Here is a 56,363-nt window from a genome sequence, read left to right as displayed (position 1 = left end):
TATCTTCGACATTCTCGCCGATATCGACGCCAATGCCGCCAGCTGGCGGAAAAATTACGGACAGGTGCCGAAGCTTCGCGCCGCCCTTCACGGCGGCGAGATCATCACCGCCGAAGTCGGCGTCGATCATCACAAGATCAGCTATTTCGGCGACACGGTGAACACCACCGCCCGGCTGGAGACGCTCTGCCGCAGCCTGAACCGGCCGGTGCTGATATCAGCCGAGCTTGCCCGGAGCGTGAAATTTCCCGACGAGATCTCCTGCGAGCATCTCGGAACCCATGCCGTCAGGGGACGCGGCCAGGCGCTCGGTGTCATCGCGCTTTCCTCGCGCGCGGTTACCGTGCTGAACGCGCCCGCGGTCATTCTGCACGGCTGAGCAAGGGTTTGGCCGCCGATGCGCGGATTGAAAGTGTTGCAGCGTCCTTTGCGCACATGAGAAAGCCGCGCGGCGCTGGAAGGACGTCACCAAAGCTTCACCCAACCGTCAATTCGCTGACACCGAAGCCCTGCTAAGCGGAAGGCATTCGCATCCGTTTCGTGGGGATATTATGAAGAACGTCCTTCTTGCTTCCGTATCGCTTTTCATCCTGATTGCGGGCTCCGCTTCGGCCGACCAGCAGGAGTTTCCGGCCAAGCTCGCCGGCCAGGCGATCCTGCCCGCGAACACCCTGGTTCCGGCTCCGGCCGACGCTCCTGAATTCCTCAAGCATGCCGGCAAGTTTACGACGCCGGACCGTAAGCGGACCGAAGCGCTCGGCACCGTTCCCGGAAAGGACGGCGCCCGCGTCACCGACCTGAGGCTCCCCTTCGACGGTCAGGCAGTCCAGGGCTTCTCGGGCATCAAGACGATGGCTGACGGCTCCTTCTGGACGCTGACGGATAATGGTTTCGGCTCGAAGGCCAACTCTTCGGACGCCATGCTCTTCCTGCACCAGATGAAATTCGACTGGGCAACCAACAAGGCTGACGTCGTCAAGAACCTCTTCCTCTCCGATCCGAACAAGGTCGCGCCGTTCCCGATCGTGCTCGAAGGCACCGATACGCGTTACCTCACGGGCGCCGACTTCGATATCGAATCGATCCAGCCGGTCGCCGACGGTTTCTGGCTCGGCGACGAATTCGGTCCCTACATCCTCAAGGTCGACACCGAAGGCCGCCTGACGGATGTCATCTCCACGACTCTCGACCGCAAGCCGGTGCTTTCGCCCGACAATCCGCTGATCCAGCTCCCCGGCAACCCGACCGCGAAGATGCCGGTCTTCAACCTGAAGCGCTCAGGCGGCTTCGAAGGCCTCGCCATGTCGAAGGACGGCTCCAAGCTCTACGGCCTGCTCGAAGGCGCCATCTACAAGGATGACGGCCAGATGGAATCGGTCGACGGCCACACCGCCGTCCGCGTCATCGAATTCGACGTCGCCTCCAAGAAATGGACCGGCCGCAGCTGGCTCTATCCGTTCGAGGACAAGGGTGTGTCGATCGGCGACTTCAACATGCTCGACGACACGACGGCTCTCGTCATCGAGCGCGACAGCGGCGCCGGCACGAAGGACAAGGCCTGCGCCGATCCGAAGCAGCCGAAGCCGGATTGCTTCGAGGCTCCGGCCGAGCTGAAGCGCGTCTACAAGATCGAATTCAACGACGCCAATGTCGGCAAGGCCGTCCGCAAGATCGGCTATATCGATCTCTTGAACATCAAGGATCCCGACAACAAGAAGAAGGCCGGCAGCAAGGACGGCGTCTACGACATGCCGTTCGTGACGATCGAAAACGTCGATCGCGTCGATGCCACGCACATCATCATCGGCAACGACAACAACCTGCCCTTCTCCGCCGGCCGCGCCGTCGACAAGGCCGACAACAACGAGTTCAGCCTGCTTGAGGTTGGCGAGTTCCTGAACGCGAAGTAATTCGAGGTTCTGGTGTGAAATGCGGAGGGCGGCGCGACGGTGCCGCCCTTTTTGTTTATGGCGATCGATACTTAGCGGCCTGATGCGGCACGACGGTCGCACATCGGATCTACTGGAATCGAAACGCCAGACGCTTGTTCGTCAATCTCGACAACTGCTGCAGGCGGCCGTCCAGGCGTTCGCCGGCGAAATCGCGGTACTCCGGGGGCACCACGAATTCGAGGTCGAAGTCCGGGTTCGACGATTTGCGGAAGGTCAGGTTCTTGACGATGCCGGGCATCGAGGCCGAGAAGAGATAGACGACACGCAGCATGCCGCCGAGAAGCTTGGCGCGCTCGATAAACTGGGGTGTCGCTATCTGCGCCAGCGGGCCTGTGGCGCCGTCGTCGTGCAGCCCCTCGAAACGGTAATAATTGGTGAGCGCGATGAAGGCCCGGCCGGGGTGGCTGATGCCGACGAAGGACGAGTGGGCGATGACGTTCAGGGCCTGCAGGCCGCGATAGTCGGGGTGGGCACGCCAGCTGATATCGGCAAGCAGACAGGCCGCCTGGCGGTAGCGGCTTTCCTCTTCGGTTTCCTGAACGCCGAAGAGAGGCATCATGCGGCCGGTCCATTCGGCCAGTTCACGGGCATGCTCCGGCGAACGGGCACGCAGGATCGCCAGCTCGCCTGCGGCTGCAAGCAGCGGATCGAGACGGCGTTCGGACTCCGACAACAGCGAATAGAGATAGCCCTCGCGCACACCCTGCGCCGAGAAGGATATCATCGATGGCTTCATCGCGTTCAGCACTTCCTTCATGGCGACGGCGCCAAAAGGCAGCAGCGAACGGCGGTGCTTGGAAACGGCCAGCAGCGCCGGCTCCTTGGAATCGCGCGCGGTCGCTACCTGTTCGAGGAACAGCATCATCGCTTCGAGCGACACCTCGTAACCCTGCATCATGTGCAGCGGATAATGCGTGATCTCCATATGCAGCTTGGCGATATTTCGCCAGGTGCCGCCGACGGCGTAGAAGGTCCGCCCCTCGCCTTTCGACAAGAGCTTGGCCGTTTTCACCTGCTTGCGGGCAAAGGTTCGGGCCTTGGAGAGCGAACCGCCGGCATATTCGGACAGGCGCAGGCCGCCGAGCGGCAGGGTGATGCCGTTGCTGACGTCCTTGCCCTTGATGTCGATCAGCTCAAGAGAACCGCCGCCGAGGTCGCCAGCAATGCCGTCTGGATTGAAGAAGCCGCTGATGATGCCGAGCGAGGCGAATTTCGCTTCCTCCTCGCCTGACAGCACGCGGACATGGCGCTGCAGGATCGTTTCGGCCTGATGGATGAAATCGGGACCGTTGCTCGCCTCGCGCGCGGCCGCCGTCGCCAGCACGTACATGGTGGCGGCGCGGGCCTGATCGGAGAGAGCCTTGAAGCGGTGAAGGGCCTGAAGCGCCCGCGCAACGCTGTCCTCATCCATCTTGCCGGTCAGGGCTATGCCCTTGCCGAGCCCGCAGAGGACCTTTTCGTTGAAGAGAATCGTGGGCGAACGGGACAAGCCTTCGTAGACGACCAGACGAATGGAATTCGATCCAATGTCGACGACGGAGACCGGGGCGATCCCCGGAAGGCGCCCCTGGGCTTCAGATTCAACCATTTAGGTCCAGTTTTACTTGTTGTTGCGGCCTTCGAGCAGGCCGGCGATCAGCTTCGGCGCACTGGACTTCAATGCTTCACCGCGGCCTGACAGGCTCGGATTCGTCATGAAATACTGCTGCGCATTGAACGGTTCCTCGCCCCTGCGCACTTCCATGCGTCGCGACGTACCGTCGGGCAATATCTCGTAGCTTTGCTGATTGTCAATCACGTTGCCGAGCATAATCTGTGACAAAACCTGCTCGTGAACGGTCGGATTCGTCAGCGGAACCATGGTTTCGACGCGGCGATCGAGGTTTCTCGGCATCATATCGGCCGAACCGATGTAAACCAGCGCCTTGTCGGACGGCAGGCCGTGGCCGTTGCCGAAGCAGAAGATGCGGCTGTGCTCGAGGAAACGGCCGACGATCGACTTGACGCGGATCTTCTCCGAAAGACCGGGCACCTGCGGACGCAGGCAGCAGATGCCGCGCACGACGAGATCGATCTCGACGCCGGCATGGCTGGCGCGATAAAGCGCGTCGATGATGTCGGGGTCAACGAGCGAATTCATCTTCATCCAGATGGCAGCCGGGGCGCCGTTCCTGGCATGCTGAATCTCTTCCTCGATGTGGCGCAGGATGCGCGGCCGCATCGTATAGGGCGAGATTGCAAGCTGCATGCCCTGTTCCGGCTCGCCGTAGCCGGTGATGAAGTTGAAGATATTCGCCATGTCGTGGGCGATGACGGGATTGCAGGTGAAGTAGGACAGATCCGTATAGATCTTCGCGGTGATCGGGTGGTAGTTGCCCGTCCCGAGGTGGCAATAGGTCCTGAGCTTGCCTTCCTCGCGGCGGACGACCATCGACATCTTGGCGTGGGTCTTGAGCTCGATGAAGCCGAAGACGACCTGCACGCCGGCGCGCTCGAGATCGCGCGCCCAGCGGATGTTCGCCTCTTCGTCGAAGCGGGCCTTGAGCTCGACCAGTGCCGTTACCGACTTGCCGGCTTCGGCGGCATCGATCAGCGCGCGGACGATCGGGCTGTCATTGGAGGTGCGGTAGAGCGTCTGCTTTATCGCCAGCACATCAGGATCGCGCGCAGCCTGGAGAAGAAACTGGACCACCACATCGAAGGATTCGTAGGGGTGATGGACGACCATGTCCTTTTCGCGGATTGCGGCGAAGCAGTCGCCAGCATGCTCGCGGACGCGCTCGGGAAATCGCGCATTGTAAGGGAGAAACCTGAGATCGTCGCGCGGGGCCTTGGTGATCTCGGAAAGCGTGTTCAGCGCGAGAAGGCCCGGCAGAACGGCCACGCGGTTGTCGGGAATGCTGAGCGCCTGGACGACGAACTGGCGCAGCGAGGCCGGCATTTCCGAGTCGGTCTCGATGCGGATGACCTTGCCGCGGCGGCGGCGCTTCAACGCCGTTTCGAAGAAGCGGACCAGATCCTCGGCCTCTTCCTCGACTTCGATATCGCTGTCGCGAATGACGCGGAAGGTACCGGAGCCCTGTACCTCGTAGCCCGGGTAGAGCCGGTGGATGAAGATGTTGGCGACATCTTCCAGCGTGATGTAGCGGATGGTGGTCCCCTCATCCGGCAGGCGGACGAAGCGGTCGAGCGCCGGCGGCAGGCGCAGCAGCGCCGTCATCGGCTCGCGGCCGCTCTTGCTGACGAGCTGCAGGCCGATCGAGAAACCAAGATTCGGAATGAAGGGGAACGGATGGGCCGGATCGATCGACAGCGGCGTCAGCACGGGGAAGATCGCCTGTTCGAATTCGGCGGCCAGCCACTGGCGGTCAGCATCGCTGAGCGCGCCGGGGCGCACGATCAGGATGTCTTCCTTGGCGAGATACTGCTGCAGTACGGCAAGCGAGGCCTGCTGCTCCATCTGCAGATGGTCGATCTCCTGCAGGATCGAGTCGAGCTGTTCTGCCGGCGTCTTGCCGTCGGGGCTGCGGATGGCGATGTTCTGGCGCACCTGGCCCTCGAGGCCGGCGACGCGCACCATGAAGAACTCGTCGAGGTTGGCGGCCGAGATCGACAGGAAGCGGACGCGCTCGAGCAGCGGGTGCTCGGTATTCAAAGTCTCTTCCAGAACGCGGCGGTTGAACTGCAGCCAGGAGAATTCCCGATTGATGAAGCGCTCCGGGCTCGTCAGCAATTCTTCCAGCGGAGGGACGTTGTCATTGGTTCGCGGGAAGGCTTCCTGATTTTCTGCGACTGCGCTGTCCATGGTCCGCTTACCCCGTTTTCAATCGCGACGGCAATTATATCAGTTTCACGACGGAACTGTGACAGTCAATCAGACGGTTCCGAATTTCCCAATTCATTCAATACTTCGGCGGCAAGTGACCGGGTGATTTTCGTGCCCCTGGATAGGGCCAGCCGGTCAAGCCTTTCGACGATCGTCTGGGCCGCGTTCAGCGACCGCTCCATGCGGTTAACGATATAGAGCACGAGTTTGTCATCTATATAAAGCTGCCGGTCGGCAAAGAGCTTGACGATCACCTGCGACAACAGCGCCTCGTCGGGCTCGCCGATCTCGACGACGGTGGCGGCCTTGAGGCGCGAACGCAGATCGGGCAGCAGAACCGGCCACGACATCGGCCAGAGACGGCTTGTTATCAGCAGGCTGGTGCCGTTTTCGCGCACGCTATTGATGACATGGAAGAGCGCATTGTCATCGAAGCCGAGGCGGTCGGCGTCCTCGAACAGCACCGGCCCGGCGGCGGCGGCAACCGCGGCGTCCGAGCCAAGCTCCGGATGGATGCTGACGGCACCGCTCAATTCGCTCCAGATGCGGGCGAGATGGGATTTTCCCGAGCCGACGGGACCGGCGAGCACGACGACCGGCGACGGCCATTCCGGCCAGGCGTCGACAATCGAAACGGCGGCAGCAAGACGCTCCGAAATCAGGAGATCGTCGCGGCCGCTTGCGGCATCGTGCGAAAAGACCAGTGGCAGCTGCTCTCCGGCCTTGCGCTTCGGATCAGCATTCTTCACGTCATTCATTGGGAACTGATTTCGTCTTCCGGGCGCGGGCGCTCGGCGACCCGCCAAAATAAAGATCGCTCTGAAGGTAGCGCGAAAGCGCAAAACGGACAAGAACGCCGACGGCGGCAGCGGCCGGCACGGCGACCAGAAGACCGACGAAACCGAAGAGTGCGCCGAAGGCAAACAGCGCAAACATCAGCCAGACCGGATGCAGGCCGACGCTTTCGCCGACAAGCTTCGGCTGCAGAACATTGCCTTCCAGGAACTGGCCGGAGAAGAAGACGGCGAGCACGAGGCCGATCCAGGGATAATCCGGCCAGAACTGCACCAGCGCCACGCCGACGGCAAGAACGAGGCCGACCATGGAGCCGACATAGGGGATAAAGCTGATCATTCCGGCGAAAAGGCCGATCAGCAGACCGAAATTCAGCCCGACGAGGGAAAGGCCGACGGCATAATAGATGCCGAGGATGAGACAGAGGGAACCCTGGCCGCGAATGAAGCCGGCGATCGCCTGATCGATCTCCTTGGCAATCTGGCGAACCTCATTGATATAGTCACGCGGAATCCAGGCATCCACCTTGGCGACCATACGGTCCCAGTCGAGCAGGATATAGAAGGCAACAACGGGGGTGACGACGAGCAGCGAGATGACGTCGACGATCGCCTTGCCGGAATTCCATATCTGCGCGAAGAGGCCGGTCAAGAAGCCCATGCCCTCCGACAGGATACCGGAGAGATTGTCCTTGATCGTACCCATCTGGTTCTTGATCCAGTCCGGCAGCAGCGAATTCTGCGACTGGGTGATGAACTGCTGCAATTGACTGATATAACCCGGCAGACGCTGGGCGAAATCGTTGAACTGGCTGACGAGCACCGGAATGAGGATCATCAGCGCCAAGGCGAAGACGATAACGAAGGCAATGAGGATGCCGACCGTCGCCATCATGCGGCTGAGGCCAAGGCGCTCCAGCCGATCGGCCACCGGATCCAGGAAATAGGCGATCGCCATGCCGGCGATGAAAGGCAAAAGTATCGAACTGAAGACATAAAGAAAGGCGATGAAAAAGACGAGCACGGCCAGCCAGAAGAAGATCTGGCGCTTGAGACTGTTGCCGCTGACATGCTGTGGCATCGCTTCCCCGCTGATCGCTCGCCGCCGCTGAATGCCGCATCCGATCCGACGCGGCCATTCAGCACATAGGATGCAGGCGCAAAGATGGTCAACCCTGTTGCGCCAAATCCCGAAAAGGCTACGGGAAGACGCGGGAAATTGGGGGCTTTTCCCATGCAGCGCTTGCATAAACGCCCCTGTCATGCAATTGCGACCGGCAGATGACGCGGCATGTTAGCCGCACGAAAATAGCCATCGGAGACCAGCATGAGCCAGTCTGGGAAAAACGGCCTGACCTACAGCGATGCGGGCGTCGACATCGATGCCGGCAACCTCCTCGTCGAGAAGATCAAGCCGGCGGTGCGCTCGACGCGCCGCCCTGGCGCCGATGGCGAGATCGGCGGCTTCGGAGGGCTCTTCGACCTCAAGGCCGCGGGCTTTACCGATCCGGTTCTGGTTGCCGCCAATGACGGCGTCGGCACCAAGCTGAAGATTGCGATCGACGCGGACTACCACGACACCGTCGGCATCGACCTCGTCGCCATGTGTGTCAACGATCTCGTCGTGCAGGGCGCCGAGCCGCTGTTCTTTCTCGATTATTTCGCGACCGGCAAGCTCGATCCCGACCAGGGTGCGGCAATCGTCGGCGGCATCGCCGCCGGCTGCCGCGAGGCGGGCTGTGCGCTGATCGGCGGCGAAACGGCCGAAATGCCGGGCATGTATTCTTCCGGCGATTATGATCTGGCCGGTTTTGCCGTGGGCGCTGCCGAACGCGGCAAGCTCCTGCCATCAGGCGACATCGCCGAGGGTGACGTGATCCTCGGCCTCGCCTCCTCCGGCGTCCATTCCAACGGATTCTCGCTGGTGCGCAAGATCGTTTCGCTCTCCGGCCTCGGCTGGGATGCGCCGGCGCCATTTGCCGAAGGCAAGAGGCTCGGCGAAGCGCTGCTGGAGCCGACCCGCATCTATGTGAAGCCGCTCCTGAAGGCGATCCGCGAGACGGGAGCGCTAAAGGCACTTGCCCATATCACCGGCGGCGGCTTCCCGGAGAATATTCCGCGCGTGCTGCCGAAGCATCTGGCTGCGGAGATCGATCTTGCGGCCGTCAAAGTGCCGCCGGTCTTCTCGTGGCTCGCCAAGACGGGCGGTGTTGAAGCCAAGGAAATGCTGCGCACCTTCAACTGCGGCATCGGCATGATCGTCGTCGTCGCTGAAGAGAATGTCGCCGCGGTATCGACGGCTCTCGAAGCCGAGGGCGAGACGGTCGTCGCGCTCGGCCGCATGATTGCCCGCGACGAAGGCGCTGCCGGCACGGTTTACAAGGGTACGCTTGCCATATGAGCACGCCGCGCAAACGCGTCGTCGTCTTCATTTCGGGTGGCGGCTCCAACATGATGGCGCTGGTTGCGGCGGCGAAGGCAGCCGATTATCCGGCCGAGATCGTCGGCGTGATTTCCGACAAGGCCGATGCAGGCGGACTTGCCAAGGCTAATGCCGAAGGCATCGCCACCTTCGCCTTCCCGCGCAAGGACTATGCCAGCAAGGAAGCGCATGAGGCGGCGATCTTTTCGGCGCTCGACACGCTTTCCCCTGACATCCTTTGCCTCGCGGGCTACATGCGGCTGCTGACAGCAACCTTCATCCAGCGTTACGAAGGCCGGATGCTCAACATCCACCCTTCCCTGCTGCCGCTGTTTCCGGGCCTGCGCACCCATCAGCGCGCCATCGACGCCGGCATGCGGATCGCCGGCTGCACGGTGCATTTCGTCACCGAAGGCATGGATGAGGGGCCGACGATCGGCCAGGCGGCTGTACCAATTCTTTCCGGCGACACAGCCGATAGCCTGGCTGCCCGCGTGCTCACCGTCGAGCACCAGATCTATCCGCAAGCGCTGCGGCTCTTTGCCGAAGGTCGGGTGGCGATGGAAAGCGGCAAGGCCGTCGGCGCCGAGGCTTCAACCGTTGCGCCCAAGGCCCAACTGATTTCGCTGATCGGCGACCGCGCTTAGGCCGCCAGCGCCCGCAGCGGATGCAGCGTGCCGTCGCTATAGACGAAGCGCCCGGCGCGGAAGGTGGCGCGGATCCGGTGGACATCGCCGGGTTCGACCGCCACCAGGTCAGCTCGCTGGCCGATGGCGATCTCGCCGCGGTCCAGGAGGCCGGCGGAACGGGCCGCATTGCCGGTCGCCATGGCAACGGCGACCGGCAGACCGCCCTCCACCATGTCAGCAAGCTTGAAGATGCCGGGCACGAAGGCGGCCGGATGATAATCGGCGGCGATGACGCTGAGCAGTCCGGCCCTTGCCGCGTCGAGCGCGCTCAGATTGCCCGACATCGACTGGCCACGCAGCGCGTTCGGCGCGCCCATCAGCGTCCAGAGGCCGCGGCGGCGCGCCTCTTCCGCCGCGGGTGCGGTGACCGGAAACTCGCTGATGGTGACGCCGAGATCGTGCATTTCGGCGACTTTTTCGACACTGTCGTCGTCATGCGAGGCAAGCGACAGATCGTGCTTCAGCGACAACGCGACGATCTCCTTCAGCTTGGCCTCGATTTCGGGGTTGTTGCGCATGGCGATGCGCTTGGCGACGATCTCCGCCGCCATTTCCTCGGAGATGGCGCGGCGCTCGGAAATGCTGAGGATGTAGCTCTGCAGGTTGTTGTACTGGCCCTGGCCAGGCGTGTGGTCGGTCAGGGAGACCATGTCGATCTGGTCGGCATTGAGCAGGCGCTCGAGCGCGGGTGCGGCGCCGACATTGGTGATTTCATAGCGGGCATGGACGCGGTGGTCGATCAGCAGATTGTCGCGCAGGCGGTTGATGCCCTCGATCACGGCTGACGTCGTCTCCAGCGAGCGGACGTGGCCATAGACGCTTTCGGTCGCAAAGGAGACGGCGGCGAACGCCGTCGTGACACCGGCGGCAGCAAGCTTCTTGTCGAGCTCGTGAATACCGAAATCGATCGGCATATGCGCATTCGGTCGGGGTGCGATCTCGCGCTCGATCATGTCGCCATGCAGGTCGACGAATCCCGGCATCAGCAGCCGCCCACCGCCATCGATGGCGGCACCGGCGACCGGCTCCGGCCTGATCTCGGCGATGGCGCCATCTTCAACACGCACGGAACCTTCCCTCACCACCTCGTCCGGGAGAACGAGGGTGAAATTGCTGAGCCACATGGGCTTTCTCCTGACCGTATCCGATGATTAACAAGCCGCAGCGGATAGAACCGCTTCGTGACAGTCGTATGAAATTTTGAGTCCTATTACCTTAATGCGGAACCTGCGTTTGGGAAATGGTCCGACGCACCGGCGGCGGATTCATTGTCATCGATCCAGCCCGTACCTCCCAGCGGAACCAGCGATCTCGGACTGCAATATTGACTAGTTATAATCTAACTAGTAATTATATGACTATGACATCAATCAAACGATCTCCAATCGCGCTCGCTGTCCTTGCAATGCTGACGGAAGAGCCGCTGCATCCTTATCGCATGCAGCGCCTCATCAAGGAGCGCGGCAAGGACGAAGTGATCAATGTCACGCAGAGGGCGAGCCTTTATCAAACAATCCAGCGGCTCGAACGCGAGGGTTTGATCACTCCGCAGAAAACAGTCCGGGATGACAAGCGTCCAGAGCGCACGGTGTACGAGATAACCGAGAAGGGCCGCGACATCGCGCTGGACTGGATGCGGGCGATATTGTCGACCTTAACGCGGGAATATCCGGAATTCCCCGCAGCCATATCGTTTCTTCCTCTGCTTACGCCTGATGATGTGGCGAGCCAGCTTGAGCTCAGAGCAAAAGCCATCGAGTCGGAGCTTTGCCGCATCGACAATGCCCTCCAGGAAGCGCAGGCCGTTCCAAGGCTCTTCCTTCTGGAGATGGAATATCTCCGGGCGCTTCACGCAGCCGAATTGTCCTGGGTCAACAGTGTTGTCGGGGACCTGCGCGCCCAGCGCATCACCTGGACGGAAGAGTGGCTGAAGCAGATTGCCGCGAAGTTCTCCATCGATCCCAAATTTGACCAGGACTAACGACCATGAAGGTTTTGATTATCGGCGCCGGGACTGGCGGTTTGGCGCTCGCTCATCTGCTGAAGCAGGCTGGCGTTTGCATAGCGGTGTATGAGCGCGACCTCGCGCCGAACGCCGACACCGGTGGTTATCGCGTCGGCATCAGCCCGGCGGGAAGCCGAGCGCTGAAAGCCTGTATCCCCGGCGAACTCTACGATCTCTATGTCGCCACCTGCGCCAGGTCGCCGCGCTATTTCAACATGCTTACCGAACAGCTGGGCGAAGTGCTGAGTTTCGACATCGATGATGCGAGCCCGAACGCTCTCGATGGTGAAAAGAACGTCATTCGAAAGACGCTGAGGCGGGTTCTGCTCAGAGGACTTGAAGACGACGTCTTCTTCGGGAAGACGCTTGAAACTTACACAAACTTCGCCGACGGATCGGTCACCGCTTGCTTTCAGGATGGAAGCTTCGCGACAGGTGATGTCCTGGTGGGAGCTGATGGCACGCGTTCGGCTGTACGCAAGCAACGCCTGCCGGAAGCGCGTCTGGAAGACACGGGGATCATGTCGCTCGGGGGCAAAGTTCCTATGACGGTCGAGACGAAAGCTCTGCTGTCGGACAAAATGTTCAAAGGCATGTCGCTGATTATGGCGCCGATGGGCTTCGGCGCAATCATTCACTCGCTCGAGTTCGCCGATACGAGAAGCGACCCGGGTTTTGCCGCTCGTTGGCCGGATTTCGTCGAAGCACTCGACGAGGACAGCATCGGCTGGGGCCTATGGGGCGCCCGGCAGAATTTCCCGCGGGACCCGGCCGGCCTGAGCGGCGAACAATTGCGAGAGCTTGGCTTGGAGATCACCCGGGGCTGGCACCCGCACTTGCGCGCACTCATCCGCATGACGGCGCCCTCGACGATCCACGATGTCAAGATGAGGACCTCCGTCCCGCTGACGCCCTGGACGAGTTCGAATGTCACTCTGCTCGGTGACGCAGTCCATACGATGACACCTGGACGAGGCGCGGGTGCCAATACGGCGCTTCGCGATGCCGCTCTCCTTGGACGCATGCTGGTCGCAGCGGACCAGGGTCGAAAGCCGCTCGTCGAAGCCATACAGGCGTACGAAGTCGAGATGCTTCGCTACAGTACCGAAGCAGTCCAAGAATCGAAAAAGCAGATGGATGCCGGCGATCTGGCCCATCGGCCGATTGTCGGCAGAGTGCAACTCGCTGCGACGCGTGGCGTCATGCGCACCATCAATGCAATACCTGCACTAAAGCGGCGCGCCTTCCGGCAGATGATGCGAGTTCGCGGAGAAAACTAAGCCGGTCGCGGATCATGTCGATCCGCCCTGGAGGCAACTTGGCGAATTAGGTCTCGATCGCCTCACCCACTATCGAAGTTTGCTCTTGTTCAGCAGCGCCCATTGCAGCAGCATAATCGTCTTGGCGTCGAAGATTTCGCCGGTTTCGATCATCCGGGCGGCCTCGTCGAGCGGGATTTCGAGGACCTCGATATCCTCGTGTTCCTCGTCCAGGCCGCCGCCTTCCGCGACGCGGTCGGCGGTATCGATCAGGGCCGCGAAGTAATGGACGACTTCGGTGATGGCGCCCGGGGTGGAATAGGCTTTGAAGAGAAAGCGTGCCTCGCGCAGGCGATAACCGGTCTCCTCCATGGCCTCGCGGCGGATCGCCGCCTCGGGATGGTCGTCATCGAGAAGGCCGGCCGGTACCTCGATCATCCAGGCGGGATCGCCGTTGAGATGAACGGCCAGACGGAACTGGCGGACGAGAACGACGAGATCGCGCTTGGGATCATAGAGCAGGATGCAGGCGGCGGGCGTGCGGTGATAGACTTCGCGCTTTAGCCGCTGGGTCGCCCCCTTGCGGTCGATGTAGTCGAGCAAATAGCTGCTTAACCGCGTCCACCCGTTCGACAGCGTTTGCTCGCTGACGATCTTCACCCGTGATTTCGGCTGCATCATGCTGCGTCCCTGCGAAGCCAGACCTTGTTGTCGTGCACGGCCGCTCCGCCGTAGGGCGCGACCGGGTCGGCGCCGGTCAGCACGTTGATGCCCTCGCCGTCGACATGCGCCTTGTTCGGCCAGAGACCCTCGGCAATCAGCACGCCGGGTTTGACCTCATTGGTGACACGGGCATGGATGCGCAGATCGCCGCGGCCGTTGCCGATGCGGACGAGATCGCCATGGGCGATGCCGTTGGCTTCGGCGTCCGCCGGGTTGATCATCACCTCGGGGCGACCCTCTTTCTGACGAGAGGTCTTGGTCTCGGAAAAGCTCGAATTCAGGAAGTTGCGGGCGGGGGACGTGGCGAGACGGAAAGGATGCTCGGGATCGGTGACCTCGATGACATCGACCTGATCAGGAAAAGCCGGCAGCTCGGCATAGGGGCCGAGCGTGCCGACCGAAGCCGGGGGCTTGTTCGGCGCGGGATCGTTCACCCAGTCCGGCCGGAAATGGAACTTGCCGTCGGGATGGGCGAAGCCGTTCAGAAAATGCGCCTCCTCGAAGGCCGGCTGCCGATCGAACCATTTATGCTCGAGGAAATGGTCATAGTCCGGCAGGTCGCTTGCCGCCAGCAGGCGGTCGACCATCTCGCGCGCCGTGAAGCCGAAGCCAGGGCGATCGGCGACACCGAGACGTTTTGCCAGTTCTTCGATGACGAAGAGATTGGTGCGCACGGTCGGCGGCGGCTCGACGAGCTTTGGACCAAGCAGGATGTGGTTCTGGCCGCCAGCGCGGTAGATGTCGTCATGCTCAACGAACATGGTGGCGGGAATAACGATATCGGCCATGTCTGCCGTCTCGGTCATGAACTGCTCGTGGACGGCGACGAAGAGATCATCGCGGGCAAAGCCGCGCTTCACCAGTCGCTGTTCCGGCGCGATATTTGCCGGATTGGTGTTCTGGATCAGCATGGCCGTCACCGGTCCGCGATGGCGGAGTGCGACGGCATCGCCGGTCAGCGCACGGCCGATCTGCGACTGGTCGATCATGCGGATCTCGGCATCCTTCATCGACTTGCCCGTCAGCTCCGCGTTGTTCATGCGGAAGATATCGCTGTTCGAATGGAAGGCGCCGCCGCCCTCATATTGCCAGGAGCCGAGGACGGTGGCGATCGAGGCGGCCGCATGCATGGCGACCGCTCCGTTGCGCTGGCGGGTGAAGCCGTAGCCCAGGCGGAAGAAGGTCTTTTTCGTCGTGCCGACGAGACGGGCGAAGGCTTCGATCTCTTCTACCGACAGGCCGGTGATGTCAGCCGCCCATTGCGGCGTCTTCGTCTTCAGATGCGCTTCGAGACCAGCGGGATCGTCGGCAAATCTGGCCATATAGTCATGATCGGCGTAGCCGTCGCGGAAGGCGATGTGCATGACAGCGCAGGCAAGGGCCGCGTCGGTGCCGGGCCTGACGATAAGAGCCATGTCGGCCTGCTTCATCGTTGGATTGTCGTAGATGTCGATGACGACGATCTTCGCACCGCGCTCCTTGCGGGACTTGATGGCGTGGGTCATCACGTTGACCTGGGTCGAGACCGCGTTGGTGCCCCAGATGACGACGCAATCGGTCCGGCCCATCTCGCGCGGATCGGGGCCGCACAGCACGCCGGTCGCCATCGTGAAGCCGGTCCAGGCAGGGTTGGTGCAGATCGACGAGAAGAAACCGGAGTAACGCTTGGCATGACGCAGGCGATCGATAGAGTCGCGCTGCACCCAACCCATGGTGCCGGCATAGAAATAGGGCCATATGGCCTCGCTGCCGTCCCGTGCCTCGGCCTTCACGAAGGCCTCGGCGATCTCATCCAGCGCATCGTCCCAGGAAATCTGCTGCCACTGCCCTGCTCCCTTGGCGCCGGCACGGCGCAAGGGATGCATCAGGCGGTCGGGATGGTAGAGCCGCTCGGCATAACGGGCGACCTTGGCGCAGATGACGCCCGCGGTGTAGGAATGATCATTGGCGCCGCGTACGCGGCCAATGCGGCCGTCCTCTGAAATCTCAACCTCCAGCGCGCAGGTGGAGGGACAGTCGTGCGGACAGGCCGTGTGACCCACCCTCTTGTCCGGCTTCGGGGATTTGGCGGGAATGGGGGTCGCAATGTTCATGGCCTTTGTATATTGCAAGGCTTCCACGGCCAAAAGCCACAAAAACTGCCGATAACGCGAATTCATACGGACATCAGCGAAAATGAACTACCGCCACATCTATCATGCGGGCAATTTTGCCGATGTGCTGAAACATGCCGTGCTGGCGCGGCTGATCCGCTACATGCAGAAGAAGGACGGGGCATTCCGCGTGCTCGACACCCATGCCGGCATCGGGCTCTACGACCTTTCCTCCGAGGAAGCGCAAAAAACCGGCGAATGGCTTGACGGCATCGGTAAGCTGATGGAGGCGGAACTCGGGCTGCAGGTTTCCGAACTGCTCGAACCCTACCTCTCGGCCATCCGCGAACTCAATCCCGAAGGCGGCATCCGCTTCTACCCCGGATCGCCGAAGCTTGCGCGCATGCTGTTCCGGCCGCAGGACCGGTTGTCGGCGATGGAGCTGCATCCAGAGGATTTCGCCCGCCTGCACCGGCTGTTCGAGGGCGATCACCACGCCCGCATCACCGAGCTCGACGGCTGGCTGGCGCTTGGCGCGCATCTGCCGCCGAAGGAGAAGCGTGGCATCGTGCTCGTCGATCCGCCCTTCGAGGAGGAGGACGAATACGAGCGCCTGGCCAAGGGTCTGGAAAGAGCCTATCGCCGCTTTCCCGGCGGCACCTATTGCCTGTGGTATCCGCTAAAAAAGGGTGCGCCGGTCAAGGAATTCCACGAAATGCTGCAGGCGCTCGACATCCCGAAGATGCTCTGCGCCGAGCTCACCGTGCGCAGCGACCGCGGCATGACGGGGCTGACGGGCTCCGGCCTCATCATCGTCAATCCGCCCTTCACCCTGAAGGACGAGTTGCACCAAATGTTGCCGGCGCTGAAGGATCATATGGCGCAGGACCGCTTCGCCTCGCACCGCGCCTTCTGGCTGCGCGGGGAGAACAAGACGGTCAAGGACGATCCAGAATCTTGAAACGCGCATAACCCCGAAAATCGATTCCGATTTTCGGGGTTATGCGTTAGCTTCGGGAACAATCTGCGCCGCAAGTCCACAATCTCGTCAGGTGTCCCATGAAGCTCCTCTGCTCACCCGCCTCGCCCTATTCCAGCAAGGTGCGGATGGCCGCGCATTTTCTGGGCCTCGAGGTGAACGCGATCCGGGTCGATACCAACACCGGACCGGCGATCCTGGTGGACAACAATCCCCTCGGCAAAATCCCGACGCTGCTGACCGATGATGGAGCCTCGATATTCGACAGCGTGGCGATCATGCATTTTTTCGACCGGCTGACGAAGGGAGGGCTCTACCCTTCCAAGAAGGGCAAGCGCACGGATGCTGAGGTCCTGGAAGCGCTCTGCGACGGCATCTGCGACTGCCTGCTGGCGATCGTTTACGAGCGGCGCTTCCGAGACGAGGAAAAGGTCCATCAGCCCTGGATCGATCGCCAATGGAAGAAAGCGACGGCCGGGCTCGCTCACCTCGGCGCCAAGCCGCCGAAAACAGGCAAGAAGCTCAATGGCGGACATTTCGCCTTGGCCGCCACGCTTGATTATCTCGACCTGCGCTTCAAGGGCCAATGGGAAGCCGATCATGCGCCGTTGATCGAGTGGCTCGCGCAATTCGAAAAGAAATTCCCTGCCCATCGCGAGCTCAAAGCCAGCGCTTGACCCGAAGACGCGGACAGCAAAAAGCCGGGCGACGTGCCCGGCTTCTTTGTATTTGCATGTTCAGTCGGCTTAGAACTTGACGCCGATACCGAGCTTGACGCTGTTCTCGTCGTAACCGCGCGAGAAGCTGCCGGAGTCGAGGTTGTAGTCCTTGCTCTGGTAGTCCGTGTAGCGATATTCCAAGCGCGTCGTGATGTTGTTGGTCACGAAGGCTTCGACGCCGGCGCCGACCGTGTAGCCGTAGGCCGTCTTGCTCTCGGACGAGGTGTCGTCCGAAACCTTGACGTTGCCGAGGGCGAGACCAGCCGTGCCGTAGAGCAGGAAGGGGTTCATGTCGTAGCCGACGCGGCCACGCACGGAGCCATTCCAGCCATACTTGTTCTTGACGCCGCCCGAAGAGACGTCGTCGCCGCTGTAGCCGAGATCGGATTCAACGCCGTAGACGATCTGGCCCTGCTGCCAGTTGTAGCCGGTGAAGACCTGGCCGCCGAAACCGTAGGTGTGGCGGTCGGAACCGAAGTTACCCATGTTGTAGGTGCCGGCGCCGCCGAGGTAGAAGCCCTCCCAGTTGCCGGCGGGCTTGACCGGAGCGTCCTGGGCAACCGGCGCTTCCGGAACCTGGTCGACGGCATCAGCCGCCTGAGCTGCCGAAACGCCAGCAATCGCAAAAGCGGAGGCCATAAGGCCAGCAATGAGTACACGCATACTTTTCTCCTTTCAGTCCCGCGCCGCTTATCATCTGTCTCTCAGCGAAGCATTAGCGGGAAAATTGCCAGATGTCCCTTCCGGATCGAGACTGAAATTGGAACTGAAATGCGGATTTGAAAGAGCCAAATTGTGATATCATTGTGGCTGGCGCATGGCCGAAATTCGATGTTGCTTGCGAGCAACATACACTTCATTAACCCTACTGAAGGGTTAAACCAAAAATACTTATTTTAGGAAATCGCATTCTTAAATAATACATAGAATATCTCGCTCGCGTACGCAACGGTAGCGGCCTATTTATATAATCTCCGGCCGCCCCTATATAGTCTGCAGTCAGACTCGCGGCATCAGAAAGGAAGATTTTGAACCACAAAAGACTTCGCTCGGCCCTCGTAACAGGAGCCGCAAAAAGAATAGGCCGGGCAATCGCCGAAGACCTTGCTGCAAATGGATTTTCCGTCGCGATCCACGCGAACGGTTCCATCGGAGAGGCCGAAGAAGTGGCGGCGGAATTGCGGCGAAAAGGATTTAGCGCGGTCGCCATACGGGCCGACCTCACCGATGTCGGCGAGACAAGCGCGCTCGTCAAAAAGGCGTCGGAAGCGCTCGGCCCTCTCGATCTGCTCGTCAATAACGCCTCGATCTTTCGCCAGGATTCGGCGCGCAGCTTCGATGCGGAAGCGTGGGCGCAACATTTCGACATTCATGTACGGGCGCCTTCCATACTTGCCGCTGTTCTAGCCGAACAGCTGCCCCATGATGCGAGTGGGCTGATCGTCAACATCATCGACCAACGCGTCTGGGCGCTCAATCCGGGCTTCTATTCCTATACGCTTTCGAAGGCAGCACTTTGGACGGCGACGCAGACGATGGCGCAGACCTTCGCGCCGAAGCTGCGCGTCAATGCCATCGGCCCCGGCCCGACGGTGCGCAGCACACGGCAGTCGGAAGAGGACTTCCAGGCTCAGATCGACGGGCTTATCATGAAGGCGGGGCCGGGATTCGGCGAGTTCGGACGGACGGTCCGCTTTCTCTTCGATACGCCCTCGATCACCGGCCAGATGATTGCCCTCGACGGCGGCCAGCACCTTGCCTGGCAGACGCCCGATGTGGCGGAGATTACGGAATGAACGGACGAAAGCTGCCGGATGGCGGCGTTCTCTACGACGATACGGACGAGAGCGAAGACGATATCGAGGTGGAAGGCGATGTTTCCGCCTCGCCCCTTGCGGCAGCGGTCGACTGGAACGCAGGCAGCCTCAATGAGACCGGGCTGATCGGCGCGGAACTGATCGGTGAATTCGTTAAGCGGCTGCCGAACAGCCCCGGCGTCTACCGCATGTTCAATGCGGAAGGCGACGTGCTCTATGTCGGCAAGGCGCGCAGTCTGAAGAAGCGCGTCAACAACTATGCCGTCGGCCGCGTGCATTCCAACCGCATCGCCCAGATGGTGCGCCAGACGGCGAACATGGAATTCGTGACGACGCGCACGGAAACCGAAGCGCTGCTTCTGGAAGCGAATCTGATCAAGCGCTTACGGCCGCGCTTTAACGTGCTGCTGCGCGACGACAAATCCTTTCCTTATATCCTCATCACCGGGGATCACCGGGCGCCTGCCATTTTCAAACATCGCGGCGCAAGAGCGAGGAAGGGCGATTATTTCGGGCCTTTCGCTTCGGCCGGCGCGGTCGGGCGGACGATCAATTCACTGCAGCGCGCCTTCCTCATCCGCACCTGTACCGACAGCGTCTTCGAAACACGCACGCGCCCTTGCCTGCTCTATCAAATCAAGCGTTGTTCCGGGCCGTGCACGCACGAGGTCAGCGATGCGGGATACGCCGAGCTGGTGCAGGAGGCGAAGGACTTCCTGTCCGGCAAGAGCCAGAAGGTGAAGTCGCATATGGCCGAAGCCATGAACCAGGCGGCCGAGGACCTCGATTTCGAGCGGGCGGCGATCTATCGCGATCGCCTGGCGGCGCTTTCGCATGTGCAGAGCCACCAGGGCATCAATCCGGCCGGCGTCGAGGAAGCTGATGTTTTCGCCATTCATCACGAGGGCGGCATTTCCTGTATCCAGGTCTTCTTCTTCCGCACCGGCCAAAACTGGGGCAACCGCGCCTATTTCCCGAAGGCCGACCCGCAGCTTTCCAGCGCCGAAGTGCTGAATTCTTTCCTCGCGCAATTCTACGACGACAAGCCGGTGCCGAAGCAGATCATGCTGTCGGAGACGGTCGAGGAGCTGGAGCTGCTCGCTGCGGCGCTCAGCGAAAAGGCCGGCCACAAGGTTTCCATCCTCGTGCCGCAGCGCGGCGAGAAGCGCGACCTCGTCGATCACGTCGTCGGCAATGCGCGCGAGGCACATGGGCGAAAGCTTGCCGAGACGGCATCGCAGTCACGGCTGCTCGAAGGTTTCAAGGAGACGTTCGGGCTTTCCTATGCGCCGCAGCGCATCGAGATCTACGACAACTCGCATATCATGGGCACCAATGCCGTCGGCGGCATGGTGGTGGCGGGGCCGGAAGGCTTCGTGAAGAACCAGTACCGCAAGTTCAACATCAAATCGACCGACATTACCCCCGGCGACGACTTCGGCATGATGAAGGAGGTGATGACGCGGCGGTTCTCGCGGCTGATCAAGGAAGAAGGCATTCCGGATAGAACGGCGCAGCCGGTCGTGTCCGACGCTGCCGACATGCCCTTCCCCACGTGGCCCGACGTGATCCTGATCGACGGCGGTCAGGGGCAGATGACGGCGGTGCGCGCCATCCTCGCCGAACTCGGCATCACCGACAGCGTGACGGCGATCGGCATCGCCAAGGGCGTCGACCGCGATGCCGGGCGCGAGCGCTTCTTTCCGCCGGGACGCGAGAGTTTCACGCTGCCGCCGCGCGATCCGGTGCTCTACTTCATCCAGCGCATGCGCGACGAGGCGCACCGTTTCGCGATCGGCTCGCACCGGGCGCGGCGCAAGAAGGAAATGGTCAAGAACCCGCTCGACGAGATCGGCGGCATCGGTCCGTCGCGCAAGCGCGCGCTGCTTCAGCATTTCGGCACGGCGAAGGCGGTTTCGCGTGCCGCCCTGTCCGACCTGATGACGGTGGAAGGCATATCGGAGGCGGTTGCCAGGCAGGTCTACAACCATTTCCACGACGACGCCGCGAAATAACCGGCGTCCGTCGCAAATTCCACGCAAAGGCAGTGAAAAGACAGAAAGAATGTTGACGGTCTGCGGCCAAAGCCGTCATCTACCGCATCGGCCCGAAAATCGGACTCGATTTTCGGAAAGCACGATGCGTAGATTCAAAGTGTTACAGCGTCCTTTGCGTGTCTGAAAAGGCGCGCGGCGCTGTAGCGGCGCATCAATTCAGAGAAACGATCCCATGGCATCGCGTGCGTACAGCATCCCCAATCTTCTGACCTACGGCCGCATCCTCGCTGTGCCGCTGATCGTTCTCTGCTTCTTCATCGAGGGCAGGCTGTCGATCAGCAATACGGCGCGCTGGGTGGCGCTGTGGATCTTCGTCATCGCCTCGATCACCGACTTCCTCGACGGCTATCTCGCGCGCATCTGGAACCAGACGTCGAATATCGGCCGCATGCTCGATCCGATTGCCGACAAGCTGCTGGTCGCCTCGATCCTTCTGCTGGTCGCGGCCGACCAGACCATCGCCGGCTGGTCGATCTGGGCGGCGATCACCATTCTTTGCCGTGAGATCCTGGTTTCGGGACTGCGCGAATATCTGGCGGCGCTGAAGGTCAGCGTGCCGGTGACGCGGATCGCCAAGTGGAAGACGACGCTGCAGCTCGTCGCCATCGCCTTTCTGCTCGCAGGCCCGGCCGGCGACGAGATTTTCCCCTATACGACGCAGACCGGCATCGCCCTGCTGTGGATCGCGGCGCTGCTGACCATCTATACCGGCTACGACTATTTCCGCGCCGGGCTGAAACATATCGTGGATGACGAGGAATGACCCGGCTTGTCTATTTCGCATGGGTGCGCGAGCGCATCGGCAAGGGCGAGGAAGAAATCGACCTCCCCTCCTCCGTCGTCACCGTTGACGATCTCCTGAATCATTTGAAGACGCTGGGCGAAGAATATGAGACGGCGCTTCAATATCCCGAGGTGATCCGCGTGGCGCTCGACATGGAACATGTCGAGCATGACGAGCCGATCGGCGCCGCACGCGAGATCGGGATATTTCCGCCGATGACGGGGGGATGAGGCAGTGATGGTGGTGCCGTGTCGCTACCCCCCTCTGTCCTGCCGGACATCTCCCCCACAAGGAGGGAGATTGGCTGGCAGCACGAACTTCCCCAAAAAACCAACGTCGCAGCCCGGCAAAACTGTAGATGCGCACGATGGTCAAGCCGCCCGTAATATCCCTCCTTGTGGGGGAGATGTCCGGCAGGACAGAGGGGGGTTGGCACGGCACACCCTTTCCATAGCCTCCGTTACGGCATCAAAGCAGTTGGGGACGTTATCATGACCGCCATCCCCACAATCCGTGTCCAACACGAAGACTTCGACCTGCAGATCGAAGTCGATCGCCTCTCCAAAGGCAAACCCGGCATCGGTGCAGTCGTGACCTTCTCCGGCCTCTGCCGCGATGAGGGCGGGACGCTGGCTACCCTCGAACTCGAGCATTATCCCGGCATGGCCGAAGCCGAGATGACCCGCATCGGCGAACTCGCCATCACGCGCTTCGGACTTCTCGGCCTGACCGCCATCCACCGTTACGGCAAGATCGCAGCCGGTGAGAATATCGTGCTGGTCGTCGCAGCCGCGCCGCATCGGCAGGCAGCGTTTGACGGCGCCAGTTTCGTCATGGATTTCCTGAAGACCGCAGCCCCCTTCTGGAAGAAGGAGCACAGCAAGGATGGCGCCAGCGGCGACTGGGTCTCGGCGAAAGACGCCGACGATGCGGCGCGCGACAAGTGGAAATGATCAGAGAACAACGCGTTCCCTGCGGCTCATAACCAGGAGCAGGACGAGCAGCGAGAAGATCACGAGATCCCGCCAGACAAAGGGGCCATAGGCGCCCCATAGGGTTTCGACGACGGCGAGCCCGGCAGCGCCGCCTGCCGAACGCAGCGGATCGGAATAGCCGCCGACAGCGGCGATCAGCAGCACCTTGAGCCCGAACATCAGGCCCGCACCGAAATCCATCGAGCCGTAATAGAAGGTCGCCAGGATGCCGCAGATCGTGGCGACGAGGGCGGCCGCCGCATAAGCGACGAGAAAGACGCGGTTGGCGCTGGTGCCGCAAAGCTCGGCGGCCAGCGGATCGTCAGTGACGGCACGCCAGATGCGACCCCAGGCCGTGTGCCTGAGGATCAGCGCGCCGATCGCGACGACGGCGCACATCAGCACCGTATCGATCAATTGTATGTAGGTGAGCGTCACCTTGAACAGACCGTCGCTCCAGAAGACAACGACGTCGTTCAGGAACGGCGGCAACCAGATGGCCCGGGTATCGGCGGCAAGCCGGGCGGTCTCCATCAGCACGATCATCATGCCGAGGGCGGCGACGATGACGGTGTTCGGCGACTTTTTGACCAGCGGCATCATGATCGCGCGGCCGATCCATATGCCTGCGCCCAGCGAGTAGACGATGGAGGCGCAGGCGCCGATGGCAAGAGCCGCCGGCAGCACCAGCCAGAATCTGACATAAGCGAGTTCGGTGAACAGCAGCAGGATCTGGCCCGAGAAGGCGAAAATTGCCCCATAGGTGATGTCTGCCCGCTTCGTCACGCCGAAGGCCACGGCATAGCCGAAGGCGAGCGTGGCATAGAGAGCCGCGAGCGGAACCGCATTCGCCAGCTGCTGCAAGAGATAGGCCATTCCAGACACTCCGGATCATTGAAAATATAACTGGTAAAATGCATTTAGCCAGTTATATTTTCAGCATGAGCTTTTCCTGGACCCCTCACCGCTTCTCCGGCGGCGCGCTGGCGCTCGATGTCGCCAACAGCGTCGTGCTGCGCCACGATACGACGCGCCGGATCGACCGTTTCGCGGTCAGGGACCAGATGCGCAGTTTCCCGCACGCTGCCGCGGAATTCTGCGCCGAACGCGCCCTCTTCGGCGACATCGCGCCGGTAACGCCGGAACAGGAGGTGGATTTTATCGCCTTGCGGGAAGCGATCGACCTCTATTTCCGCAAGCGTATACTTGATGGCAACGACGACCAATTGCTGGCCGGTCTGCTGAAGGCGCTGGCGAAGACGTTGCGTGGCACAAGCTCCGGCAATCTGGCCGCCGCAACCGCCCATTCAGTGCTCCGGCTGATCGCCATGCCCGACCCGGAACGTATGAAGATCTGCGGCAATTGCGGCTGGCTGTTCATCGATCGAAGCAAGAACAGGAGCCGCGCCTGGTGCGACATGGCGGTCTGCGGCAACCGCGCCAAGGCGAACCGGCATTATCGCCGCAAGAAGGAGGAGACGCCATGAGGAAACACATGATCGTAGCGGCGGCAGCAATCGGCCTTCTGCTTGCCGCCTGCCAGCGCCAGGCCGAAAATCTGGTCGAGGTCACCGGCCATCTCTTCGTTTTCAACTATCGCGTGGCGACCGCCACCTATCTGCTGACGCTGAAGAAGACCGGCCCCATCCCCGATGGGTCCGTCATCATCGCCGAATTCGAAAACCCGCAGGGTGGCGATCCGCTGGTGCTGAACCAGAAAATCTATCCGATCGACGACAAGATCGCGCTGCAGAGCGAAAATCTGCACTGCGTGCGCAAGGACCGTCCCTATTCGGTGAATGTCCGGCTGGTGGATAAGGATGGCAAGGTGCTTCAGGAGTTGAAGACGCAGTTCCGGTCCGACCTCGACCAGACCGTCCTGCCAAGCAAGCCGCTCGTCGTTGGTGCGCTTTATGACAAGAACCCGGAGGTCTTCAAGCCTGATGGCAGCGTCGATTTTTCGAATACCGACAAGTGCCCGGCATAGAAGAAATGCCTGCATAGAAAAAGCCGGAGCAAGCCCCGGCTTTCGAGAGTCAATTCAAGGCATTGCGAGCAAATGCCGAAGCGTAGCCTCAGCCGACGATTTCGGTGTCGGAGAACCAGTACTTGATTTCCTGGGCAGCCGTTTCCGGAGCATCCGAACCGTGAACGGAGTTTTCGCCGATCGACAGAGCGTGAACCTTGCGGATCGTGCCTTCGTCAGCGTTTGCCGGGTTGGTTGCGCCCATGATCTCGCGGTTCTTGAGGATCGCGCCTTCGCCTTCCAGCACCTGGACGACGGTCGGGCCGGAGGTCATGCCTTCAACGAGTTCGCCGAAGAAGGGACGGTCCTTGTGAACGGCATAGAAGCCTTCGGCTTCACGGCGGCTCATCCAGACGCGCTTCGAGGCGACGACGCGCAGGCCGGCATCTTCGAGCATCTTGGTGATGGCGCCCGTCAGGTTGCGCTTGGTTGCGTCAGGCTTGATCATCGAGAAGGTGCGTTCAATCGCCATAGTCAAATCCTCTGTTTTCTCGGGAAAAGTGGGCGGTCTTTAACCGCCCCGACGCCTGAAAACAAGAGGCCGGCGGCAATTTCACGCCGCTGTCACAGTCCTGCCCCGGCTTTGGTGAAGATCGAGGCAGCGCTCGAACCAGGCCATGACGGGATCATCTGCGGCAAGCATGGCAAGACCGGCGGATACGCGCAGCCACTGCAATGCCCCGAAGACGATGTAGTCGGCAAAGAGCGGCGTCTGACCGCCGATGAAGGGCTGGAACTTCAGCATATGGCGCAGCGGCTCCAGCCTGGCGCCGAAGGTGGCCTTCTCGGCCTCGCTGTCGGCCGCAAAGACTTCCAGCGGCTTGCCGAGACGGGCCTCGCGGCTTTCGCGGAAATAGGCCTTGTCTCCCTCGTCAAGGATCGCATGGATGTCGAGAAGGGCGATCCGCATGATCGCCGGATGGATGACCATCTGCGAATAGCCTTCCACCATGCGCGACAGAGCCTTGCCGCCCTCCCCTTTGAACAGCGGCGGCCGCTCGGGATAGGCCTCTTCCAGATAGAGGGCGATCTCGAAACTGTCGGAAATCAGCCGGCCATTGTCGTCGAGGACAGGGACGATCGACGAAACACCCCCGCCGATCGCGCGGATGCGGGCATAGGTGGTCGGAATCTCCTCAAAATCGAGCCCCTTGTGCGCCAGCGCCATCACTGCCTTCCAGCAATGGGGCGAAAAGAAGTGGCGCTCGTCGGCGCCGCATAGGGAATAGAGCGCTCTGGTCATAACGTCCTTTCGAGATTGCAGCTCCCTCCATTCCACGACAGAAGACGCCTGTGATCAAATCAGGAAATTTCATGGGCACATCACTGCGACTTACTGTGAAACCGGGCTAGACTGCGGCAACGATGAGGGGATCAGATGCTCAGGCAGTACAGAATGCTCGCAGCCTATAATCGCTGGGCCAACACGCGAGTCTATACGGCCGCGGCCGAAGTTACCGATGCGGAATTCCGCAGCGACCGCGGCGCCTTTTTCGGCTCGCTCCACCGAACACTCAATCATCTGCTCGTCGCCGACCGGATATGGATGAAGCGCTTCACTGGCACCGGCGAAGCGCCGACGACACTCGATGCCGTTCTCTACGAAGAGCTGGATATGCTTGCCGCCGCACGCAAGGCGGAGGACGAGCGTATCATTGCCTGGACAGCCACGCTTGATGAGGCAACCCTTGCCGCAAACTTTACCTACGTGGCGGTGACGCAACCGGTCGAGATCACGCATCCGCTGTGGGCGGCGCTCTCGCATCTCTTCAACCACCAGACCCACCATCGCGGCCAGTGCCACATGACGCTGACCGCGCTCGGCAAGCCGAGCCTTCAGCTTGATCTCATCTACTTCCTGCGCAGCGAGGGCCGTGAGTGGATGTAACACTTCCACCATCAAGACTGCGTTAACCGCCTTTACCAGTTCCGCCGCCAATCCGGCGTTTTCCTTGGTAAATTCAGCCTCTCTTAAAAGCTTGCGGGCATAGCGGAACGTAGGAAAGAGGCCGTGCCGCGAGGGATCGTCATGCAGAATGCAAGCGCAAACGCACTGGTGGCGCGCGAGGCCGCGCGCCCGACGCCGATGGCGGATATCCAGAAGATCGCCCAGCATATGGCGCGCCTGAACGTCGCCGCCCTGCCGCGCAACTACGAACTCTTCCACGAGGCGATCATCGGGCTCAATCCGGGCCTTGCGCAGGATATCGCTGCGCTCGGATCCCAGCCGCAACAGGCGATGCTCGACGAACTCGGCGTCAAATACCGTCTCGTCGGCCATTGCGGCCTGGTAGGCGAAACATCACGGAACGAGGCGAGCCGGATGCTGCGCGACGTTGCCGAGCGGCTTGCCGAAGGTCTCAGGCATAAGAACGCCTTTGCACGCGCCTGCAGCACGATCCTGAAATCCGTCTCCAGTCACGAGGACCAGAGCCTTGCCGCCTTCCTCAGCGAGGTCGACTACCTCTCTGCTTCGCTGACGGCGGTGCTATCGGCGGAAATGGAAATCGGCGCCAAGCTTCAGGAAGACATAAAGGCGCTTGAGGTGCTGGAACGCGGGATTTCGGCGATGCAATCGGCCACCGCGGCCGACAAGATCACCGGCCTTGCCAACCGCATCGCGCTGAACCGGGTGATATCAGAGCTCTACGAGCGCGAGGAGGGTGCAGCCGGCAGCGCGCTGATCCTAGTCGACATCGACAACTTCGCCGAACTCAAGGACAGATACGGCACGCAAGCCGGTAACAAGCTCCTGAAAAAGCTCGCTGGCCTCTTTCGCAAATCGATCAAGAAAAACGACTTCGTCGCCCGCACGGAAGCCGATGAATTTGCCTTCCTGTTTTCCAATGTCGGCATGCAGGATGCAATGGCGATCGCCGAGCGCCTGCGCGCATCCGTCGAGGACAATCTCGTCTTCGCAACGTCCGACAAGGTCAATCCCGACAGCCTCACCATCTCTATCGGCGTGGCCCTGAGCGCCGATGCGGCAACACCGGGACAGTTGCAGGCCAACGCACGCGTGGCACTTTTCGCCGCGCAGTCGAACCCGCGCCAGCCGGTGCAGGCTTTCGGCCGCTGAGGCGGAGAAGCCTCTTGCCAGCGCAGAAGCAAGCTTGGCGCGGGATAAGTGCTCTTGCCTTGACGGGCGCTTTCGGCCAAAACGCCGGCCATGATCACGATTACCGACATTTCAGCTCGCATCGTCGGGCGCCTGCTTCTCGACAATGCCACCGTTTCGTTGCCTTCGGGCACCAAGGCTGGACTCGTCGGGCGCAACGGCGCGGGCAAGTCCACGCTGTTTCGCGTCATCACCGGCGATCTCGGCGCTGAGAGCGGATCGGTATCGATCCCGAAGGGCGCGCGCATCGGCCAGGTGGCGCAGGAGGCGCCCGGAACCGAGGATACCCTGATCGAAATCGTGCTTGCTGCCGACAAGGAGCGCGCGGCGCTGCTCACCGAAGCGGAAACGGCCAGTGATCCGCACCGCATCGCCGAAATCCAGATGCGTCTCGTCGACATCGACGCGCATTCGGCTGAAGCACGCGCTGCAAGCATTCTCGCCGGCCTCGGCTTCGACCAAGCGGCACAAGCCCGCCCCGCCTCCTCCTTTTCAGGCGGCTGGCGCATGCGCGTGGCGCTCGCGGCCGTTCTTTTCGCCGAGCCGGACCTGCTTCTGCTCGACGAGCCGACCAACTATCTCGATCTCGAAGGCACGATGTGGCTGGAGGATTATATCCGCCGCTATCCCCACACCGTCATCATCATCAGCCACGACCGCGACCTCCTGAACAACGCAGTCAATGCGATCGTTCATCTCGACCAGAAGAAACTCACCTTCTATCGCGGCAATTACGACCAGTTCGAACGGCAGAAGGCGGAAGCCGACGAGCTGCAGACCAAGGCCAAGGCGAAGAACGAGGCGGCGCGCAAGCATCTGCAAGGCTTCATCGACCGCTTCAAAGCCAAGGCTTCCAAGGCCCGGCAGGCGCAGTCCCGCGTCAAGGCGCTTGAGCGCATGGGAACGGTCGCTGCGGTGATCGAGGATCACGTGCAGCCGATCACCTTTCCCGAGCCGGAGAAGCAGCCGGCCTCGCCGATCGTCGCGATCCAGGGCGGCGCCGTCGGCTATGAGCCCGGCAAGCCGATCCTGAAGAACCTCAGCCTGCGCATCGACAACGACGATCGCATCGCCCTGCTCGGCTCGAACGGCAACGGCAAGTCGACTTTCGCGAAGTTCATCTCCGGCCGACTTGGACCGGAGAGCGGCGAGGTCAGGCTCGCGCCGGGCCTCAAGATCGGCTTCTTCGCGCAGCACCAGCTCGACGACCTCATCCCCGAGCAGTCGCCGGTAGAGCATGTCCGCCGCCTGATGCCCGGCGCGCCTGAGGCAAAGGTACGCGCCCGCGTCGCCCAGATGGGACTGGCAACGGAGAAGATGGCGACGGCCGCCAAGGATCTTTCCGGCGGCGAGAAAGCCCGGCTGTTGATGGGGCTTGCGGCCTTCCATGCGCCCAATCTGTTGATCCTCGACGAGCCGACCAACCATCTCGACATCGACAGCCGCCGCGCGCTGATCGAGGCGCTGAACGATTATGAAGGCGCAGTCATCCTGATCTCGCATGACCGCCACCTGATCGAGGCGACGGTCGACCGGCTCTGGCTGGTCAACGGCGGCACCGTCACCACTTTCGAAGGCGATATGGACGAATATCGCGACCTGATCGTCACTTCGGGCAAAAAAAAAGAAGAAAAGCCACAGCTAGCTGACGACGCGACGTCGAAGGCCGACCAGCGCAAGCTCAATGCGGAAAAGCGTGCCTCGCTAACACCGCTCAGGAAAAAGATCAACGAAATCGAATCCTTGACGGCCAAGCTGGAGAAACAGATTCAGGCGCTTGATGTGGAACTTGCAGACCCTGTTCTTTATGAAAAGACACCCGCCAAGGCAGCGGAAAAGGCAAAGCAGCGCGGCGAGGCCGCAGCAAAACTCGCCGCCGCCGAGGAGGATTGGCTGATGCTGTCGGCCGAATACGAAGAGGCGATGGCAGGATAGCCACAGGCTTCAAGGAAACGCGGCGAAGTGCCGCGTTTCGGCATAATTCTTGCGGCTCTCAACCGATCGTTAACCATAATTCGAAAGGTTGTCTCAACATTCGTTACCGATTTGTTGAGCCCTTTCAATGTACCGTTTCTTCGTTCTGTCCTGCATTGCCCTCGCCGCAGCGCTATCCGGCTGCAGCACCACAAAACAATCCTCTCCCGATACATCGATCAAGACCTCTTCGGTGATTGCGCCTGAGGGACGGAAACTTGCCTACTCGGCCGATGGCGATGCCGCGGCACCTCTGCTTGCCGGCCCGCATCACCTGGCGGGGCGGACGCTGGAGATCTCTTCGCTCGCCGATCTCAAGCTGCATGACAAGGAAGTGATCCTGAGCTTCGATGACGGTCCGGTCCCCGGCCGGACGGACAAGGTGCTGGCGATCCTCGACCAGTTCGGCGTCAAGGGTGCCTTCATGATGGTCGGCCAAATGGCCGAGATGCATCCGGCGCTCGCCCGCAAGGTGGCGATGGACGGCAACGCGATCGGCAGCCACACCTACCGGCACGCCAACCTGAGTGCACTGAGTTTCGACGCGGCGATGGCTGAGGTGACGAAGGGCGAAATGGCGGTGACCAAGGCGACCGGAACGGATGTCGCCTTCTTCCGCTTCCCCTACCTCGCCGAGAGCCACAGGCTGCGCGCCGCAATCGCCATGCGCGACCTGGTGGTCATGGATGTCGACATCGACAGCAAGGACTATTTCACCACGACGCCAGCCTCCGTGATGCAGCGGACCATGAACCTGCTGCATAAGCGCGGCAGCGGCATCATCCTGATGCACGACATCCACAAACGCACCGCGACGATGCTGCCGACCCTGCTTTCGAAACTCGAAGGCGAAGGCTACAAGGTCGTGACGCTGAAATTCAGGAAGACACAGGCGCCGAGCAATCTCGTCGCCTCGGCCGACTTCGTGATGACCCGCTGAGGCGGGTTGCCAAGTCGGGTTTGGCTGCCTAGACCTGTGCGACGTTCAACGGAACCAAGCAGGTCAGACATGAATCTTCACCTCGAAACGGATGACGATCCGAAGACGCGCCGGTTCATCGACGAACACAACGCACTCTCCGACGCGGCGCTCAGAACACCCGAATTCGCCGAGGATCGGGACGCGATCAAGGCGCTGATCGAGCGGCAGGACAGGCTTATCGTCCCGGCGCGGCGCGGCGACTGGTTGTTCGACTTCCGTCAGAGCAAGGACAATCCGCTCGGCGTCTGGCTTCGCTTGCCCGCCGATCAGAATCCTCTCCCTGATGCCGATTGGGAGCCGGTCTTCGATCTCGATGCCTTCTGCGCCAGCGAGGGCAAGCGCTGGAGCTGGCGCGGTGCGGTGACCTGCGCCTGGGAACCGACGCGGGTGCTGCTCAGCCTTTCGGATGGCGGCTCCGACCTCATCCGCCAGGTCGAATTCGATGCCGAGAGCAAGCAGATTGTCGAAGGGGGCTTCGACCTGCCCGCCGTACGATCGCACGCCAATTGGCTGAGCCGCGATGAGATCTGCTATTTCGGCTCCATCGATCGTTTCTCGGCGACCCGCTCGGGATGGCCGCGGGTCGGGCGGCGACTGAAGCGTGGGCAGCGACCCGAAGATGCCACGATCATGTTCGAGGCTGCCGACGACGACGTCTATGGCTTTAATATCGTTATCGACCCTGCCCTGTCGGGCGCTTCGGCGGCTGCCGGAGTGATCAGCATTTTCGGCGCCGCCCATGAGATCGGCGTCGCGAGCGCTTTCCTCGTTGCGAACGACGGCACGCAGCGGCGCATCGATCTGCCCAAAGAGGCGGACTTTCAATTCAATCGCGATCATTGCCTCTGGCGGGCAAAGACCGACGAGCGCGTTGCGACCGGAAGCCTCGTACTGCAACGCTTCGACCCAACCTTTCAGACGATGCTGGGGCCGCAGCGGATCCTGTTTCAGCCTGCCGAGGGCCAGTCCATCTCGCAGATGATGCTGATGCGCGAGTGGTGCGTCTTCATCATCTCCGATCGGCTGCGCCCGCGTCTCATGGTGCTGGATCTGACGAAGCCCGATGCCGAACAGCGCGAGATCGCGCTGCCCGCAGACATGCAGACGGCTCATTTCAGGCCCCTTCACGCGGAACTGCATCTCGGCGACGATACGCTCTACATCGTCGGTCAGGGCTTTCTGCAGCCTCCGACCTGCTATCGCCTGGAGTTGTCGGATCGCCGCAGAGAGGCCGAGCCGATTTTCGTCGCGGCTGCGCCGAGCTATTTCGATGCGACCGATATGTCGTCCGAACTGCTGGAGGCTGTTTCCGAGGACGGAACGAAAGTTCCCTACCGGCTGGTCCTGCCCAAGCAATGGACCAAGGGGGCGCTGCCTGTGCTGCTTTATGGCTATGGCGGCTTCGACGTGCCGCTGTCGCCGAACTATTCCGGCGTCACCGGACGCTGGCTGGAACAGGGCGGCGCCTATGTGCAGGCCTATATTCGCGGCGGCGGCGAATTCGGGCCTGACTGGTATCGCAGCGCCAAACGGCAAGGACGAGACAAGGCCTTTGCCGATTTCGTCGCCATCGCCCGCGACCTCGTCGCTCGCGGCTACACCGTGCCGTCACGAATCGCCTGCCAGGGCGGCAGCAATGGCGGTCTGCTGACAGGCGTGATGCTGACGCGCTACCCAGACGATTTCGGCGCCGTCTGGTGCCAGGTGCCGGTTCTAGACATGATACGCTTCCAACTGTTCAGCGCAGGGCAAGCCTGGATGGACGAATATGGCGACCCTGATGTGCCGGAAGACCGGGACTTCATGCTTAGCTATTCGCCGCTTCACAATGTTGGGCCGGCGAGCGAGGTTACTTATCCGCCGATCTATATCGAAAGCTCCGCCAATGACGATCGCGTGCACCCCTCGCATGCGCGCCGCTTTGCCGCACGGCTGGAAGAGGCAGGACACCGGCCGCTCTTACATGAATTCGGTTCGGGCGGACACGGCGGCGACGGCAATTCCGAAGAGCGTGCCGCCCGCGCGGCGATGGGTTATAGCTTCCTTCGCCAAACTATCATGAGGTAGACGGGCCATCATGCGTTAGGATGCTATAGAATGGCGGAGGAGAGCTTGTCGGCGCTCCTCTTTCTGCTACAAGAAGCTCAATAAATCATACTTTTCATAGGCTCGAGCGAAACACCATGTCTCCTATCAACCTCGCCATCGTCGGCGTCGGCAAGATCGTCCGCGATCAGCACCTTCCCTCCATCGCCAAGAACCCGGATTTCGCGCTCGTCGCGACGGCAAGCCGCCACGGTACGGTCGAAGGCGTCAAGAGCTATACGACGATCGACGCCATGCTGGATGCCGAACCCTCGATCGATGCCGTTTCGCTCTGCATGCCGCCGCAGTACCGTTATGAGGCAGCCTATAAGGCGCTGGTCGCCGGAAAGCACGTTTTCCTGGAAAAGCCGCCCGGCGCGACGCTCAGCGAAGTCGCCGATCTCGAGGCACTTGCCGCAAAACAGGGCGCATCGCTCTTTGCCAGCTGGCATTCGCGCTATGCGCCGGCCGTCGAGGCCGCCAAGGCCTTTCTCGCCGCGACGACGATCGACAGCGTGCACGTGATCTGGAAGGAGGATGTCCGCCACTGGCATCCGAACCAGGAATGGATCTGGCAGGCCGGCGGCCTCGGCGTTTTCGACCCCGGCATCAATGCGCTGTCGATCGTCACCCACATCCTGCCGCGGCCGATCTTCATCACCGAGGCCGTGCTGGAATTCCCCGAGAATCGCGACGCGCCGATCGCTGCTGACATCCGCTTCCGGAATGCCAACGGCCTTCCGGTTCATGCCGAATTCGACTGGCGTCAGACCGGCAAGCAGAGCTGGGATATCGTCGCGGAAACGGCAGCCGGCCAAATGGTCCTTTCGGAAGGCGGCGCCAAGCTTTCCGTCAACGGCGCGCTGACATTCGCCGAGCCGGAGCAGGAATATCCCTCGCTCTACCGGCGTTTCGCCGAGATCATCAAGGCCGGCAAATCGGATGTCGATCTCGCGCCGCTGCGCCACGTCGCTGACGCCTTCATGCTCGGCAAGCGGAAATTCGTGGACGCCTTCCACGATTGATGGTCTGCGCCGACAGATGTCATTGCTTCGGCTAGATGCTAAAATAGTGGTCCTAACACACGAGGGCCGCTTCCATGCAGCAGGGGCAGGATGAATCGTTTGGATTGGGCGTCCGGCATCTGACGGTCAGGCTTTCCGACCCCAATGCGAAATGGCGCGAGGCCTACCTGCTGGAAGAGACCAGGATCCGCAACGCGCTCGGTCCTATGGCACTCGATATCCAGCATTTTGGCAGCACCGCCATTCCAGGCATCAAGGCAAAGCCGATCATCGACATCCTGATCGGTGTCCCGCGGCTTGAGGATGGGCTTGCCTGCATCGGACCGATGGAAAAGATCGGCTACGACTATGCCGGCGCGGACATCGTGCCCGACGACCACCTCTTCGGCCGGGGCATCACGGGCGAGACGCGCACGCATCTCGCCCACGTGGTCGAATATCAGGGTTTCAACTGGAGGCGGAACATTTTCTTCCGCGACAGACTGCAAAACGATCCCGCCCTGGCCTTCGCCTACGAAGAGCTGAAGATCGACCTTGCACAGAAATTTGCTGAGAGCCGCGCGGCCTATACCGGCGCAAAGAAGGATTTCATCGACAAGGTTCTGGCCGAGGCCGGATTGGCCTGACAATCGACGTCAGGCCTTCTTCTCCCATCGCCCTTCCGGCGTCTGCTGCCAGTAGGTGAGATTATGCCCCTCGCCTTTCAGTCTTTTCCAGTGTGCACGGGCGGCTTCCAATTGCTCCTGGTCGTGACCGTCGAACATGAAGACGACGCGCTCATAGGCGTCGACCGGCGGCGGCTCGGCGCCATCGACGATGAAACGCACGGTCGCTGCATTGGCATTGTCCGATGTCACCGTCAAAAGCACCGGTTGGCTTTCGGCGAAATCAGCCTCGTCGGTGCCGTGCGGCAGGAAACTCTCTTCGCGAAAAGTCCAAAGATGCTGATCGAGCGCATCGCGCCGCGCCGCCTCACGCGTCTGGACGGCAACGCGCCAGCCGCGCTCGACGCTTTTGTCGATGAGCGGCGGAAGCGCGTCCTCCAGCCTGGTTTCGGTCAGATGGTAGAAGAGGACCTCCGTCATCAGGATTCATAATGGGCGCGAACGAGTTCATCGAGCAGGCGCACGCCGAACCCGGAACCCCAAGACTGGTTGATCTCGTCCTGGGGCGAGCCCATCGCCGTGCCGGCAATATCGAGATGCGCCCAGGGCGTGTCCTGCACGAAGCGCTTGAGGAAATGCGCCGCCGTGATCGAGCCCGCCTGCCGGCCGCCGCTGTTCTTCATGTCGGCGAACTTGCTGTCGATCAGCTTGTCGTAGTCCTTGCCGAGCGGCATGCGCCAGAGCTTCTCGTTGGTCGAGAGGCCGGCCGCCGTCAGCTGGGCGGAAAGCTGGTCGTCGTTGGAAAACAGGCCTGCATGCACATTGCCGAGCGCCACGACGATCGCGCCTGTCAGCGTGGCGAGATTGATCATGAACTGCGGCTTGAAGCGATCGTTGCAATACCAGAGCGCATCACAGAGCACGAGGCGGCCTTCGGCATCGGTGTTGATCACCTCGATCGTCTGGCCGGACATGGAGGTGACGATATCGCCCGGACGCTGGGCGTTACCGTCAGGCATGTTCTCGACCAGGCCGATGATGCCGACGGCGTTGACGGCGGCCTTGCGGGAGGCAAGCACATGCATGAGACCGGTGACGGCTGCAGCACCGCCCATATCGCCCTTCATGTCTTCCATGCCGGCGGCCGGCTTGATCGAAATGCCGCCGGTATCGAAGACGACGCCCTTGCCGATGAAGGCAACAGGGCGATCCTTGCCCTTGCCGCCTTTCCACTGCATGACCGCGAGCCGCGGCGGGCGTACGGAGCCCTGGGCGACGCCGAGAAGGGCGCCCATCCCGAGGCGGCGCATCTCCCTCTCCGTCAGGATTTCCACTTCGACGCCGAGCTTTTCCAGATCCTTCGCCTTGGCGGCGAACTCGACGGGACCGAGCACGTTCGGCGGTTCATTGATGAGATCACGGGCAAGATTGACGCCGCCGACGACGGCTTCGGAATCGGAAAACGCCTTCTTGGCGCTGCCCGGATCGGCGGTGACGATCGTCACCTTGACGGATTTCGCCGGCTTCTCCTCTTCGTCGCCCTTCTTCGTCTTATAGGTATCAAAGCTATAGGCGCGCAGCAGCATGCCAAGCGCGAAATCGGCGGCGGCCCGCGCGCTCGTCTCAAGGCCAGGCACGTCGATGAAGACGGCGGCCCTGTCGGTATTCTTGATTTTCGATGCCGCGGCGCCGCCGGCCTTCAGCCAGTCATGCGCAGTGAGTTCGGCGGCCTTGCCAAGCCCGATGACGACGATACGCTCGACCGATGAACCTTCCGGGGCGACGATATCGAGTGCGCTCATGGATTTCGCGGAGAATCGGCCGATCTTCGCAGCCTTGGCGACAACGCCTGCCGGATCGACCGATTCGACGCCCGCGGCGCTCTCGGCATCCGTCGTCTTCAACAGGATCGCCAGGCCGCCATGGAGCTTCGCCGACTTTGAGAATGAAATTTCGAACTTTGATGACATGTCTTCTCCGCAGGGATTCTTTGAAATCCGTCCCTTGCGGATAATTTCGCGTTTGGCGGGTCTGTCAATGGCTTGCGACAATTGTTATGGTCGCCCGCGTCCATCGGGACCCCTCATGTTTTCGTCAGTTTCGTAGATATTCGCGTTGACAATTTTTTCGAAAAATCGATGGCGGGACCTGGCAATACGCCTGCCGAAAACCACTTTCGGCGCATTCGTGCTGTTGTTCTGGACGTGGTGGGCCTTGCTTGTCGTATTCCGCGCCTTCCCTGGAATAGACATCTATTTTTCCCGGATTTTTTTCGTGGCCGCGGATTGCGACGCCACTGCCGCCGCCGGCAGCATCTGCGGCGGATTTCCCTATCGCGACTCGGCGATCCTCGACCTGGTGCGCACCGCCTTCTTTCGCCTTCCTTATATTGTGGCGATCGTGATGGCGTGGAAGCTCATCGAATGCTACCAGCAACACGGCGCGACCTTCAACGCCGAGCGCGCCCGCAAGCTCAAGGTTGCCTTGGGAACGCTGCTGATCGGGCCGGTGCTGCTCGTCAATGTCATCCTGAAGGAACATTGGGGACGGCCGCGGCCGGTGCAGACCGACATTTTCGGCGGCACGTTGCATTTCGCCGAGGCAGGCTCACTTGCCGGCAAATGCGTTTCGAACTGCTCTTTTGTCTCTGGCGAAGCGGCGAGCGCCGGCTGGCTCTTCTGCCTTCTGCTCTTCGTTCCGAAATCCCTGCGCTATGCGCTGTTCCCGCCCATAGCCGTGATCTCGATCCTCACGCCGGCAATGCGGTTATCCTTCGGCGCGCACTATCTTTCCGACGTCGTGCTCGGATGGCTTTCCTCGCTTGTCATCTTCGCCGCGCTACTGGCACTAACTGAGTCGCAACAGAGCCAAAAAAATTCTGAAATTTGAATGAATTTTTGACACCAGCTTGTCGCAAAAGCGCGACAAAGAGCGTAGAGGGATTTTCCTGCAAGCCGTTTGGGCCTGCAGGTGCTTTCAAGGGCCGGCATGAAACTACTCGAGACATACATATTGCGGCGCGTCAGCCAGATGTTTCTCGTGGCGCTCCTGCCCGTGCTGGCGATCATATGGACGACTCAGGTTCTGCAACGCATCAACCTCGTCACCGATAGCGGCCAGTCTATCGGTTCGTTCGCAAAGCTTGCGACGATGATCCTGCCGTCGATCATTCCCGTCGTCCTGCCCTTCGCCCTTGTCATCGCCATCACGCAGACGTTGACGACGATGAACAATGATTCCGAGCTCACCGTCATCGATGCGGCCGGAGCGCGGCGAAGTGTGCTGGTCCGCCCGATCCTGCTGCTTGCCGCTGCCGTCAGCGTCTTTTCCTTCTTCGTCGACAATGTGGTTGAGCCGCGGGCAAAGACCGTGGTGCGCCAGATGATCGCGGAGACCTATGCAGACCTTCTCTCCTCGGTGATCGAGGAAAAGACCTTTCGCAAGCTCGACGAGGGCCTCTATGTGCAAATCTCGCAGCGCATGGCAGGTCGCATGCTGAAAGGCCTGTTCGTCGCCGATGAGCGCGATCCGAACTACGAGCTGATTTATTATGCGAAGGAAGGCGCCGTCGACGACACGGGCACGACCTTGATCATGCACGAGGGCGAAGTGCATCGCAAAACGCCCGACGGCAACGTCTCGGTCATCAATTTCGATTCCTATTCCTTCGACCTCTCGGATATGACCGAGAATCGCGGTCAGGCGACGCTGAAAGCCAGCGACCGCGACCTCTGGTTCCTGTTCAATCCCGATCCGAACGACAAGGACTATACGATCCGGCCGCAGACCTACCGCGCCGAATTGCATCGCCGGCTGACGGACTGGATCCTGCCCGTGGTATTCGCGCTGTTTTCGCTGGCGATCGCCGGCGACGCGCGCTCGCACCGCGAGGCGCGGCTGCACCCCATGGTCAGCGCGCTCGCCTATGCCTTCGCACTGCGCTGGGCGGCCTTCTACGCGGCCAATCAGATCGATACCGATCCTGAATATATAGCTGTCCTTTACGCAATTCCGATTGTCAGCAGCGTCGTCTCGATCGCCTTCCTCGGTTTGCACAAACGACTGGTCATGCCATCGTTCCTCAGGGATCGGATGTCATCTGTCTGGAGGCGGACTCAGGAAAGAGTGCTTTCCGCCACAAGCGGGACAGACGGGGGCACTGCACAATGATGTTCGGGACATTATCGCGTTATTTCTTTCGCCGCTACCTGGTGACGACAGGCTGGTTCCTGGTCGGCGTATCGGCGATTTCCTTCCTCCTCGATTTCAGCGAGACGGCCGGCCGCATGTCCGGCCTGCCCGGCTACACGATCGGTGGCGGCGTTCTGATGACCGCCGTGCGCCTGCCGCTCATTCTGCAGCAGACGATCCCCTTCGTCGCGCTCTTCGTCGGCATAACGGTGCTGATCGGGCTCAATCGCAAATACGAACTTGTCGTCACGCGCGCGGCCGGTGTTTCGGTCTGGCAGTTCATGTTCCCCTTCATCATCGGCTCGCTGGCGCTCGGCGTACTGACCATGACGGCGCTCAATCCGCTTGCCGCCTGGGGACAGCGCCAGGCGCTGCTCGTTGAATCCGACTGGCGCGGCGAAAACGCGGTCCTGCGCAAGGCGCCTCAGATTCCGTGGCTGCGCCAGATCAGCGGCCGGGACGATGTCATCATCGGCGCTCAGATGGTCCAGGAAAACGGAACCAAGCTGGTCGACGCCGTGCTGATCCATTTCGATTCAGGCGGCCAAGTCATTCTGAGACAGGACGCTTCCACTGCAAAATTGGAAGATGGTTACTGGCAACTTAACAACGTCGTCGAGCGCAAGCCTGGCGAAATCCCCGTGCGTAAAGCTTCGGCTCAACTTCGCACCAATCTGAAACAGGATTTCGTCCAGGAGCGGCTGACAGCGCCGGAAACAATTGGTTTCTTTGACCTTTCCAACCGCATTGCGGCGGCCAAGTCCTTCGGCATTTCAACCAAGGCACTGGAGACGCAATTCAACTCACTGTTGTCCCAGCCTTTGCTGCTGGTGGCCATGACTCTCATTGCTGCAACAGTGTCCCTAAAATTTAGCCGGTTCAACCAATCCCGCTCCGTGATTCTGGGTGGAATCCTCTCGGGCTTCATGCTTTATGTCATCACCGTGCTTGTAAAAGCATTCGGAAGCAGTGGAGTCGTGCCTCCCTTCGTGGCGACGTGGATACCGGTGGTCGTCGCGTTGGCGTTGGGCGCGACTATTCTGCTTCATCAGGAGGACGGCTAGTGGCGGCAGGCGACCGCAAGTATTTTAGTAAACAGTTGGTTGCCCTGCTGGTCGGCGCGACTCTATGTTCCTATTTCGGCAGCGTCCCGGCTTCTTACGGCCAGGCCACTGCCCCTGAACAAAACATCGAAAAGAAGATTCCCGAAGGCGCCAAGCTTATGCTTTCCGCCAACGAACTCCTCTATAATCGTGACTCCCAGCTGGTGTCGGCGGTTGGCGGCGTGCAGATCAACTATGGCGGCTACAAGATGGTCGCACAGAAGGTCGAGTACAATCAGAAGACGGGCCGGATGATGGCCATCGGTAATATCGAGCTGGTCAGCCCCGACGGCAACCGGATCTATGCCGACAACCTTGACGTGACCGACAATTTCGCTGACGGGTTTTTGAACGCGTTGCGCATCGAAACTTCCGACAATACACGTATCGCCGCCGAAAGCGGCGAGCGCGTCGGCGGCACGATGATGATCCTCAACAAGGGCGTCTACACGGCCTGCCTTCCCTGCGCCGAAGATCCGAAGCGCGCGCCATTCTGGCAGGTCAAGGCCAAGCGGGTGATTCAGAACGGCGTGACACACACGATTCGCCTGGAACGGGCTCGCTTCGAGCTGCTCGGCCATCCGATCGCTTTCCTGCCATTCATCGAGGTTCCCGATAACACGGTGAAGCGCAAGTCGGGCTTTCTCTTCCCCACGATGGCCCTGTCGCAGAATCTCGGCTTCGGTCTTTCCATTCCTTATTATTACGTGATCTCGCCGAGCATGGATGCGACGGTCACCGCCACCGGCTACACCGCGCAGGGCTTTCTCGTCGAAGGTGAGTTCCGGCAGCGCTTCGAAAACGGCACGCATATCCTGCGCGTCGCCGGCATAGACCAGGCAAAGCCCGACAATTTCACCTCCGGCACCAGCGATGCCGAAGCCGGTCAGCGCGGCATGGTGGCGTCGAAGGCCGAATTCCGCATCAATCCGCGATGGACGTTCGGCTGGGACGTCATGATGCAGAGCGACAACAATTTCTCGAAAACCTACAAACTCCGCGGACTGAGCGCCACGGACCGCACGAACCAAGTCTATTTGACGGGTCTCGGGAAGCGCAATTATTTCGACATGCGGGCGTTCTATTTCGACATCCAGGATGCCGACCGGAAGAACACGGCCGAAAAGCAGCAGGCGATCGTCTATCCCTCGCTCGACTACCACTATGTGGCGCCGCAGCCGCTTGCAGGCGGTGAGCTTTCGGCGGACGTCAACCTGACGAACCTTTCGCGCACCCACGAAGACTTCTATACCGTCGACGGCTTCGAGCGCTTTCGCGGCCTGAGGGGGCAGACCTCGCGCCTGACCGCCGAACTGCAGTGGAAGCGCACCTATGTTACGCCGACCGGCCTGGTGATCACGCCGCTTCTGGCCGGGCGTGGCGATGCCTTCGCGCTTAATATGGACGACCCCACCGGTTACACCGGCGGCTACGACGACGGCAATTCTGCGACCCGCTCGATGTTCACGGCCGGGCTGGAGATGCGTTATCCGATCCTGATGACGACCGATAACAGTACCCATATCCTCGAGCCGATCGCGCAGATCTATGCACGTCCGGACGAACAGCTTGCCGGTCGGTTGCCGAACGAGGATGCGCAGAGCTTCGTCTTCGACGCCACCTCGCTGTTCGACCGCGACAAATTCTCCGGCTATGACCGTATCGAAGGCGGCACCCGCGCCAATATCGGCATCCAGTATACCGGCACTTTCGACAGCGGCTACAAGCTGCACGGCATCTTCGGCCAGTCCTATCAGATCGCCGGCCAGAACTCCTTTGCGACCGACGATCTCGTCAACGTCGGCGCGGATTCAGGCCTCGAAACCGCCCGCTCCGACTATGTGGGCCTCGGCGGCATCGAGACACCGTACGGCGTTTCCATGACGGGCTCCTACCGCCTCGACGAAAAGGATTTCGACTTCCGTCGCGGTGACTTGACGACGGCCTACCAGAACGACACCTTCGCCACGCAGCTGACCTACACGCATATCAGCGCCCAGCCAGCATATGGCTTCGACACAGACAATGACGAGATCCAGAGCAACAGCAGCGTCAAGTTCAAGGATTACTGGTCGATCTTTGGCGGCATCGCCTGGGATTTGAACAATGATGTCATCAGCCGCCGGACGATCGGCCTCTCCTATGACGACGAATGCACGATCTTTACGATCGCCTATACCGATACCAGGGACCCCAGCAACGAGTCGGCAAGCGACTGGACAATCGGCGCGCGGCTGACTTTCCGCACGCTCGGCGATATCAAGATCGGCACCAACACCCTCGAATAACGGACGGCGAAAGATGGTCTCAGGTCATTCTTTCGCCGTAAGCCTGTGCAGGACATTGCTGCCAATCGATATCTGAGGCATAGGGGTTTCGCGTCATGTTGGAAGCGAATTCCGCGTGTCTCGCACTGTGGTAAGAACGCCGCGAACCCGTCTCGCGGCGCCATCGGGAGGTCAACAGATGATTGACGCGAAGAAAGCCATAAGAACCTTCATCGCCGGAGCAGCGCTGGCGCTGATGGCAGGCTTTGCAGGTTCGGCGGCGGCAAGTGAAGTCAAGGCCGTGGTGAACGGCACCGCCATCACCAGCGGCGATGTCGCCAAGCGCCAGGCCTTTCTGCGCCTGCAGCATACGAAGGCGGATGCGAAGGCTGCGGAGGAGCAGCTGATCGACGAGACGCTCAAGCGACAGGAAATCGCTCGCGTCCGTATGTCGGTTTCGCAGCAGGACGTCGACGCGTCTTTCGCGCGCTTTTCGACCGGCAACAAACTTTCCGTCGAGCAGATGTCGCAGATCCTCGATCGCGCCGGCGTCGGCGTCGACCATTTCAAGGCTTTCATCGCCGTACAGATGAGCTGGCCGCGTATCGTCAATGCGCGCTACGGATCGACTTCGCGGCTGTCGAACTATGATCTCGTCTCGCGCATGATGCAGAACAACAAGCAGAAGCCGGTGACGACGGAATATATGCTGCAGCAGATCATTTTCGTCGTTCCTGAAGCCAAGCGCAGCGCCATTACCGGAAAACGCAAGAGCGAGGCCGAAGCGTCGCGTTCGAAATTCCCGGGCTGCGACCAGGCAAAGGTCTTTGCCGCGACGATGCGCGACGTTTCCGTGCGCGATCTCGGCCGCATGCTCGCTCCTGAAATTCCGCAGGACTGGAAGCCGCTGGTCGAGCAGGCCAAGGGCAACACGACAGGTACCCGCGTCACCGACAAGGGGGTCGAGTATCTGGCAATCTGCAGTCAGCGCCAGGTTTCCGACGATCAGGCCGCAGAGATGGTCTTCCGCCAGGAGGATCTCGACAAGTCCAAGGGCGACAAGGAAGCGAAGCCGGAAAACGAGAACAGCAAGAAATACCTGGATGAACTGCGCAAGAAGGCGCAGATCGCCTACCGCTGACCGACGATGGCGACACCCTTTTCGCGACCGCTTGCCCTGAGCCAGGGCGATCCCGCCGGCATCGGGCCGGATATCACTCTGATGGCCTGGCTCCGGCGGCGTGAACTCGGGCTGCCGCCTTTCTTCCTGATCGGCGATCCCGATGTGCTGGCACTGAGAGCCCGCCAGCTCAATCTCGCGGTTTCGATCCGTGAAACCCATAAGGCCAGCGAGGCGGCCGGCATGTTTGCCGACGCCCTGCCCGTCATGCCAATACCGGCTGGCATCGAGGTCGTGGCGGGCGAGCCGCACGAGGCGACGGCGAAAGGCACGGTCGCGGCGATCGAGAAAGCCGTATCACTCGTGATCGGTGGCGAGGTGCTCGCAATAGTTACCAATCCGATCTCCAAGGCCGTGCTCTACGACGCCGGGTTCCGCTTTCCCGGCCATACCGAATTTCTCGCCGATCTCGCCGCCAGGGCGACAGGCAAGCCGGTCACGCCTGTAATGATGTTGTCGGGCCCGAAGCTGAGAGCCATCCCTGTCACCATTCACATTCCTGTCCGGGAAGTGCCGCAGGCGCTGACGGGCGAATTGATCATGGAAACCTGCCGGATCGCCCATCAGGACCTGAGGCAGCGCTTCGGCATAGAGGCGCCGCGGCTTGCGGTTGCCGGCCTTAACCCGCATGCCGGCGAAGGCGGGGCGATGGGCAAGGAGGATGAAGCGATCATCCGCCCGGCGATCGAGCGCCTGCGCGACGAGGGCATCGATGCGATTGGCCCCCTGCCCGCCGACACAATGTTTCATGATGAGGCGCGGGCGCGATACGACGTCGCCGTCTGCATGTATCACGATCAGGCGCTGATCCCGGCCAAGACCCTCGGTTTCGACGATAGCGTCAACGTCACGCTCGGGCTTCCCTTCGTGCGCACCTCGCCGGATCACGGCACCGCTTTCGGCATTGCCGGCAAGGGGCTGGCGCGCGAGCAGAGCCTCGTTGCAGCGCTGAAGCTTGCAGCGCAGCTCGGCCGCAGCATGGAAAGCCGTCGCTGATGGCAGCACTCGATGGCCTCCCGCCGCTTCGCGACGTCATCCAGCGTCACGGCCTCGACGCACGCAAGGCGCTCGGGCAGAACTTCCTGCTCGACCTCAACCTCACGCAGAAGATCGCCCGCACGGCGGGAGCGCTGGAAGATGCGACCGTCTTCGAGGTCGGCCCCGGCCCCGGCGGACTGACGCGCGCAATCCTGGCGCTCGGCGCCAGGAAGGTTATCGCCATCGAGCGGGACACACGCTGCCTGCCGGCCCTTGCCGAAATCGCTGATCACTATCCCGGCCGGCTGGAGGTGATCGAAGGTGACGCACTGAAGACTGATTTCGAGACATTGGCTCCGGAAGGCCCGGTCAAGATCATCGCCAACCTGCCTTACAATGTCGGCACTCAGCTTTTGGTCAATTGGCTGCTGCCGAAAACCTGGCCCCCGTTCTGGCAGTCGCTGACGCTGATGTTTCAGAAGGAAGTCGGCGAGCGGATCGTCGCCTGCGAAGACGATGATCACTACGGCCGTCTGGGTGTGCTCTGCGGCTGGCGGACGGAGGCGCGCATGGCTTTCGACGTGCCGCCGCAAGCCTTCACACCGCCGCCGAAAGTGACTTCGACGGTCGTGCATCTGGTCCCCCGCGAAAACCCCATTCCCTGCGCTGTCGCCAATCTGGAAAAGGTGACGCAGGCCGCCTTCGGCCAGCGCCGCAAGATGCTGCGCCAAAGCCTGAAACCGCTCGGTGGTGAAAGCCTGCTCGTCAAGGCCGGGATCGATCCGGCACGGCGGGCGGAGACCTTGTCGGTGGAGGAATTCTGCCTTCTTGCAAACAGTCTCTAAAGCGACGGCGTCTCTTCCAGCAGTTCGCGGACGAAATCGAACATGCCATGGCGCCGGTCGCGACGCAGGCGTTCGGCCTTGACGATCGACTGCACCGCGTCGAAGGCCGTGTTGAGGTCATCGTTGACGATAACATAGTCGTATTCGCGCCAATGGGCGATCTCGGCGCGACTGTTGGCGAGGCGCGTCTGGATGACCTCTTCGGAATCCTCAGCGCGGCGATGAAGCCGCGACTGGAGCTCGGTCATGGTCGGCGGCAGCACGAAGATCGAGACCACATCGGCCGACATTTTCTCCTGCAATTGCTGGGCGCCCTGCCAATCGATATCGAAGAGCATGTCGCGGCCCTCGGCCATGGCCTGCTCGACCGGCTCGCGCGGCGTGCCGTAGAAATTGCCATGCACCTCGGCCCATTCGAGCAGCGCGTCGCTATCGCGCAGCCGCTCGAACTCGCGCACACTCTTGAAGTGGTAGTGCACACCCTCGACCTCGCTCGGGCGGCGCTGGCGCGTGGTGACACTAACCGAAAGACCGATATGCTTGTCGGTCTCCAGAAGCGTGCGCGCGATGGTGGACTTGCCGGCGCCCGACGGCGACGAAATGACAAGCATCAGACCGCGGCGGGCGATCTGTACGGGCGAAGTTTTCGCCGGTTTCATGTCCTACTCCAAATTCTGGACCTGCTCGCGGAACTGGTCGATCACGACTTTCAACTCGATGCCAGCGGCGGTGACGGCCGAGGTATTCGACTTCGAGCAGATGGTATTTGATTCGCGGTTAAATTCCTGTGCAAGGAAGTCCAGCCGGCGGCCGGCAGGGCCACCTTTCACCAGGAGATCGCGCGCTGCGGCGATATGCGCCTTCAGACGATCGATTTCCTCGCGCAGATCCGCCTTGGTCGCCAGCAGCGCGGCTTCGGCGTGCAGCCTGTCGCGGTCGAGTGCTGCCATGCCGTCCATCAGCAAGGCGACCTGCGCGACAAGCCGCGCTGCAATCTCCTGCGGTGAACGCGAGGGATCGATCTCGATCGTCCGCGTCAACCCTTCGATCGTCGCGACATGATCAAGAAGAATGCGGGCAAGTGCTGCCCCTTCCTGTTCGCGCATGGCTCTTAGATCCGAAAGGGCGGCCAGCAGACCGGCGGCGATATCGGCGTCACGCGTGGCGAGCGCCTCTTCGCTATCCTCGCCTTCGCGAAATTCCACGATGCCGCGTACCAGAAGCAGCGTATCGAGCTTCAGCGGCGCCGGATCGATCACCCCGTCCAACTGCTCACGCATGGCAAGCACAGCTGCGAGCGCTTCCCTGTTCAGCACCGCCTCGAAGCGGTTCTCATCGGCGGTGACGGACAGCGATGCCTGCACGTTGCCGCGGCTGAAGCTCTCGCCGGCAAGGCGGCGGACTTCTGCCTCCATGCGTTCGAGGCCCGGCGGCAGGCGCAGGCGCAGATCAAAGCCCTTGCCGTTGACCGAACGCAACTCCCATGCCCAGCGCCAGCGGCCGCTCGTTCCCTCGCGCCGTGCAAAACCGGTCATGGACTGCAAAGCCATACGAGCCTCCCGAATATCAGTTGATCTTCTTTTTCTTCGGCGGCACGGCAGTCGTGCCATTATCTACTGGCTGCTCTTCCGGTTGGCCGTCGACGACGATGTTCGGGTCCGAGCCCTTGTCGGCCTCGAGCTTACGCCAGCGCTTGACGTTGGCATTGTGCTCTTCGAGCGTGGCGGCGAAAACATGACCGCCGGTGCCGTCTGCAACGAAATAGAGATCTTGCGTCTTCCAGGGATTGGCGACGGCTTCCAGCGCATCCTTGCCGGGATTGGCGATCGGCGTCGGCGGCAGGCCCTTGATGACGTAGGTGTTATAAGGCGTGTCCCGCTTCAGGTCCGACTGAAAGATCGGCCGGTCGGCCGGTTTACCCTCGCCACCGAAGAGGCCGTAGATGATCGTCGGGTCCGACTGCAGGCGCATGCCCTTGCCGAGCCGGTTGAGGAAAACGGAGGCGACATGGGCGCGCTCGTCGGGAACGCCGGTTTCCTTTTCGACGATCGAGGCAAGCGTCACGAATTCCTCTTTCGAACGCAGCGGCAGCGAAGAATCGCGCTTGTCCCAGATCTGCTCGACGAGCTTCTGCTGCGCTGCCGCCATCTGGTCGATGATTTCCGAGCGCTTGGTGCCGCGCGAGAATTTGTAGGTATCCGGACGCAGGCTGCCCTCGGCCGGGAGTGCTGCCGGCAGATCGCCTTCCAGCACCGGATCCTGCAGCATGCGGTCGAACATCTGGCGGACCGTCAGGCCCTCGGGGAAGGAAACGGAATAGAGGATTGATTTGCCCGATTTCAGGAGCTCCATGATATCGCTCATGGAGGCCTTCGCCTTGATCTCGTATTCGCCGGCCTTCAGGCTCTCACCGGCCGAAAGATGCGTTGCAGTGAGATAGCGGAAGATGCGGGCATCGCTGATGATTGCATTGCGCTCGAGGTTCGAGGCGATTTCGGCAAGGCCCGCACCATTGCGGACAATGAAATTGGTGTTGGTCTGCAGCGGACCGGGGCTTCGATAGGTCGACGTGGCGTAATAGAAGCCGATGACGGCGACGACGCAGACCAAAACTGCCAGCGTCATGATGAAATTCAGAAAGAGAACAACCTGTCCGCGGGCTTTCTTGGAGCGCTTCGGCGGCTCCGGAACGCGCTCCGGACGCAGGGCTTCGCTCGGCGACTTCGGGATGATTGGTCCCTTCTGCGCCTGCCGGCCGTTCTCGCCCTGCGGGGTATCGTTGCTCTGGTTCGTCGTATCGCTCACCGGCAATCCTCTAAAACTTGACCCTCACTTCGCTATTTCGCGAAGCAATGCGGCAAAAGCAGGTTCTGCCGCCGTTCGCCGACGCCGTTGCCGGTCGTTATGCTTTCGCACGCCTGCTACAGAGCGCAGAAGACCGGCCGGTCTGCGGCGCAAGGAATACCCGCTACACCGCGTACGGGACGCTTATTGCGCGTAGCGGCGCAGCACAAGCGATGCGTTCGTGCCGCCGAATCCGAACGAGTTGGACAACGCCACGTTGATTTCTCGCTCGCGAGCCTTATGCGGAACAAGATCGATCGCCGTTTCACGTTCGGGATTGTCGAGATTGAGCGTCGGCGGCGCGATGTTGTCGCGGATGGCGAGCGTGGCAAAGATCGCCTCGATGGCGCCGGCGGCACCGAGAAGGTGCCCCGTCGCCGACTTGGTCGAGGACATGGAGATCTTCGACGCCGCGTTGCCGACCAGCCGCTCGACAGCGCCGAGTTCGATCGTGTCGGCCATGGTCGAGGTGCCATGGGCGTTGATGTAGTCGATATCGGCCGGCGTCAACCCGGCGCGCTTCAGCGCCATCGCCATGCAGCGGCCGGCGCCCTCGCCATCTTCGGACGGCGCGGTGATGTGATAGGCGTCGCCCGACAGGCCGTAGCCGACAATTTCGGCGTAGATCTTGGCGCCGCGCGCCTTGGCGTGCTCCAGTTCCTCAAGCACGACGATGCCCGCACCCTCGCCCATCACGAAACCGTCCCGGTCGCGGTCATAGGGGCGCGACGCTTTCTGGGGGTCGTCGTTGTGCTGGGTCGACAGCGCCTTGCAGGCGGCAAAGCCTGCCAGCGAAATGCGGCTGACGGGAGATTCCGTGCCGCCGGCGACCATGACGTCGGCATCACCAAGCGCAATCAACCGCGCGGCATCACCAATCGCATGCGCGCCCGTCGAGCAGGCGGTGACGACGGAATGATTGGGTCCGCGCAGCTTGTGGCGGATCGAGACCTGGCCGGAGACGAGATTGATCAGGCGACCGGGAATGAAGAAGGGGGAAATGCGGCGCGGGCCCTTGTCGCGCAGGGTATAACCCGCTTCGACAATGCCTTCGATGCCGCCGATACCGGAGCCGATCAACACACCTGTGGCGATCTGGTCCTCATCGGTCTCGGGATGCCAGCCGGCATCGGCAAGCGCCATGTCGGCGGCAGCCATGCCGTAAATGATGAAGGGGTCGACCTTGCGCTGTTCCTTCGGCTCCATCCACTGATCGACATTGAAGGTGCCGTCAGTGCCATCACCGAGCGGGATGCGGCAAGCGATCTTGGCGGGAAGGTCATCGACCTCGAATTCGGTAACGAGGCGGGCGCCGTTCTGACCGGCAAGCAGCCGGGACCACGTCACCTCCGTTCCGCATCCCAAGGGTGATACCATGCCGGTACCGGTGATGACGACACGTCTCATCGCGTGCTTTCCCCCGTCTCTTATGTTCTATGGAGAAATATGCCGATAAGAAAAGGGCGGACTCCAGGCCCGCCCTTTACTCAAATGCACAGGATCAGGCCTGGGCCTTCTCAATAAACTTCACGGCATCGCCGACCGTCAGGATCGAGTCAGCAGCGTCGTCAGGAATTTCAACGCCGAATTCTTCTTCGAAAGCCATGACAAGTTCGACCGTGTCGAGCGAGTCAGCGCCCAGATCGTCGATAAAGCTGGCGCTCTCGACGACCTTGTCGGCATCAACGCCAAGATGATCAATAACAATTTTCTTTACGCGTTCTGCGATATCGCTCATGTCGGTTTCCTCGACCTTATGTCCTGATCGGAATGCCCTTGCGGCACCCCTACCCTGTTTCAGCCTGCGATGTTTTCAGACATCCTCGGCAAACTCGTTTACCCGGCTTCAGAGATGTCCCAGGCTTGCAAAAAGCCCGCCGGTCCGTCTGCTTTCTCGGGACGACTGTTCACAGTCATGGCCCGCTTAACATGCTTTATGCCTGCCGCAAAGCCAGAAAATCAACGGTTCGTGATTGCTCAACATGCTATTGGCGGGAAATACTCCCCCGCCGACAGTTTGTCGTTTCAGATCATCGCCATGCCGCCATTTACGTGCAGCGTCTGGCCCGTCATGTAGGCAGCCTCGGAGGACGCGAGATAGGCGACGGCCGAAGCGACTTCGCCGCCCGTGCCCATGCGCTTCATTGGGATCGCGCCCATGATCGCTTCCTTCTGCTTGTCGTTCAGCTTGCCGGTCATGGCGCTTTCGATGAAGCCAGGCGCCACGCAATTGACCGTCACGTTGCGGGTAGCGATCTCCTGCGCCAGCGACTTCGTGAAGCCGATCATGCCGGCCTTCGAGGCGCAGTAATTGGCCTGGCCCGGATTCCCGGTGACGCCGACGACGGAGGTGATGTTGATGATGCGGCCGTAGCGGCGGCGCATCATCGGATGCGTCAATTCGCGCGTCAGGCGGAAGGTCGCCGTCAGGTTCACTTCGAGAACGGCGTCCCAGTCCTCGTCGCTCATGCGCACGAAGAGGCCGTCCCTGGTGATGCCGGCATTGTTGACGAGGATATCGACGCCTTCGAGTTCGGCCTCGGCCTTCTGGCCGAGCGCCTTGACCTCATCACGGTCGGAGAGGTTGGCGGGGAAGATCTTGACGCGCTCGCCAAGGTCGGCCGCCAGCGCTTCCAGCTTCTCGACGCGGGTGCCGTGCAGGCCGACGATAGCGCCCTGCTTATGAAGAAGGCGGGCGATTTCCTCGCCGATGCCGCCCGAGGCGCCTGTGACGAGAGCCTTGCGGCCGGAAAGATCGAGCATGGAAACGTTCCTTTGTCTGATGATGCCAATCAGGCCATGAGGGCGGCGACAGCCGCGTCGATATCGGCCGGACCGTTGACGGAGATGCCGTTGATCGTCTTGTCGATGCGGCGAGCAAGGCCGGTCAGAACCTTGCCGGAGCCGAGTTCATAGAGCGTCGTGACGCCATTTCCAGCAAACCATTCCACCGTCTCGCGCCAGCGGACCTGACCAGTGACCTGCTCGACGAGAAGCGCGGCGATCTCCTCAGCATTGGTGACCGGGGCCGCACGGACATTGGCGATGACAGGCACTACCGGATCGGCCTTCTTCACGCCCACCAGCGCCTCGCGCATCGCGTCGGCCGCCGGGGCCATCAGCGTCGAATGGAAGGGGGCCGAAACCGGCAGCAGGATGGCGCGTTTGGCGCCCTTGTCGGTCGCAAGACCGGCAGCCTTTTCGACAGCTGCCTTCTCGCCTGAAATCACGATCTGGCCGCCGCCATTGTCGTTGGCGATCTGGCAGGCGCCGGTGGCGGCCGCCTCCTCGCAGACAGCAACGACATCGGCATGTTCGAGGCCGATGATCGCCGCCATGGCGCCGACGCCGACGGGGACGGCCGCCTGCATGGCGTTGCCGCGAATACGCAGCAGCCGCGCCGTATCGGCGAGCGAAAAGGTGCCGGCGGCGCAAAGTGCGGAATATTCGCCGAGCGAGTGGCCAGCGACGTAGGCGACCTTGGATTTTAGCTCCAGTCCCTTGGCCTCCAGAACGCGGACAACGGCGATCGAGACGGCCATCAGCGCCGGCTGGGCGTTCGCCGTCAGGGTCAGCGTGTCCTCGGGACCGTTGAACATGACGTCCGAAAGCTTCTCACCGAGTGCCTCGTCGACCTCTTCGAAAACCGCGCGGGCTTCGGCGAAATTCTCGGCGAGATCCTTGCCCATGCCGACGGCCTGGCTGCCTTGGCCGGGAAAAGTAAAAGCGATGGTCATTCTGGTATCCCTGATTGCGCCTCTCAAGGCTATTTTGCCTCCAATTGACATTCTTTCCGGCAGAGTCAAGTGGCGGCCCATTCTCTCCCTGGGCAATCGCTTCAGGCTAATGGCTTTCTGGATAGCCCTTTGATTGGCAGTGTGATCGACAATGGATCTCGTGCGGCATTCAAAAGACAAGCATTGCCAAATTCGGGGTAATGCGAACCTGATCGTTCGACTTTTGTAATCTAAGGGTAATCTTTGTCACTTCACTGGATGGGCGGCAAAAGGCATGGGCCCCGGAGACACGCATTGCGTATATTATTACTTGAGGACGAGCGAGAAATGGCGGCAGCGTTGATCGAAGCGCTCAGCCGCCGCGATATTATCGTCGATCATGTGCGCACGGTCGCTGATGCCGAACTCATGGCGCGGGTCGGGACCTATGACGTGCTCGTGCTCGATCGTCGTCTGCCGGACGGCGAAGGCCTCGATCTCATCCCCGTGCTTCGCTTCCGGAAAATTGCCGCTCCGATCCTGATGCTGACGGCGCTTGGTGGCGTCGATCATCGTGTCGAAGGGCTCGACGGCGGTGCCGACGATTATCTCAGCAAACCCTTCGCGATCGAAGAACTGCTGGCGCGATTGCGCGCGCTGCAAAGGCGTTCGCCAACCGTTTCCGCCGAGCGTTTTTCCCTCGGCAATCTGACGCTCGATCCCCGCAGCAACGAAGTTGCCGTTGCAGGCGATTTCATCGACCTGGCGCGACGGGAGTATCTTGTGGTCGAGACCTTGATCCGGCGTGCAAATCGCATTGTCACACGGTCGATGCTCGTCGACGCCGTCTATACCATCGACGATCAGATCGAGTCGAACGCCTTGGACGTGCATGTGTCGCGAATCCGCCGCAAGCTGGGCAATGCGGGTGCATCGGTGGAAATTCGCGCCGTCCGCAACATCGGATATCTGCTTCGGGTCAGCACATGAGACTGCGCAAAAGCCGCTCGCTCAAATGGATACTGACGCGGCGCCTGATCGGCCTTCAGGCATGTCTTTTGTTGTTCTTCTTCACTTTGCTTGCCGGGTGGGTCTGGATAATTGACCCGGAACTTGAGGATACGAATGAATCGATCATCCGCGTGCTTGCAAAACACGTGGAACGCAAAGCCGACGGCACGCTCAATGTCATCGAGACGCCGGAGATCGCCGAGTTGGCGCGTCAGTATCCGGATCTGTGGTTCATCGTCCGGGATGGCGGGAATAATCTCTACCAGCATGGCGTATTTCCAACGAAGCTGCTGACCGAACCCTTCCCGATGTCCATCGAAGGGGCAACATTGAAGGGTGGCCCGAGTGCGCATGCGGCGGTCGGCAATCGCGACACGCCGATCGGTCGCCTTCAGTTTATCGCGTCGACTGACCGCATCGGCGGGAAAAGCCAGGACGTCAACATCTGGATCAGTCTCGACATCGATATCCCCGAGAGCGGCGGCAATGCGGAAATTTTCTGGCTCAGCGTCGTCCCGGCAACTGGAGCCATCCTGGCGATCCTCGTGGTTCCGATCCTGCTCGTCACCGGTGCGGCAACGGCTATTGTCACACCCTACTCGATCGGTCGGTCTCTGACTGGCCTGGTCGACACGGCAAACCAGGCAAAAGCGATAGAGTTCGAAACACGATCGGCCCACCTCGATGTTTCGAAATTTCCAAGCGAGATCATTCCACTCGTCGACGCCTTCAATCACACGCTTTCAAAGCTTGATCACGGCTATCAGCAACATAGCCGTTTTCTGGCGGATGCCGCACACGAACTGCGCACACCGATCGCGATCGTGCGGACGCGGGCAGACCTTTTGCCGGAGAGTGCGGACAGCCGGCAACTGCGGCAAGATATCGACCGTCTTTCCAGGGTCGCGCATCAGCTACTCGATATGCAGGCTATCGGCGCCGGTTCTCAGACTGCCCAGATGATCGACCTGAACCAGCTTGTCGGGCGGATCGCAGCCGATCTCGCACCTCAGGTCATCGATGCGGGCTACGATTTCTTCTTCGAGCCAGCTCCTGCCGAGGCACTCTTCATGATCTATCCCTCGACGGTAGAGCTCGCAGTCAGCAACCTGATCCGCAATGCAGTCGATCATTCCGGCTACAAGGGCACGATCGCGATCACAGTCGACGCCCGAGGCTTCATCGATGTCTCCGACGAGGGGCCTGGTATCCCTCCCGCAGAACGCGTCCGCGTGCTGGAACCCTTCTATCGGCTGAATACGCACTCGTCTGGCGCGGGGCTGGGGCTCAACCTGGCGCATAAGGCGGCGGAGCTTCATTTCGGGCGGTTGCTGTTTGCCGATACCGACGACGGATTCCGGGTGCGCCTCGAAATTGGTGCATTGGGCACCGGCCGTTAGCAACTCTTTTTGGGCGCCGGGTCTGCCCTCAATAGGCTCCATCGCAGCGGCCTTCGCAATCGGTAATCCGCTCGTAATCTTCGCCACGTAGCGAGCGCTAAGACCAACTGGAGCCGCCGCCGTGCATAAGAAAACACCTCAGAAAATACGTCGAATGCATTCGTTTCTCGCCTTGGCAGCCATTGCGCTACTGGCAAGCTGTGCATCGCAAATCATGAAAAACTACGTCGGAGGACCAGTGGATGCGGTGATACTGGACTATGGGCCACCCGACAACGTCATTGAAATCGGCGTCGGTCAAAGAGCGTTCCAATGGCGGCGCATCAACACCGAAACGGTGACGGGCACCACCACTGGCGAGGTACGTCAGACACGTCATGGCGAACGCTACGAGATCTCCCAGTCGCCCGGCTACGTCAAGGAGACGGAGTGCTTCTACACATTCTTCGCGCAGGCCTCCGGAACGCGATGGTTCGTCACGAGTTTCCGCAGGCCGCAGCTCGAATGCGAGTGACCGACCTACCACAGCCGATGACCGCTACCGGCGCTCGGATTTCATGGAGAGATGCATGTTCAGCCATTTGTCCCGATTGCGGGATGGCTTCCGTCAGAAGCTTCCTAATCCGGACCGATCGGATAGGTTGCTCAGCGCGGTGCTGATTTTCTTGATGTGCCTGATGCTGGTGCTCTTTGCCCGTCATGCAATAGCCGAAGAGGCGACTCCCCGGGAAATACGGACCCCTGACCGTACGGATATTCTGGCATAGGGACGTAGGGTGCCTGCAGACGTGCAAGTCACATATCGAACGCATAAACTGGCGCAACGCTCAAAGCGTAGCGCCAGTTACGGCATTGGGAAGGGGCGTCATCGGAACGCACGGCCCGGGCAAACGGCTTACCGGCCTTTGCCTGTTACCCATCAGAAATCATTCGTTGGCGGTTGATCACCATCGCAGACATCTCATCGTTTTTCGATGGAGTATCCACCGGACTCGACGCGTCAACGCTACGGCCTGGGTGGCCAGTCGGAACCGCCGCGGCAGTGCATGTGCACCAGATCCGGATGATTTTAGGCCAGACCAGCCTAAAATCTGAATCCGCACCTAAATCAAAGAATTAGAGCCTGATATCGCACATTTTCGGCATCGGCTCTAGAAGCGAAGATTTATGCCTGCCTTGATTACATGGCTGTCTATATCAGTACGCGTGGTGCCGACATTCGTCGTCGTCTTGACGTCGGGGGTCATGACGTAGTTGTACTCGAGCTTTGCGGAGAGGCCGTTTCCAAAAGCCTGCTCAACACCGCCGCCGACCAAATAACCGCCTTCCCAGCCGGGGCCGCGCCGAACGTTGCTACCGTTCTCGAATTTAGTCCTCGTATAACCGGCAGTGCCGTAAACGAGCGTCTTGTCGAGGCTCATCCCGGCCTTGGCTTTGGCGGCCAGGCGCCATTGCTCGTCGAGATTGCCACCGCGCACATTCTGATCGGTACCGCCCATATAGGTCCCCTCGAGCTCGGCGCCCAGGACGGCGGAACCAAACTGGAAATTGTATCCGGCCTGTGCTCCGGCGGCGAGGCCCTTGCCGTTGGAAAAGGGGTTGAGGTGGCTTGAGGCAACACCGGCATGTCCCCCGATATATGCGCCGCTCCAATCGAACGTGGTCGGCTGGGGGTAAGGTGCCTGGACATAGGAATTGTCCAGATCTGCTGCCGCGGCAGCTTGGGAAAGCAACACGGCTAATGTAACTGACAAGGCGAGTCTTGTTCTCATCGAAGACATTTATTACTCCAAACAGAAGCGCGGCGCCCTTCAGCGCGGCGTGAAGTGACCATGAGAGCGAAAAGGAACGCTCCCGCGAAACCTTCGAGAGGATCTCCGAAGGATAGGTGCACTCTGCTTGCAAGGATTACCGGTGAAT

At 61.0% G+C, this 56,363-nt stretch carries 54 protein-coding genes (1 of these 54 cut by a window edge); 33 read left to right on the top strand and 21 right to left on the bottom strand.

Translation table 11 applies throughout. The features are described 5' to 3' along the window. Together EFD55_RS20565 and EFD55_RS20560 are read left to right on the top strand one after the other, a co-directional pair. A protein-coding gene (locus tag EFD55_RS20565) for an adenylate/guanylate cyclase domain-containing protein (RefSeq protein WP_125846878.1) crosses the window boundary here: on the top strand, positions 1-379 show its end. It extends 683 nt beyond the left edge of the window; only the last 379 of its 1,062 coding nucleotides appear in the window; the start codon falls outside the window, past its left edge; it ends in the stop codon at positions 377-379. A gap of 172 nt (positions 380-551) precedes the next feature. Next, entirely contained in the window at positions 552-1,910 is a 1,359-nt protein-coding gene (locus EFD55_RS20560) for an esterase-like activity of phytase family protein (protein ID WP_125846877.1), read from the top strand. 109 nt (positions 1,911-2,019) lie between these two features. Here the strand turns inward: EFD55_RS20560 and ppx are convergent, their stop codons facing one another. From ppx to EFD55_RS20540, 4 genes are all read right to left on the bottom strand, one after another. Beyond that, positions 2,020-3,540: an exopolyphosphatase gene (gene ppx, locus EFD55_RS20555; RefSeq protein ID WP_125846876.1), complete on the bottom strand. Its 1,521-nt coding sequence runs from the start codon at positions 3,538-3,540 to the stop codon at positions 2,020-2,022. 12 nt (positions 3,541-3,552) lie between these two features. After that, on the bottom strand, positions 3,553-5,757 hold the full coding sequence (locus tag EFD55_RS20550; protein ID WP_125846875.1) for an RNA degradosome polyphosphate kinase: 2,205 nt from the start codon (positions 5,755-5,757) through the stop codon (positions 3,553-3,555). Positions 5,758-5,822: 65 nt separating this feature from the next. Next, positions 5,823-6,536 (bottom strand): DnaA regulatory inactivator HdaA, encoded by a 714-nt coding sequence (gene hdaA, locus EFD55_RS20545; protein WP_125846874.1) that lies wholly within the window; start codon positions 6,534-6,536, stop codon positions 5,823-5,825. Next, positions 6,529-7,653 carry an AI-2E family transporter gene (locus tag EFD55_RS20540; protein WP_125846873.1) on the bottom strand — a complete coding sequence of 375 codons (1,125 nt, stop codon included), beginning with the start codon at positions 7,651-7,653 and terminating at the stop codon, positions 6,529-6,531. The genes hdaA and EFD55_RS20540 overlap by 8 nt, the downstream gene beginning before the upstream one ends. A 246-nt stretch (positions 7,654-7,899) precedes the next feature. Here EFD55_RS20540 and purM point away from each other — a divergent pair, with 246 nt between their 5' ends. Together purM and purN are read left to right on the top strand one after the other, a co-directional pair. Next, positions 7,900-8,973, top strand: a complete 1,074-nt coding sequence (gene purM / locus EFD55_RS20535) for a phosphoribosylformylglycinamidine cyclo-ligase (protein WP_125846872.1) — start codon at positions 7,900-7,902, stop codon at positions 8,971-8,973. Next, positions 8,970-9,641 (top strand): phosphoribosylglycinamide formyltransferase, encoded by a 672-nt coding sequence (purN, locus tag EFD55_RS20530; RefSeq protein WP_125846871.1) that lies wholly within the window; start codon positions 8,970-8,972, stop codon positions 9,639-9,641. Before purM ends, purN begins: the two co-directional genes overlap by 4 nt. On the opposite strand, the gene EFD55_RS20525 is transcribed toward purN, so the two are convergent. Further along, positions 9,638-10,807, bottom strand: coding sequence for an alpha-D-ribose 1-methylphosphonate 5-triphosphate diphosphatase (locus EFD55_RS20525; RefSeq protein ID WP_125846870.1), 1,170 nt, complete (start codon positions 10,805-10,807; stop codon positions 9,638-9,640). The genes purN and EFD55_RS20525 overlap by 4 nt on opposite strands. Before the next feature lie 236 nt (positions 10,808-11,043). On the opposite strand from EFD55_RS20525, the gene EFD55_RS20520 reads away from it, so the two are divergent. Together EFD55_RS20520 and EFD55_RS20515 are read left to right on the top strand one after the other, a co-directional pair. After that, entirely contained in the window at positions 11,044-11,664 is a 621-nt protein-coding gene (locus EFD55_RS20520; RefSeq protein ID WP_125846940.1) for a PadR family transcriptional regulator, read from the top strand. A gap of 5 nt (positions 11,665-11,669) precedes the next feature. Beyond that, complete coding sequence (locus tag EFD55_RS20515) at positions 11,670-12,968, top strand: FAD-dependent oxidoreductase (protein ID WP_125846869.1); 1,299 nt, start codon at positions 11,670-11,672, stop codon at positions 12,966-12,968. Positions 12,969-13,037: 69 nt separating this feature from the next. Here the strand turns inward: EFD55_RS20515 and EFD55_RS20510 are convergent, their stop codons facing one another. Both EFD55_RS20510 and EFD55_RS20505 read right to left on the bottom strand, forming a co-directional pair. Continuing rightward, a complete protein-coding gene (locus EFD55_RS20510) occupies positions 13,038-13,628 on the bottom strand; it encodes an NUDIX domain-containing protein (protein WP_125846868.1) in 591 nt (196 codons plus the stop codon). Beyond that, positions 13,625-15,829 (bottom strand): molybdopterin-containing oxidoreductase family protein, encoded by a 2,205-nt coding sequence (locus tag EFD55_RS20505; protein ID WP_125846867.1) that lies wholly within the window; start codon positions 15,827-15,829, stop codon positions 13,625-13,627. Before EFD55_RS20505 ends, EFD55_RS20510 begins: the two co-directional genes overlap by 4 nt. A gap of 16 nt (positions 15,830-15,845) precedes the next feature. Here EFD55_RS20505 and EFD55_RS20500 point away from each other — a divergent pair, with 16 nt between their 5' ends. Beyond that, a complete protein-coding gene (locus EFD55_RS20500) occupies positions 15,846-16,724 on the top strand; it encodes a 23S rRNA (adenine(2030)-N(6))-methyltransferase RlmJ (RefSeq protein ID WP_125846866.1) in 879 nt (292 codons plus the stop codon). A 98-nt stretch (positions 16,725-16,822) separates the two neighbouring features. Beyond that, positions 16,823-17,419, top strand: a complete 597-nt coding sequence (locus EFD55_RS20495; RefSeq protein ID WP_125846865.1) for a glutathione S-transferase — start codon at positions 16,823-16,825, stop codon at positions 17,417-17,419. Positions 17,420-17,488: 69 nt separating this feature from the next. Here the strand turns inward: EFD55_RS20495 and EFD55_RS20490 are convergent, their stop codons facing one another. Beyond that, on the bottom strand, positions 17,489-18,124 hold the full coding sequence (locus tag EFD55_RS20490) for an outer membrane protein (RefSeq protein ID WP_125846864.1): 636 nt from the start codon (positions 18,122-18,124) through the stop codon (positions 17,489-17,491). Between the two features lie 365 nt (positions 18,125-18,489). On the opposite strand from EFD55_RS20490, the gene EFD55_RS20485 reads away from it, so the two are divergent. The 5 genes from EFD55_RS20485 to EFD55_RS20460 all read left to right on the top strand — a co-directional run bounded on the left by EFD55_RS20485 (position 18,490) and on the right by EFD55_RS20460 (position 23,072). Further along, positions 18,490-19,257, top strand: a complete 768-nt coding sequence (locus tag EFD55_RS20485; protein WP_125846863.1) for an SDR family oxidoreductase — start codon at positions 18,490-18,492, stop codon at positions 19,255-19,257. Continuing rightward, entirely contained in the window at positions 19,254-21,293 is a 2,040-nt protein-coding gene (uvrC, locus tag EFD55_RS20480) for an excinuclease ABC subunit UvrC (protein ID WP_125846862.1), read from the top strand. The genes EFD55_RS20485 and uvrC overlap by 4 nt, the downstream gene beginning before the upstream one ends. Before the next feature lie 214 nt (positions 21,294-21,507). Next, positions 21,508-22,098, top strand: a complete 591-nt coding sequence (gene pgsA / locus EFD55_RS20475) for a CDP-diacylglycerol--glycerol-3-phosphate 3-phosphatidyltransferase (protein WP_003587473.1) — start codon at positions 21,508-21,510, stop codon at positions 22,096-22,098. Beyond that, entirely contained in the window at positions 22,095-22,349 is a 255-nt protein-coding gene (gene moaD, locus EFD55_RS20470; RefSeq protein WP_125846861.1) for a molybdopterin converting factor subunit 1, read from the top strand. Before pgsA ends, moaD begins: the two co-directional genes overlap by 4 nt. Before the next feature lie 261 nt (positions 22,350-22,610). Next, positions 22,611-23,072 (top strand): molybdenum cofactor biosynthesis protein MoaE, encoded by a 462-nt coding sequence (locus EFD55_RS20460; protein ID WP_125846860.1) that lies wholly within the window; start codon positions 22,611-22,613, stop codon positions 23,070-23,072. Here EFD55_RS20460 and EFD55_RS20455 read toward each other — a convergent pair whose 3' ends face one another. After that, complete coding sequence (locus tag EFD55_RS20455) at positions 23,073-23,969, bottom strand: branched-chain amino acid ABC transporter permease (RefSeq protein ID WP_125846859.1); 897 nt, start codon at positions 23,967-23,969, stop codon at positions 23,073-23,075. 65 nt (positions 23,970-24,034) lie between these two features. On the opposite strand from EFD55_RS20455, the gene EFD55_RS20450 reads away from it, so the two are divergent. Together EFD55_RS20450 and EFD55_RS20445 are read left to right on the top strand one after the other, a co-directional pair. After that, positions 24,035-24,580 (top strand): CGNR zinc finger domain-containing protein, encoded by a 546-nt coding sequence (locus tag EFD55_RS20450; RefSeq protein ID WP_125846858.1) that lies wholly within the window; start codon positions 24,035-24,037, stop codon positions 24,578-24,580. Next, a complete protein-coding gene (locus EFD55_RS20445) occupies positions 24,577-25,080 on the top strand; it encodes a hypothetical protein (RefSeq protein ID WP_125846857.1) in 504 nt (167 codons plus the stop codon). The genes EFD55_RS20450 and EFD55_RS20445 overlap by 4 nt, the downstream gene beginning before the upstream one ends. Before the next feature lie 88 nt (positions 25,081-25,168). Here the strand turns inward: EFD55_RS20445 and ndk are convergent, their stop codons facing one another. Next, positions 25,169-25,591, bottom strand: a complete 423-nt coding sequence (gene ndk / locus EFD55_RS20440) for a nucleoside-diphosphate kinase (protein ID WP_004680549.1) — start codon at positions 25,589-25,591, stop codon at positions 25,169-25,171. Positions 25,592-25,672: 81 nt separating this feature from the next. Beyond that, positions 25,673-26,362: a glutathione S-transferase family protein gene (locus EFD55_RS20435; RefSeq protein ID WP_125846856.1), complete on the bottom strand. Its 690-nt coding sequence runs from the start codon at positions 26,360-26,362 to the stop codon at positions 25,673-25,675. Between the two features lie 135 nt (positions 26,363-26,497). Here EFD55_RS20435 and EFD55_RS20430 point away from each other — a divergent pair, with 135 nt between their 5' ends. The 7 genes from EFD55_RS20430 (at position 26,498) to EFD55_RS20400 (ending at position 34,929) form a co-directional block, all read left to right on the top strand. Further along, the gene (locus tag EFD55_RS20430; protein WP_125846855.1) at positions 26,498-27,007 is read left to right on the top strand and encodes a DinB family protein; all 510 of its coding nucleotides are present in this window, start codon (positions 26,498-26,500) and stop codon (positions 27,005-27,007) included. 141 nt (positions 27,008-27,148) lie between these two features. Continuing rightward, a complete protein-coding gene (locus EFD55_RS20425; protein WP_125846854.1) occupies positions 27,149-28,198 on the top strand; it encodes a GGDEF domain-containing protein in 1,050 nt (349 codons plus the stop codon). 90 nt (positions 28,199-28,288) lie between these two features. Then, positions 28,289-30,172: an ABC-F family ATP-binding cassette domain-containing protein gene (locus tag EFD55_RS20420; RefSeq protein WP_125846853.1), complete on the top strand. Its 1,884-nt coding sequence runs from the start codon at positions 28,289-28,291 to the stop codon at positions 30,170-30,172. Positions 30,173-30,299: 127 nt separating this feature from the next. Next, positions 30,300-31,151 (top strand): polysaccharide deacetylase family protein, encoded by an 852-nt coding sequence (locus tag EFD55_RS20415; RefSeq protein WP_125846852.1) that lies wholly within the window; start codon positions 30,300-30,302, stop codon positions 31,149-31,151. Positions 31,152-31,220: 69 nt separating this feature from the next. Then, the gene (locus EFD55_RS20410) at positions 31,221-33,260 is read left to right on the top strand and encodes a prolyl oligopeptidase family serine peptidase (RefSeq protein WP_125846851.1); all 2,040 of its coding nucleotides are present in this window, start codon (positions 31,221-31,223) and stop codon (positions 33,258-33,260) included. 116 nt (positions 33,261-33,376) lie between these two features. Then, on the top strand, positions 33,377-34,303 hold the full coding sequence (locus tag EFD55_RS20405) for a Gfo/Idh/MocA family protein (RefSeq protein ID WP_125846850.1): 927 nt from the start codon (positions 33,377-33,379) through the stop codon (positions 34,301-34,303). 74 nt (positions 34,304-34,377) lie between these two features. Beyond that, the gene (locus tag EFD55_RS20400) at positions 34,378-34,929 is read left to right on the top strand and encodes a GrpB family protein (RefSeq protein ID WP_125846849.1); all 552 of its coding nucleotides are present in this window, start codon (positions 34,378-34,380) and stop codon (positions 34,927-34,929) included. Positions 34,930-34,938: 9 nt separating this feature from the next. Here the strand turns inward: EFD55_RS20400 and EFD55_RS20395 are convergent, their stop codons facing one another. Continuing rightward, entirely contained in the window at positions 34,939-35,388 is a 450-nt protein-coding gene (locus tag EFD55_RS20395) for a DNA polymerase III subunit chi (protein WP_125846848.1), read from the bottom strand. Beyond that, a complete protein-coding gene (locus EFD55_RS20390; RefSeq protein WP_125846847.1) occupies positions 35,388-36,878 on the bottom strand; it encodes a leucyl aminopeptidase in 1,491 nt (496 codons plus the stop codon). The genes EFD55_RS20395 and EFD55_RS20390 overlap by 1 nt, the downstream gene beginning before the upstream one ends. A 145-nt stretch (positions 36,879-37,023) precedes the next feature. Here EFD55_RS20390 and EFD55_RS20385 point away from each other — a divergent pair, with 145 nt between their 5' ends. The 7 genes from EFD55_RS20385 to rsmA all read left to right on the top strand — a co-directional run bounded on the left by EFD55_RS20385 (position 37,024) and on the right by rsmA (position 45,472). Beyond that, complete coding sequence (locus tag EFD55_RS20385) at positions 37,024-37,797, top strand: phosphatase PAP2 family protein (RefSeq protein WP_125846846.1); 774 nt, start codon at positions 37,024-37,026, stop codon at positions 37,795-37,797. Between the two features lie 99 nt (positions 37,798-37,896). Then, entirely contained in the window at positions 37,897-39,078 is a 1,182-nt protein-coding gene (lptF, locus tag EFD55_RS20380) for an LPS export ABC transporter permease LptF (RefSeq protein ID WP_125846845.1), read from the top strand. Then, positions 39,075-40,163, top strand: a complete 1,089-nt coding sequence (gene lptG, locus EFD55_RS20375; RefSeq protein ID WP_125846844.1) for an LPS export ABC transporter permease LptG — start codon at positions 39,075-39,077, stop codon at positions 40,161-40,163. Before lptF ends, lptG begins: the two co-directional genes overlap by 4 nt. Then, positions 40,163-42,490 carry an LPS-assembly protein LptD gene (locus EFD55_RS20370; RefSeq protein ID WP_125846843.1) on the top strand — a complete coding sequence of 776 codons (2,328 nt, stop codon included), beginning with the start codon at positions 40,163-40,165 and terminating at the stop codon, positions 42,488-42,490. The genes lptG and EFD55_RS20370 overlap by 1 nt, the downstream gene beginning before the upstream one ends. A 178-nt stretch (positions 42,491-42,668) precedes the next feature. Further along, complete coding sequence (locus EFD55_RS20365; RefSeq protein WP_125846842.1) at positions 42,669-43,610, top strand: SurA N-terminal domain-containing protein; 942 nt, start codon at positions 42,669-42,671, stop codon at positions 43,608-43,610. A gap of 6 nt (positions 43,611-43,616) precedes the next feature. Further along, entirely contained in the window at positions 43,617-44,645 is a 1,029-nt protein-coding gene (pdxA, locus tag EFD55_RS20360) for a 4-hydroxythreonine-4-phosphate dehydrogenase PdxA (protein WP_125846841.1), read from the top strand. Continuing rightward, the gene (rsmA, locus tag EFD55_RS20355) at positions 44,645-45,472 is read left to right on the top strand and encodes a 16S rRNA (adenine(1518)-N(6)/adenine(1519)-N(6))-dimethyltransferase RsmA (RefSeq protein WP_125846840.1); all 828 of its coding nucleotides are present in this window, start codon (positions 44,645-44,647) and stop codon (positions 45,470-45,472) included. The genes pdxA and rsmA overlap by 1 nt, the downstream gene beginning before the upstream one ends. Here the strand turns inward: rsmA and gmk are convergent. The 7 genes from gmk to fabD form a co-directional block, all read right to left on the bottom strand. Then, a complete protein-coding gene (gene gmk, locus EFD55_RS20350; protein WP_125846839.1) occupies positions 45,469-46,131 on the bottom strand; it encodes a guanylate kinase in 663 nt (220 codons plus the stop codon). The two genes, rsmA and gmk, sit on opposite strands and share 4 nt — an antisense overlap. Before the next feature lie 3 nt (positions 46,132-46,134). Beyond that, complete coding sequence (locus tag EFD55_RS20345; RefSeq protein ID WP_125846838.1) at positions 46,135-47,022, bottom strand: YicC/YloC family endoribonuclease; 888 nt, start codon at positions 47,020-47,022, stop codon at positions 46,135-46,137. 16 nt (positions 47,023-47,038) lie between these two features. Beyond that, complete coding sequence (gene mltG, locus EFD55_RS20340) at positions 47,039-48,277, bottom strand: endolytic transglycosylase MltG (RefSeq protein WP_125846837.1); 1,239 nt, start codon at positions 48,275-48,277, stop codon at positions 47,039-47,041. 183 nt (positions 48,278-48,460) lie between these two features. After that, positions 48,461-49,723: a beta-ketoacyl-ACP synthase II gene (gene fabF, locus EFD55_RS20335; RefSeq protein ID WP_125846836.1), complete on the bottom strand. Its 1,263-nt coding sequence runs from the start codon at positions 49,721-49,723 to the stop codon at positions 48,461-48,463. A gap of 94 nt (positions 49,724-49,817) precedes the next feature. Next, a complete protein-coding gene (locus EFD55_RS20330; protein WP_003547058.1) occupies positions 49,818-50,054 on the bottom strand; it encodes an acyl carrier protein in 237 nt (78 codons plus the stop codon). Positions 50,055-50,341: 287 nt separating this feature from the next. Next, positions 50,342-51,079 (bottom strand): 3-oxoacyl-[acyl-carrier-protein] reductase, encoded by a 738-nt coding sequence (gene fabG, locus EFD55_RS20325; RefSeq protein ID WP_125846835.1) that lies wholly within the window; start codon positions 51,077-51,079, stop codon positions 50,342-50,344. A 29-nt stretch (positions 51,080-51,108) separates the two neighbouring features. Continuing rightward, positions 51,109-52,053, bottom strand: coding sequence for an ACP S-malonyltransferase (gene fabD, locus EFD55_RS20320; protein ID WP_125846834.1), 945 nt, complete (start codon positions 52,051-52,053; stop codon positions 51,109-51,111). 294 nt (positions 52,054-52,347) lie between these two features. Between fabD and EFD55_RS20315 the strand changes: the two genes are divergently transcribed. From EFD55_RS20315 to EFD55_RS20300, 4 genes are all read left to right on the top strand, one after another. Beyond that, positions 52,348-53,022 carry a response regulator gene (locus tag EFD55_RS20315; protein ID WP_125846833.1) on the top strand — a complete coding sequence of 225 codons (675 nt, stop codon included), beginning with the start codon at positions 52,348-52,350 and terminating at the stop codon, positions 53,020-53,022. Continuing rightward, entirely contained in the window at positions 53,019-54,443 is a 1,425-nt protein-coding gene (locus EFD55_RS20310; protein WP_125846832.1) for a sensor histidine kinase, read from the top strand. Before EFD55_RS20315 ends, EFD55_RS20310 begins: the two co-directional genes overlap by 4 nt. A 154-nt stretch (positions 54,444-54,597) precedes the next feature. Beyond that, a complete protein-coding gene (locus EFD55_RS20305; protein ID WP_125846831.1) occupies positions 54,598-54,957 on the top strand; it encodes a hypothetical protein in 360 nt (119 codons plus the stop codon). A 55-nt stretch (positions 54,958-55,012) separates the two neighbouring features. Continuing rightward, complete coding sequence (locus EFD55_RS20300) at positions 55,013-55,210, top strand: hypothetical protein (protein WP_125846830.1); 198 nt, start codon at positions 55,013-55,015, stop codon at positions 55,208-55,210. A 384-nt stretch (positions 55,211-55,594) separates the two neighbouring features. On the opposite strand, the gene EFD55_RS20295 is transcribed toward EFD55_RS20300, so the two are convergent. Beyond that, positions 55,595-56,224, bottom strand: coding sequence for an outer membrane protein (locus EFD55_RS20295; protein WP_125846829.1), 630 nt, complete (start codon positions 56,222-56,224; stop codon positions 55,595-55,597). Between the last annotated feature and the right edge of the window lie 139 nt (positions 56,225-56,363).

Source organism: Rhizobium pisi (assembly GCF_003938655.1).
GTDB lineage: Bacteria > Pseudomonadota > Alphaproteobacteria > Rhizobiales > Rhizobiaceae > Rhizobium > Rhizobium pisi.
This window is presented reverse-complemented; position numbering and strand designations above follow the sequence as displayed.

What these genes read in the sequence shown, in the direction of transcription:
- EFD55_RS20560 (WP_125846877.1), top strand. Translation starts at nt 552, where the DNA reads ATGAAGAACGTCCTTCTTGCTTCCGTATCGCTTTTCATCCTGATTGCG.
- ppx (WP_125846876.1), bottom strand. Translation starts at nt 3,540, where the DNA reads ATGGTTGAATCTGAAGCCCAGGGGCGCCTTCCGGGGATCGCCCCGGTC.
- EFD55_RS20550 (WP_125846875.1), bottom strand. Translation starts at nt 5,757, where the DNA reads ATGGACAGCGCAGTCGCAGAAAATCAGGAAGCCTTCCCGCGAACCAAT.
- hdaA (WP_125846874.1), bottom strand. Translation starts at nt 6,536, where the DNA reads ATGAATGACGTGAAGAATGCTGATCCGAAGCGCAAGGCCGGAGAGCAG.
- EFD55_RS20540 (WP_125846873.1), bottom strand. Translation starts at nt 7,653, where the DNA reads ATGCCACAGCATGTCAGCGGCAACAGTCTCAAGCGCCAGATCTTCTTC.
- purM (WP_125846872.1), top strand. Translation starts at nt 7,900, where the DNA reads ATGAGCCAGTCTGGGAAAAACGGCCTGACCTACAGCGATGCGGGCGTC.
- purN (WP_125846871.1), top strand. Translation starts at nt 8,970, where the DNA reads ATGAGCACGCCGCGCAAACGCGTCGTCGTCTTCATTTCGGGTGGCGGC.
- EFD55_RS20525 (WP_125846870.1), bottom strand. Translation starts at nt 10,807, where the DNA reads ATGTGGCTCAGCAATTTCACCCTCGTTCTCCCGGACGAGGTGGTGAGG.
- EFD55_RS20520 (WP_125846940.1), top strand. Translation starts at nt 11,044, where the DNA reads ATGACATCAATCAAACGATCTCCAATCGCGCTCGCTGTCCTTGCAATG.
- EFD55_RS20515 (WP_125846869.1), top strand. Translation starts at nt 11,670, where the DNA reads ATGAAGGTTTTGATTATCGGCGCCGGGACTGGCGGTTTGGCGCTCGCT.
- EFD55_RS20510 (WP_125846868.1), bottom strand. Translation starts at nt 13,628, where the DNA reads ATGATGCAGCCGAAATCACGGGTGAAGATCGTCAGCGAGCAAACGCTG.
- EFD55_RS20505 (WP_125846867.1), bottom strand. Translation starts at nt 15,829, where the DNA reads ATGAATTCGCGTTATCGGCAGTTTTTGTGGCTTTTGGCCGTGGAAGCC.
- EFD55_RS20500 (WP_125846866.1), top strand. Translation starts at nt 15,846, where the DNA reads ATGAACTACCGCCACATCTATCATGCGGGCAATTTTGCCGATGTGCTG.
- EFD55_RS20495 (WP_125846865.1), top strand. Translation starts at nt 16,823, where the DNA reads ATGAAGCTCCTCTGCTCACCCGCCTCGCCCTATTCCAGCAAGGTGCGG.
- EFD55_RS20490 (WP_125846864.1), bottom strand. Translation starts at nt 18,124, where the DNA reads ATGCGTGTACTCATTGCTGGCCTTATGGCCTCCGCTTTTGCGATTGCT.
- uvrC (WP_125846862.1), top strand. Translation starts at nt 19,254, where the DNA reads ATGAACGGACGAAAGCTGCCGGATGGCGGCGTTCTCTACGACGATACG.
- pgsA (WP_003587473.1), top strand. Translation starts at nt 21,508, where the DNA reads ATGGCATCGCGTGCGTACAGCATCCCCAATCTTCTGACCTACGGCCGC.
- moaD (WP_125846861.1), top strand. Translation starts at nt 22,095, where the DNA reads ATGACCCGGCTTGTCTATTTCGCATGGGTGCGCGAGCGCATCGGCAAG.
- EFD55_RS20460 (WP_125846860.1), top strand. Translation starts at nt 22,611, where the DNA reads ATGACCGCCATCCCCACAATCCGTGTCCAACACGAAGACTTCGACCTG.
- EFD55_RS20455 (WP_125846859.1), bottom strand. Translation starts at nt 23,969, where the DNA reads ATGGCCTATCTCTTGCAGCAGCTGGCGAATGCGGTTCCGCTCGCGGCT.
- EFD55_RS20450 (WP_125846858.1), top strand. Translation starts at nt 24,035, where the DNA reads ATGAGCTTTTCCTGGACCCCTCACCGCTTCTCCGGCGGCGCGCTGGCG.
- EFD55_RS20445 (WP_125846857.1), top strand. Translation starts at nt 24,577, where the DNA reads ATGAGGAAACACATGATCGTAGCGGCGGCAGCAATCGGCCTTCTGCTT.
- ndk (WP_004680549.1), bottom strand. Translation starts at nt 25,591, where the DNA reads ATGGCGATTGAACGCACCTTCTCGATGATCAAGCCTGACGCAACCAAG.
- EFD55_RS20435 (WP_125846856.1), bottom strand. Translation starts at nt 26,362, where the DNA reads ATGACCAGAGCGCTCTATTCCCTATGCGGCGCCGACGAGCGCCACTTC.
- EFD55_RS20430 (WP_125846855.1), top strand. Translation starts at nt 26,498, where the DNA reads ATGCTCAGGCAGTACAGAATGCTCGCAGCCTATAATCGCTGGGCCAAC.
- EFD55_RS20425 (WP_125846854.1), top strand. Translation starts at nt 27,149, where the DNA reads ATGCAGAATGCAAGCGCAAACGCACTGGTGGCGCGCGAGGCCGCGCGC.
- EFD55_RS20420 (WP_125846853.1), top strand. Translation starts at nt 28,289, where the DNA reads ATGATCACGATTACCGACATTTCAGCTCGCATCGTCGGGCGCCTGCTT.
- EFD55_RS20415 (WP_125846852.1), top strand. Translation starts at nt 30,300, where the DNA reads ATGTACCGTTTCTTCGTTCTGTCCTGCATTGCCCTCGCCGCAGCGCTA.
- EFD55_RS20410 (WP_125846851.1), top strand. Translation starts at nt 31,221, where the DNA reads ATGAATCTTCACCTCGAAACGGATGACGATCCGAAGACGCGCCGGTTC.
- EFD55_RS20405 (WP_125846850.1), top strand. Translation starts at nt 33,377, where the DNA reads ATGTCTCCTATCAACCTCGCCATCGTCGGCGTCGGCAAGATCGTCCGC.
- EFD55_RS20400 (WP_125846849.1), top strand. Translation starts at nt 34,378, where the DNA reads ATGCAGCAGGGGCAGGATGAATCGTTTGGATTGGGCGTCCGGCATCTG.
- EFD55_RS20395 (WP_125846848.1), bottom strand. Translation starts at nt 35,388, where the DNA reads ATGACGGAGGTCCTCTTCTACCATCTGACCGAAACCAGGCTGGAGGAC.
- EFD55_RS20390 (WP_125846847.1), bottom strand. Translation starts at nt 36,878, where the DNA reads ATGTCATCAAAGTTCGAAATTTCATTCTCAAAGTCGGCGAAGCTCCAT.
- lptF (WP_125846845.1), top strand. Translation starts at nt 37,897, where the DNA reads ATGAAACTACTCGAGACATACATATTGCGGCGCGTCAGCCAGATGTTT.
- lptG (WP_125846844.1), top strand. Translation starts at nt 39,075, where the DNA reads ATGATGTTCGGGACATTATCGCGTTATTTCTTTCGCCGCTACCTGGTG.
- EFD55_RS20365 (WP_125846842.1), top strand. Translation starts at nt 42,669, where the DNA reads ATGATTGACGCGAAGAAAGCCATAAGAACCTTCATCGCCGGAGCAGCG.
- pdxA (WP_125846841.1), top strand. Translation starts at nt 43,617, where the DNA reads ATGGCGACACCCTTTTCGCGACCGCTTGCCCTGAGCCAGGGCGATCCC.
- rsmA (WP_125846840.1), top strand. Translation starts at nt 44,645, where the DNA reads ATGGCAGCACTCGATGGCCTCCCGCCGCTTCGCGACGTCATCCAGCGT.
- gmk (WP_125846839.1), bottom strand. Translation starts at nt 46,131, where the DNA reads ATGAAACCGGCGAAAACTTCGCCCGTACAGATCGCCCGCCGCGGTCTG.
- EFD55_RS20345 (WP_125846838.1), bottom strand. Translation starts at nt 47,022, where the DNA reads ATGGCTTTGCAGTCCATGACCGGTTTTGCACGGCGCGAGGGAACGAGC.
- fabF (WP_125846836.1), bottom strand. Translation starts at nt 49,723, where the DNA reads ATGAGACGTGTCGTCATCACCGGTACCGGCATGGTATCACCCTTGGGA.
- EFD55_RS20330 (WP_003547058.1), bottom strand. Translation starts at nt 50,054, where the DNA reads ATGAGCGATATCGCAGAACGCGTAAAGAAAATTGTTATTGATCATCTT.
- fabG (WP_125846835.1), bottom strand. Translation starts at nt 51,079, where the DNA reads ATGCTCGATCTTTCCGGCCGCAAGGCTCTCGTCACAGGCGCCTCGGGC.
- fabD (WP_125846834.1), bottom strand. Translation starts at nt 52,053, where the DNA reads ATGACCATCGCTTTTACTTTTCCCGGCCAAGGCAGCCAGGCCGTCGGC.
- EFD55_RS20310 (WP_125846832.1), top strand. Translation starts at nt 53,019, where the DNA reads ATGAGACTGCGCAAAAGCCGCTCGCTCAAATGGATACTGACGCGGCGC.
- EFD55_RS20305 (WP_125846831.1), top strand. Translation starts at nt 54,598, where the DNA reads ATGCATTCGTTTCTCGCCTTGGCAGCCATTGCGCTACTGGCAAGCTGT.
- EFD55_RS20300 (WP_125846830.1), top strand. Translation starts at nt 55,013, where the DNA reads ATGTTCAGCCATTTGTCCCGATTGCGGGATGGCTTCCGTCAGAAGCTT.
- EFD55_RS20295 (WP_125846829.1), bottom strand. Translation starts at nt 56,224, where the DNA reads ATGTCTTCGATGAGAACAAGACTCGCCTTGTCAGTTACATTAGCCGTG.